At 73.2% G+C, this 51,513-nt stretch carries 42 protein-coding genes and 1 pseudogene; 30 read left to right on the forward strand and 13 right to left on the reverse strand.

Features of this window, described 5'->3' with window-relative positions; genetic code table 11:
- Positions 1-70 precede the first annotated feature (70 nt).
- Positions 71-499 carry a DoxX family protein gene (locus AB0K18_RS48235; RefSeq protein ID WP_364929259.1) on the reverse strand — a complete coding sequence of 143 codons (429 nt, stop codon included), beginning with the start codon at positions 497-499 and terminating at the stop codon, positions 71-73.
- A 165-nt stretch (positions 500-664) separates the two neighbouring features.
- On the opposite strand from AB0K18_RS48235, the gene AB0K18_RS48240 reads away from it, so the two are divergent.
- The gene (locus tag AB0K18_RS48240) at positions 665-2,797 is read left to right on the forward strand and encodes an anthranilate synthase family protein (RefSeq protein WP_364929262.1); all 2,133 of its coding nucleotides are present in this window, start codon (positions 665-667) and stop codon (positions 2,795-2,797) included.
- Positions 2,798-2,819: 22 nt separating this feature from the next.
- On the opposite strand, the gene AB0K18_RS48245 is transcribed toward AB0K18_RS48240, so the two are convergent.
- From AB0K18_RS48245 to AB0K18_RS48260, 4 genes are all read right to left on the reverse strand, one after another.
- A complete protein-coding gene (locus tag AB0K18_RS48245) occupies positions 2,820-3,452 on the reverse strand; it encodes an rRNA adenine N-6-methyltransferase family protein (RefSeq protein WP_364929265.1) in 633 nt (210 codons plus the stop codon).
- Positions 3,453-3,650: 198 nt separating this feature from the next.
- The gene (locus AB0K18_RS48250) at positions 3,651-3,851 is read right to left on the reverse strand and encodes a ferredoxin (protein WP_364929268.1); all 201 of its coding nucleotides are present in this window, start codon (positions 3,849-3,851) and stop codon (positions 3,651-3,653) included.
- On the reverse strand, positions 3,848-5,260 hold the full coding sequence (locus tag AB0K18_RS48255) for an MFS transporter (protein ID WP_364929271.1): 1,413 nt from the start codon (positions 5,258-5,260) through the stop codon (positions 3,848-3,850). Before AB0K18_RS48255 ends, AB0K18_RS48250 begins: the two co-directional genes overlap by 4 nt.
- Before the next feature lie 231 nt (positions 5,261-5,491).
- Positions 5,492-9,016: a WD40 repeat domain-containing serine/threonine protein kinase gene (locus tag AB0K18_RS48260; RefSeq protein WP_364929274.1), complete on the reverse strand. Its 3,525-nt coding sequence runs from the start codon at positions 9,014-9,016 to the stop codon at positions 5,492-5,494.
- Between the two features lie 98 nt (positions 9,017-9,114).
- On the opposite strand from AB0K18_RS48260, the gene AB0K18_RS48265 reads away from it, so the two are divergent.
- Genes AB0K18_RS48265 through AB0K18_RS48275 form a run of 3 tightly spaced genes read left to right on the forward strand, consistent with a single transcriptional unit; the run spans position 9,115 to position 12,170 of the window.
- Positions 9,115-9,444 (forward strand): YciI family protein, encoded by a 330-nt coding sequence (locus AB0K18_RS48265; RefSeq protein WP_364929277.1) that lies wholly within the window; start codon positions 9,115-9,117, stop codon positions 9,442-9,444.
- Positions 9,441-10,724 carry a sigma-70 family RNA polymerase sigma factor gene (locus tag AB0K18_RS48270; RefSeq protein ID WP_364929280.1) on the forward strand — a complete coding sequence of 428 codons (1,284 nt, stop codon included), beginning with the start codon at positions 9,441-9,443 and terminating at the stop codon, positions 10,722-10,724. The genes AB0K18_RS48265 and AB0K18_RS48270 overlap by 4 nt, the downstream gene beginning before the upstream one ends.
- Positions 10,725-10,784: 60 nt before the next feature.
- Entirely contained in the window at positions 10,785-12,170 is a 1,386-nt protein-coding gene (locus AB0K18_RS48275) for a sulfatase-like hydrolase/transferase (RefSeq protein WP_364929282.1), read from the forward strand.
- Positions 12,171-12,172: 2 nt separating this feature from the next.
- Here the strand turns inward: AB0K18_RS48275 and AB0K18_RS48280 are convergent, their stop codons facing one another.
- Genes AB0K18_RS48280 through AB0K18_RS48290 form a run of 3 tightly spaced genes read right to left on the reverse strand, consistent with a single transcriptional unit; the run spans position 12,173 to position 15,066 of the window.
- Positions 12,173-13,222 carry a protein kinase family protein gene (locus tag AB0K18_RS48280; RefSeq protein WP_364929284.1) on the reverse strand — a complete coding sequence of 350 codons (1,050 nt, stop codon included), beginning with the start codon at positions 13,220-13,222 and terminating at the stop codon, positions 12,173-12,175.
- A 13-nt stretch (positions 13,223-13,235) separates the two neighbouring features.
- Positions 13,236-13,865 carry a response regulator transcription factor gene (locus AB0K18_RS48285; protein ID WP_364929287.1) on the reverse strand — a complete coding sequence of 210 codons (630 nt, stop codon included), beginning with the start codon at positions 13,863-13,865 and terminating at the stop codon, positions 13,236-13,238.
- Entirely contained in the window at positions 13,858-15,066 is a 1,209-nt protein-coding gene (locus tag AB0K18_RS48290) for a sensor histidine kinase (RefSeq protein ID WP_364929290.1), read from the reverse strand. Before AB0K18_RS48290 ends, AB0K18_RS48285 begins: the two co-directional genes overlap by 8 nt.
- A 148-nt stretch (positions 15,067-15,214) precedes the next feature.
- On the opposite strand from AB0K18_RS48290, the gene AB0K18_RS48295 reads away from it, so the two are divergent.
- The 10 genes and pseudogenes from AB0K18_RS48295 to AB0K18_RS48340 all read left to right on the forward strand — a co-directional run bounded on the left by AB0K18_RS48295 (position 15,215) and on the right by AB0K18_RS48340 (position 25,090).
- Positions 15,215-15,736: a hypothetical protein gene (locus tag AB0K18_RS48295; RefSeq protein ID WP_364929294.1), complete on the forward strand. Its 522-nt coding sequence runs from the start codon at positions 15,215-15,217 to the stop codon at positions 15,734-15,736.
- 9 nt (positions 15,737-15,745) lie between these two features.
- A complete protein-coding gene (locus AB0K18_RS48300; protein ID WP_364929297.1) occupies positions 15,746-16,234 on the forward strand; it encodes a PH domain-containing protein in 489 nt (162 codons plus the stop codon).
- Entirely contained in the window at positions 16,231-17,697 is a 1,467-nt protein-coding gene (locus AB0K18_RS48305; RefSeq protein ID WP_364929301.1) for a PH domain-containing protein, read from the forward strand. The genes AB0K18_RS48300 and AB0K18_RS48305 overlap by 4 nt, the downstream gene beginning before the upstream one ends.
- Before the next feature lie 76 nt (positions 17,698-17,773).
- Positions 17,774-18,649 (forward strand): hypothetical protein, encoded by an 876-nt coding sequence (locus AB0K18_RS48310; RefSeq protein WP_364929303.1) that lies wholly within the window; start codon positions 17,774-17,776, stop codon positions 18,647-18,649.
- A 136-nt stretch (positions 18,650-18,785) separates the two neighbouring features.
- Positions 18,786-18,944, forward strand: a pseudogene (locus AB0K18_RS48315) (N5,N10-methylene tetrahydromethanopterin reductase); the annotation flags it as partial.
- 43 nt (positions 18,945-18,987) lie between these two features.
- Positions 18,988-19,269, forward strand: a complete 282-nt coding sequence (locus tag AB0K18_RS48320) for a hypothetical protein (protein WP_364929373.1) — start codon at positions 18,988-18,990, stop codon at positions 19,267-19,269.
- 246 nt (positions 19,270-19,515) lie between these two features.
- Entirely contained in the window at positions 19,516-20,022 is a 507-nt protein-coding gene (locus AB0K18_RS48325) for a MarR family transcriptional regulator (RefSeq protein WP_364929306.1), read from the forward strand.
- Positions 20,019-21,320, forward strand: coding sequence for an alpha-amylase family protein (locus AB0K18_RS48330; protein ID WP_364929309.1), 1,302 nt, complete (start codon positions 20,019-20,021; stop codon positions 21,318-21,320). The genes AB0K18_RS48325 and AB0K18_RS48330 overlap by 4 nt, the downstream gene beginning before the upstream one ends.
- Before the next feature lie 233 nt (positions 21,321-21,553).
- Entirely contained in the window at positions 21,554-24,208 is a 2,655-nt protein-coding gene (locus AB0K18_RS48335; RefSeq protein ID WP_364929311.1) for an AAA family ATPase, read from the forward strand.
- 3 nt (positions 24,209-24,211) lie between these two features.
- Entirely contained in the window at positions 24,212-25,090 is an 879-nt protein-coding gene (locus tag AB0K18_RS48340; protein WP_364929314.1) for an alpha/beta fold hydrolase, read from the forward strand.
- An 86-nt stretch (positions 25,091-25,176) separates the two neighbouring features.
- Here AB0K18_RS48340 and AB0K18_RS48345 read toward each other — a convergent pair whose 3' ends face one another.
- On the reverse strand, positions 25,177-25,941 hold the full coding sequence (locus tag AB0K18_RS48345) for an SDR family oxidoreductase (RefSeq protein WP_364929316.1): 765 nt from the start codon (positions 25,939-25,941) through the stop codon (positions 25,177-25,179).
- A 47-nt stretch (positions 25,942-25,988) separates the two neighbouring features.
- Between AB0K18_RS48345 and AB0K18_RS48350 the strand changes: the two genes are divergently transcribed.
- On the forward strand, positions 25,989-26,609 hold the full coding sequence (locus AB0K18_RS48350; RefSeq protein ID WP_364929318.1) for a helix-turn-helix domain-containing protein: 621 nt from the start codon (positions 25,989-25,991) through the stop codon (positions 26,607-26,609).
- Positions 26,610-26,679: 70 nt separating this feature from the next.
- On the opposite strand, the gene AB0K18_RS48355 is transcribed toward AB0K18_RS48350, so the two are convergent.
- A complete protein-coding gene (locus AB0K18_RS48355) occupies positions 26,680-28,080 on the reverse strand; it encodes a serine hydrolase (RefSeq protein ID WP_364929321.1) in 1,401 nt (466 codons plus the stop codon).
- A gap of 135 nt (positions 28,081-28,215) precedes the next feature.
- On the opposite strand from AB0K18_RS48355, the gene AB0K18_RS48360 reads away from it, so the two are divergent.
- From AB0K18_RS48360 to AB0K18_RS48395, 8 genes are read left to right on the forward strand one after another with little or no spacing between them, the layout of a single operon-like run.
- Positions 28,216-29,169 carry a Gfo/Idh/MocA family oxidoreductase gene (locus AB0K18_RS48360; RefSeq protein WP_364929324.1) on the forward strand — a complete coding sequence of 318 codons (954 nt, stop codon included), beginning with the start codon at positions 28,216-28,218 and terminating at the stop codon, positions 29,167-29,169.
- The gene (locus tag AB0K18_RS48365) at positions 29,166-29,936 is read left to right on the forward strand and encodes a hypothetical protein (RefSeq protein ID WP_364929326.1); all 771 of its coding nucleotides are present in this window, start codon (positions 29,166-29,168) and stop codon (positions 29,934-29,936) included. Before AB0K18_RS48360 ends, AB0K18_RS48365 begins: the two co-directional genes overlap by 4 nt.
- Positions 29,933-30,793 carry a sugar phosphate isomerase/epimerase gene (locus AB0K18_RS48370; protein ID WP_364929329.1) on the forward strand — a complete coding sequence of 287 codons (861 nt, stop codon included), beginning with the start codon at positions 29,933-29,935 and terminating at the stop codon, positions 30,791-30,793. Before AB0K18_RS48365 ends, AB0K18_RS48370 begins: the two co-directional genes overlap by 4 nt.
- Positions 30,783-31,562 (forward strand): sulfotransferase, encoded by a 780-nt coding sequence (locus AB0K18_RS48375; RefSeq protein WP_364929331.1) that lies wholly within the window; start codon positions 30,783-30,785, stop codon positions 31,560-31,562. The genes AB0K18_RS48370 and AB0K18_RS48375 overlap by 11 nt, the downstream gene beginning before the upstream one ends.
- A 39-nt stretch (positions 31,563-31,601) precedes the next feature.
- Positions 31,602-32,012: a VOC family protein gene (locus AB0K18_RS48380; protein ID WP_364929334.1), complete on the forward strand. Its 411-nt coding sequence runs from the start codon at positions 31,602-31,604 to the stop codon at positions 32,010-32,012.
- A 19-nt stretch (positions 32,013-32,031) separates the two neighbouring features.
- Positions 32,032-33,441 carry an Ldh family oxidoreductase gene (locus tag AB0K18_RS48385; protein ID WP_364929337.1) on the forward strand — a complete coding sequence of 470 codons (1,410 nt, stop codon included), beginning with the start codon at positions 32,032-32,034 and terminating at the stop codon, positions 33,439-33,441.
- Positions 33,423-34,154 (forward strand): polysaccharide deacetylase family protein, encoded by a 732-nt coding sequence (locus AB0K18_RS48390; protein ID WP_364929340.1) that lies wholly within the window; start codon positions 33,423-33,425, stop codon positions 34,152-34,154. The genes AB0K18_RS48385 and AB0K18_RS48390 overlap by 19 nt, the downstream gene beginning before the upstream one ends.
- On the forward strand, positions 34,136-34,999 hold the full coding sequence (locus tag AB0K18_RS48395) for a glycosyltransferase family 2 protein (protein ID WP_364929342.1): 864 nt from the start codon (positions 34,136-34,138) through the stop codon (positions 34,997-34,999). The genes AB0K18_RS48390 and AB0K18_RS48395 overlap by 19 nt, the downstream gene beginning before the upstream one ends.
- Here the strand turns inward: AB0K18_RS48395 and AB0K18_RS48400 are convergent.
- From AB0K18_RS48400 to AB0K18_RS48410, 3 genes are all read right to left on the reverse strand, one after another.
- Positions 34,884-37,709, reverse strand: a complete 2,826-nt coding sequence (locus AB0K18_RS48400; RefSeq protein ID WP_364929345.1) for a BTAD domain-containing putative transcriptional regulator — start codon at positions 37,707-37,709, stop codon at positions 34,884-34,886. The two genes, AB0K18_RS48395 and AB0K18_RS48400, sit on opposite strands and share 116 nt — an antisense overlap.
- Positions 37,710-37,874: 165 nt before the next feature.
- Entirely contained in the window at positions 37,875-38,594 is a 720-nt protein-coding gene (locus AB0K18_RS48405) for a response regulator (protein ID WP_364929348.1), read from the reverse strand.
- 124 nt (positions 38,595-38,718) lie between these two features.
- Positions 38,719-40,209 carry an MFS transporter gene (locus tag AB0K18_RS48410; RefSeq protein WP_364929351.1) on the reverse strand — a complete coding sequence of 497 codons (1,491 nt, stop codon included), beginning with the start codon at positions 40,207-40,209 and terminating at the stop codon, positions 38,719-38,721.
- Here AB0K18_RS48410 and AB0K18_RS48415 point away from each other — a divergent pair.
- The 7 genes from AB0K18_RS48415 to AB0K18_RS48445 all read left to right on the forward strand — a co-directional run.
- Positions 40,208-43,417, forward strand: coding sequence for an amino acid adenylation domain-containing protein (locus tag AB0K18_RS48415; protein WP_364929354.1), 3,210 nt, complete (start codon positions 40,208-40,210; stop codon positions 43,415-43,417). The genes AB0K18_RS48410 and AB0K18_RS48415 overlap by 2 nt on opposite strands.
- Positions 43,414-46,380, forward strand: coding sequence for an AMP-binding protein (locus AB0K18_RS48420; protein WP_364929357.1), 2,967 nt, complete (start codon positions 43,414-43,416; stop codon positions 46,378-46,380). Before AB0K18_RS48415 ends, AB0K18_RS48420 begins: the two co-directional genes overlap by 4 nt.
- Positions 46,371-47,309, forward strand: a complete 939-nt coding sequence (locus tag AB0K18_RS48425; protein WP_364929359.1) for an NlpC/P60 family protein — start codon at positions 46,371-46,373, stop codon at positions 47,307-47,309. The genes AB0K18_RS48420 and AB0K18_RS48425 overlap by 10 nt, the downstream gene beginning before the upstream one ends.
- Positions 47,310-47,380: 71 nt before the next feature.
- On the forward strand, positions 47,381-48,181 hold the full coding sequence (locus AB0K18_RS48430) for a hypothetical protein (RefSeq protein WP_364929362.1): 801 nt from the start codon (positions 47,381-47,383) through the stop codon (positions 48,179-48,181).
- Positions 48,182-48,196: 15 nt separating this feature from the next.
- On the forward strand, positions 48,197-49,645 hold the full coding sequence (locus AB0K18_RS48435) for an FAD/NAD(P)-binding protein (protein ID WP_364929365.1): 1,449 nt from the start codon (positions 48,197-48,199) through the stop codon (positions 49,643-49,645).
- A 33-nt stretch (positions 49,646-49,678) separates the two neighbouring features.
- Positions 49,679-49,936 carry a family 1 glycosylhydrolase gene (locus AB0K18_RS48440; RefSeq protein WP_364929367.1) on the forward strand — a complete coding sequence of 86 codons (258 nt, stop codon included), beginning with the start codon at positions 49,679-49,681 and terminating at the stop codon, positions 49,934-49,936.
- A gap of 65 nt (positions 49,937-50,001) precedes the next feature.
- The coding region (locus AB0K18_RS48445) for a beta-galactosidase (protein WP_364929370.1) at positions 50,002-51,513 on the forward strand (1,512 nt) is incomplete at its 3' end.

A 51,513-nucleotide genomic window follows, 5' to 3' on the forward strand; every position in this document is an offset into this window, starting at 1 on the left:
GGCCCGCGGGCCCGGGGCGTCCTGCCCGGCCCCCCCCCCCCCCCCCCCCCGGCCCGAGTGCGTCGGTCCTTCAACGGACGTCCACCTGTCCGCGTCCGAACCTTGCGAACAGCGCCTTGGTGGTGAACCAGCGATCACGGGCGACCACGGCGACGGCCACCAGCCAGAACAGCGGCACCCATGGCGGATCGTCGATGACGACCACGTTGGTGAAGGTGGCCGAGATGAGCAGCGCCGCAAGGCCGAAGGCCGCGAGCCCGGACAACGCGGGGATCAGCACCCCGATCCCACCTGCCAGCTCGAGAAACCCGACCAGGTAGCGGAACCATTGGCCGGCGCCGATGCGGTCGAACAGGTTCACCATCACCGGTATGCCGAAGAGCTTGGTCACCCCGCCGATGATGAAGTCGAGGCCCACCACGATGCGCACGACCAGCAGCACCCTGGTGGCCAGGCGCCCGCGTGAGGCGGGCCGGCTGACGGCTTCGTTGCCAGTCACATTATCCACCCCATTTCCGTCGCTGTCTTGCCGGGTTTCCGAGCCAGCGCTTTCATCTGCCTATCACCGCCCGATATCGAACTAGGCTCTGCCCGACAATAATCGCAACGTGCCATGTTTCCCACTACTCGCCCGAGTAGGACTACCCGATCGGGTGCCCACAGCATGAGCGGTGACCGATCATCGCGGCGGGAAAGTGGTCTCCGATGGCGAGTTCACGCCAGTGTTGGCCCGCATACGGCAGCGTCCGAGTTCGCGCACTCGAGTAGTTGTCCGGCCCCGTTCCAGCGCCGCAGGATCGATATAGAAATACCACCCCATGTGGAAGGGCCCGATATGTTCGCAGAGAACTCGGGCATGGTCGCCGCCACGCATGATTTGGCCGGTCTCGGCGCGGACGGACGCGCCTTCGCGCTGCTGTACCGGCCGCACTCGACCGAACGCGCACCCGTCGAGGTGCTCACCGGCGAGGTCTCCTGTGTGGACCGTCTGGCCGACCTGCCCCTGCCCGACCTGCCTGATGCCGGCACCGGACAGGCGGGGGCCGGGCACGGCCTCCTCGCGGCCGTCCCGTACCGGCAGATCGTCGAGCGCGGGTTCGCCTGCCGCGACGATGAGGCCCCGCTGCTGGCCATGCGCGTGCGGTCGCGGGCCGAGCTCAGCCTGGAGCTGGCCCTCGAGCGGCTGCCGGACGAGGACGTGCGCGTGTCCGGCGCCGCATTCGACATCGGCGATCAGGAGTACGCGCAAAGCGTGCGGCGGGTGCTCGACGACGAGATCGGCCAGGGCGCCGGCTCCAACTTCGTCATCCGGCGCTCTTTCGTGGCCCGGTTGCACGACTATTCGGTGCGGACCGAGCTCGCTATTTTCCGCCGGCTGCTCACCGGGGAGCTCGGCGCCTACTGGACTTTTCTGTTCCACACCGGTCACGGCACTTTCATCGGCGCCTCCCCGGAAAGGCACGTGAGCCTTTCCGGCGGGACGGTGGTGATGAATCCGATCAGCGGCACCTACCGGCATCCGACCGGCGGCCCGGAAACCGCAGGGCTCCTGGAGTTCTTGACCGACCAGAAAGAGGCGAACGAACTCTACATGGTCGTCGACGAAGAGCTGAAGATGATGGCCCGGATGTGTTCCTCGGGCGGTCGCGTGCACGGCCCTTATCTCAAGGAGATGGCGCGCCTGACGCACACGGAATATGTGCTGAGCGGTCGCAGCGAGCTCGACGTGCGCGACGTGCTCGCACAGACCCTGCTCGCTCCGACCGTCACCGGCAGCCCGCTGGAGAACGCCTTCCGTGTCATCGCCCGCCACGAGGCGACGGGCCGCCGGTACTACGGCGGCGTGCTCGCCTTGATCGGCCACGACGCCACCGGCAGCCGCACCCTGGACTCGGCCATCATGATCCGGACCGGCGAGTTCAGTGGTGACGGCGGTCTGCGCCTGGGCGTCGGCGCGACACTCGTCCGCGACTCCGATCCCGGCTCCGAGGTGGCCGAGACCCGAGCCAAGGCGGCGGGCATGCTCAAAGCGCTCGGTCTCGCCCAGGAGACCTCCGGCGGGCGCGGGAGGGCGGGCACGCCGGACGGGCACGCGTCGCCGTCCGCCGATCCGCGGGTGCTCCAGGCGTTGCAGGCCCGCAACAGCACCTTGTCCCGCTTCTGGCTGGAGGGTGCGTCCTCAGTGACGCCCGATCCGGGGCTGCGCGGGCGCCGCGTGCTGGTCGTCGACGGCGAGGACGCCTTCACGGCGATGCTCGGCCACCAGCTGCGGGCTCTCGGTCTGCAGACCACGATCGCGCGCTTCGACGACGCCCTGGTCCCGGAGGCCTTCGAGCTGGTCGTCATCGGCCCTGGCCCAGGGGATCCCCGCGATGCCGCCGATCCGCGGATCGGCACGCTCGGTACGCTGACGAGGAAGTTGCTCGCCGGCACCGTCCCGTTCCTGTCCATCTGCCTGGGGCATCAGGTGCTCGCCGCCGAACTCGGCTTCACGGTCGTCCGGCGTGCGGTGCCGAACCAGGGGGTGCAGCGGCTGATCGACCTGTTCGGACGGCGTGCGCGGGTGGGGTTCTACAACACCTTCAGCGCCCTGTCGGAGGGGGAGTCCGTCTCCTGTACGGGGGTGCCCGGGCTCGTACGCGTCAGCCGCGACCGCGAGACCGGCGAGGTGCACGCGCTGCGCGGGCCGCACTTCCGGTCGGTGCAGTTCCATCCGGAATCGGTGCTCACCCAGCACGGGCCGCAGATCCTGGGCGAGATGCTGACCTCGCTGCTCCCTGTCGCCGTCGCACGCTGACCGCGCGGCACCGCTCGCCGCGTCAGGACTTGGAGACGTTCGCGTCCGCGATGCCGGGGCGCGGCGGGGTCCTGACGTGGCGGGCGGTGTAGACGAAGGCGGGAGGCAGGTTGGCCCAGACGACCTTGCCCACGGCCACCTCTTTGAACACGGTCTTCAGCAGGCGGCCGAATCGTCTGGCCGGCGGCGACCAGGCGGCATGGACGTACGCGTACGCCACGAACATCCCGTCCGGCGCGAGGCTGTCCTGGACGGCGCCCATCAACCGATGCTGCAGGCTCTGGGAGAACAGCGCGTGCGGAAGACCGCTGATGACGGCGTCCGCGCAGGTCACCCCTCGGTCGTCGAGGAGCTTGCGCACGTGCACCGCGTCGCTGACGGCCACGTCCACCGAGGGGAACCGGGCACGCAGCAGGGCGGCGAACCTGTCGTTGAGCTCCACGGCCAGGTGGTGGCCACGCCCGCCGAGCCGGCGCTGGATGGCCGTGGTGAACGCCCCGGTGCCCGGCCCCAGCTCCACCACGACCGGCTCACCCTCCGCGGGCAATGCTGCGGCCATCTGCCGGGCGACTTTCGGCGAGCTCGGAATGATCGAGGCGGTACGGAGCGGATTCCGCAGGAATTCGCGGATGAAGAACCAGTGCTCGTCATTCATCTCGGACCGTCCCCTGCCTCGCGAACGAATACCTTTGATTTGAGAAGAGCTTAACCAGCGTATGACGGCCCGGCCACTACTCGAATGGAGCGGCGGACACTACCCGAATGAGCAGGCACAATCGGCGGTCTAAACCTTTTTTCACAAAAATGAACCCGTGGCCTCGGCACGAGCTGAGGCCACGGGTTTTCGATGCGGTCAGGAGGTCTCATTCACCTCGATGGCGCTTCTCGGGCAGGCGTCGGCCGCGTCACGCACCGCCTCGTGGAAATACGCATCGGGTTCCGGGTTCAGCAGGACGACGATGCGGTCCTCCTCGCGCTGCGCGAAAATCTCCGGCACCGATTGGGCGCACAGCCCGGCGCCGCAGCATTTCTCCTGGTCCACGGTGATTCTCATACCGGCTTCCTCTCAGCTGGTCGGACATCCGAGGGCTGCTTGCCCGGCAGGCGCATGCGCAGGAGCGCGACGACCGACAGCGCGCTGAGCACGGTCGCCACCGTGACGGCTGCGCGCATCCCGGAGTGCTGGTAAGAGGAGGCCGCCCACACCAGCGTGGCCAGGGCCGGCCCCAGCGCGAACCCCATGGTGCGGGCGAGACTGGTCGACGAGCCCGTGGTCGCCAGCAGCGGCGGCGGTGCGTGCGTCATCGCCATCGCCATGTTGGGCGCGTTGAACAGGCCGTTCCCGCAACCGGCCAGGAACAGCCGCCATGCCATGTCGCCGAGCGTCCACGAGCCGTCCATCGGGAGGAGCAGCGCCAGACCGAGGGTGAAGATCGCCGCGCCGAGGAGAGCGGTCCTCTTGGCACCCCACAGGTCGCCCAGGAAGCCGCCGACCGGTCCCATCAGCGCCATGCCGGCGGGGAAGAGCAGGATCGTGACGCCGGCGGCGGACAGCGACTCTCCGAGCTCCCGCTGCATGAAGTAGGGCGTGATGAAGAAGACCGTGCCGATGGCCGTCGCGGCCGAGGTGAGGGCGATGTGCGGCCCCGCTTCACCGGGTGTGCGGAAGAGGTCGCGGATGCCGTTGCTCGACGGCATCCGCCCCCAGGCGATGAGCAATGGCACGGTGATGAGCACCAGCAGCATCCAGGCCGGGCCACCACTCGCCGTGAAGGACAGGGCGAGCAGGAGCGCGGCGACGGCGGCGCTCAGCAGCAGGGCCTCGGCGAACCAGCGGCGGTCGGGCGCATGCAACGGGGCTCCGGCCGGCAGTGTCCGCAGCCCGACGGCCATGACCAGCACGCTGACCGGGACGTTGACGAAGAAGATCCACGGCCAGCCCATGGTGTCGACGATCAGGCCGCCCAGTCCTGGCCCGCTGATCAGCCCGAGCGGACCGAGAGTCGTGATGACGCCCATCGCCCGGCCCCGCGCCTGCGGCCGGACAGCCGTCGTGGCGAGCGCGGGGACCAGCGAGAAGAGCAGCGCGCCGAAGGTGCCCTGGACGAGCCGCGCGCCGACGAGCCATGCGAGGCTGGGCGCGAGTCCGGCGGCGACGCTGGCGAGCGCGAACCCGGTGAGCGAGAACACCAGGGCCGGGCGCCGCCCGACGGTGTCCAGCCAGCGTCCGCTCGGCAGCGCCAGCCCGGCCAGCGGCAGCAGGTAGGCGAGCACCACCCACTCGGTCAGGCTCGTGCTGATGCCCAGGTCATGCTCGATGGCGGGCAACGCGACGTTGACGATGCTCATGTCGATGGACGCCATGAACACCGCCAAGCCGGCGGCGACCACCAGTGACCATCGATTGCGTTCCCCGCCGGGCGGCGCTCCGGGGCCTGCGCGATGGTCAGGTCCGTCGGCCATGGCAAGACCTCCCTGGTCTCAATGTGCCTGAGTCCGGATCTTCTCTGTGACGAACGTGGTCGTGCCGCCGCGGTCACTGTGCGCCGGCACGCGTGAGACAGCCCTGCGCTCGCCACGGCAAGGGTCTGCGAGCCGGTGCAAGCACACACCAGGAGCGTATATCAATGAAATTAGATCAATCAAGCTGGTTTGTTTGGATGGGCCGCCCCGGCCCTGCCGGGCACGGCGACGTCAGATGGCGCCGCAGACGTCCCGGTACGGCACGTCCTTGAGGTAGCGCCGCCATTCCTGGCGGTTCAGGGTGCGGCCCGCACGGTCGCACACCTCCCGGGCCACGCCCTCCGGTCCGATCGGGATGCGGGTGATCGTGGACGAGTGGTTGCCCGAGACGTACAGGGTCTGGTCGTCCTTCGTGAAGGCGAGCTGGTCGAGGATGCCGATCGGGAAGGAGGCGAGGCGTACGCGGGTGGCGACGTCCCAGAGCTGGACGGTGTAGACGTCGTTGAAGGTCTCGCCGATGGATCTCCCGATCAGGGCCAGCAGGGAGCCGTCGTGGCTGAAGCGCATCGCCTCCACCTGGGCGTCGCCGGCCACGCGGAGTGCGGGGGGCAGCTCTGAGCCCTTCGTGAGGTCCCAGAGCTCGACCGTACGGGAGCCGAGGGCGAGCAGCGGGGCGGCGGGGCTGACGGCGACGACCTGGCCTGAGCGGTTGAAGCCGGGGCCCGCGGGCTTGCCGGTGGTGAGGTCGTAGATCGTGCCCGCGGCCGTCACCACCGCCGTGCCGTCGGGGGTGGGGACGATCGTGCCCGTGGCGGTGGCGAGGCGGTGGCGGGCCAGCGGGCGGCCGGTGTCGGCGGCGAGGACGACCAGCTCGTTGCGGGCGTCGCGCTGGCTCTGCTCCGTGAGCGACAGCACCAGCCGGGTGCCGTCGGGGGTGAAGGTCTTGGACAGGACGCCCTGCGTCCCGGGCAGCACGTGGCGCCAGAGGCGGCGGCCGGTGGTGAGGTCCCAGAGGGCGACCGAGGAGTCAGTGCCGTCGGCGGCCAGCCTTCTTCCCGCCGGGTCGAACAACGCACCCGACGCGCCCTCGCTGCCGGACAGCGGCGGGCCGAGGCGGCGGGTGTCCCAGACGCGGAGCGCTCCCCCGTCATCGGCCGTGGCGGCCAGGCGGCCGTCCTGGGCGAAGGCGGTGACCTGGTGGCCGCCGGGGAGCCGGACCGAGGAGAGGCGGGAGCCGAGGTCGGCGGTGATGGTCGAGCTGTCGAGCAGGTAGCGGACGGTCCGGCCGTCGCGTTCCGGCCAGGCGTCCTCGGGCTCGCCCTCGGCGTGGTGGACGGCCAGCTCGTCGCCGGTGGCGGCGTCCCAGAGGTGCAGGGTACGTCCCTCGACGCCGAGCAGGCGGCGGCCGTCGGCGCTGAGGCGCAGGCGGGCTCCCGGCAGGTCCCTGGCGGCCGACGCCTGCCAGAACGGCCGGTCCTCATCGGGCACCTTGGTCCCGGACGCGAGGTCCCACGCCTCGACGTCGCCGTTCGCGCAGAGCAGCCGCCTGCTGTCGGGCGTGAACGTCACCACCGACCCGCACCGCTTCGGCAGGCGGGTGTCCACGGTGAGGCCGGGCAGGCGGATCACCTTCAGCCCGCCCTGGTTCATCTCCACCCCGGCGATGTAGGCGCCGGACGGCGCGATCGCCGGGGCGTGGTCGGCCTGCAGCCGCGGCCTGGAGGAGGCGCCGGTCCTGGTGTCCCACAGGGACTCCAGGGTGTTCTCGCGCATGATGGCGACCAGGCTCTCGTGCCCGTCGAAGGCGACGTGCACGCCGGGGCTGCCCTCGCCGACGCGGTGCTCGCGCAGCTTCCTGCCCGTCGCGGTGTCCCAGGCGGAGGCGGTCTGCCGGCTGACGACGACCAGCGTCCGCCCGCTCGGGCTGAGCGCCGCCGCGGCCGGCAGCGCGTCCATGCCGCCGGGCCAGCGCCAGAACGCGGTCTGCCGCTCGGTGGGGACGTCGTAGACGCGTACGCCGTCCTCCCCTGCGATGGCCCGGATCCGGCCGCTCGCCGACGACGCCGTGGCCGAGACGCCCTTCGCGCCGGGGTCGCGGAAGACGGCGCTCTCCGGCATGGTCAGCGAGGACGTCAGGCCGCGCCGCGTGTCGGCGCCGGGGGCGAGCCGCCAGCCGGCCACGCTGAGCAGCATCGCCGTGGCGGGGTCGGTCGTGCGCAGCCGGTCGGCCTCCGCCGCGACCTGCCGTCCGACGGCCTGGTCGCGCTGCGTGGCCACCACGCGGCTCTGCTCGGCCACCTGCCTGCCCTGCAGCACGGCGAGGCCGCCCGCCGCGAGCGCCACCACGAGCAGCCCGGCCAGCGCCGCCGTGGTCAGCCGCCTGCGGCGCACGCGCCGCCTGGCCAGGCCGGTGCCGGCGGCCAGGAAATCGCGTTCGCGCGGGGTGAGGGTGATGTGCCGGCGTCCGGTGGCGGCCCAGGTCAGCGCCTGGTCCAGGCGGGTGCCCTGGAGCAGGTCGCCGTCCTTGCGGCCGTTGTCGTCCCAATGGCGGGCGGCGTCGCTGATGCGGGCCAGCACGGCGAGCCCGTCGCGGTCGCCGTCCACCCACAGGCGCAGGCGCGGCCAGGCGCGCAGCAGCGCGGGGCGCGACAGGCGTACGGCGTCGTCCTGCTGCGTCACCAGGTAGGAGAAGGCGTGCAGGATGTGCTCGATGGCCCTGACCTCGCGTTCCGAGCGGCCGGCGAGCAGGTCCTGCTTCAACGCCTGGCGTACGGTCTCGTGGCCGTCGTCCGTCACCGTCACCAGGCGGAGGAAGATCCCGGCGGCCAGCTCCCGCTCGTCGGGGGTGAGCGCGCCGAAGGCGTCCTCGGCGATCGTGCCGAGCGCCGGATCGGCCTGGTCCGGCACGTGCACGCCCCGCGCGGCGCGGCTGCCCGCGTTCAACAGCCCCTCGACATCCGCGTTTCCGCCGCTGACCAGAGCGAGCAGCAGGTCGCGGGCGGCGGGGCGGGCCGCCGGGTCCTTGTCCAGCGCGGCGGAGACCAGCGAGGCCAGCCGGGGCGGCAGCGCGCGCAGGTCGGGGTGGTGAGAGAGCACGCGGTGCATGACGCCGCCGAGGTTGTCGGCCCTGAACGGGTCCTCGCCCGTCGCGGCGAACACCGTGATCGCACCCCACGCGAACACGTCGGCCGCCGGGCCCGCGCGCTGCCCGGTGAAGATCTCGGGCGCCATGTACGTGGGCGTGCCCGCCACCTCGCCGGTCTTGGTGAGCGACATGTCCTGGGTACGCGCGATGCCGAAGTCGATCACGCGCGGGCCGTCGGCGCTGATCAGCACGTTGTCCGGCTTGAGGTCGCGGTGGATCACCCCGGCCTCGTGCACGGCGGTGAGCGCGGTGGCGACGGCGGTGGCGAGCCTGTGCAGGTCGTCGCCGGTGAACCTGCGGCCCCGCTCGACCACCCGGCGCAGGCTCGGGCCGGGGACGTACTCGCTGACGATGTACGGCCGCGCGCCCGACATGTCCGAGGCCAGCACCCGCGCCGTGCAGAACGACGCCACCCGCCGCGCCGCCGTCGCCTCCTTGGCGAACCTGTCGCGGCTCACCTGGCTGTCGACCGCGTGCAGGACCTTGAGCGCGACCCGCCGCCCGTCGCCGTCGTAGGCGTCGTAGACGACGCCTTGACCCCCCGAGCCGAGCCGCCCGGCGATCCAGTAGTCCCCGATGCGCTGCGGATCCCCGGCGCTGAGCGTTTCCACGGCGTGTTAGATGTCCGCCCGGCCGACATGGTTCCGACCTGTCCGGAACGGCGGATCCCGTTCGTCATTAGGGTGAACCACGATCCGAGGAGCATGTGATGAAGTACATGATGTTCGTCTGCGACGACCCCCAGCCCGACACCGACAGGGAGAACCTGCCGGACATCGAGGGCTGGGTGGCCGAGAACGACGCGCGCGGGCGGCGGCTGCAGGGGTCGGCGCTGGCGCCGGAGTCGGCGGCGACCACCGTCCGGGTGCGCAACGGTGAGCTGATCCTCACCGACGGGCCCTTCACCGAGACCAAGGAGATGATCGTGGGCTTCGACCTGCTCGAATGCGCCGATCTCGACGAGGCGATCGAGGTCGCCCGTACCCATCCGATGGCCAGGGAGGGCCGGCTGGAGCTGCGCCCGTTCATGGAACTGTGACGGCCCGACCTGTGACGACCCTGGAGAGCGTGGCGGCCGAGGCGTACCCGCGCATCGTCGCCACGCTCATCCGGGTCACCGGCGACTGGACGCTGGCCGAGGACTGCGCGCAGGAGGCGCTGGTCAGCGCTGTGCAACGGTGGCCTCGCGACGGCGTTCCCGGCAATCCGGGCGGGTGGCTGATGACGGTCGCGCGCAACCGCGCGACCGACACGCTGCGCCGCGCGTCGGTGGAGCGCCGCAAGCTGGAGGAGCTCGCCGCGCTCGCGGAGACCGCCGATCCCGTCATCGGAGAGGAGGACGTCGTGGACGATCGGCTGCGGTTGATCTTCACCTGCTGTCACCCGGCGCTGGCGCCGGAGGCGCGGGTGGCGCTGACGCTGCGAACGATCTGCGGAGTGCCGACCGCGGACCTCGCCCGGGCCTTCCTGGTCACCGAGTCGACCATGACCCGCCGCCTGACCAGGGCCAAGAGCAAGGTCTCGGCGGCGCGGATCCCGTACCGGGTACCACGCGGCCCCGCGCTCGGCGAGCGGCTGCCCGGGGTCCTGTCGGTGTTGTATCTGCTGTTCACACAGGGCTACAACGCCGACGGCGAACCCGCGTTCGCCGAGGAGGCGATCCGGCTGGCGCGGCTGCTGCGGCGGCTTATGCCGGGGCAGGACGAGGTGGCGGCGCTGCTGGCACTCTTCCTGCTGCAGCGCTCCCGGCACGCGGCCCGCCGCGACGCGGACGGTGATCTGCTGCCCCTCGACCGCCAGGACCGCTCCCTCTGGGACCGCGAGGCCATCGCGGAGGCCCTCGCCATACTGACCGCCCTGGAAGGAGCCGACCGGCCCGAGGACTCTCGGCGCCTCGATGCGCCCGACGGCCGGGACCGTGTCGCGGTCTGCGGTCCGTACGAGCTGCAGGCCCGGATCGCCGCCTGCCACGCCACCGCGCCTTCGGTGGCCGGCACGGACTGGGCGCGGATCGCGCGCTGCTACGACGAGCTGGCCCGCATCCGCTCCACCCCCGTCGTCGAGCTGAACCGCGCCGTCGCCCACGGCTACGCGCACGGCCCCCAGGCGGGCCTCGCGGTGCTGGCCGGCGCCCGTGCGGGCGGCGAGCTGGACGGCCACCCGCTGGCCCTCGCCACCGAGGCCGACCTCACCGGGAAACTCGGCGACCACGACCGCGCCGCGGACCTGTTCCGCCAGGCCGCCGCCGTCGCCCACACCGGCGCGGAACGCAGCGCCCTGCTCACCCGCGCGGCGGACAGCGCGGCGGAGGGGCGGTAACGGCGGGGAAACAGCGCCGGGGTCAGAGTCGGGACCGTCACCCGAAGAAAGGACTGTTCCATGCGTGGCCTCAGCAGGAGAGGGGTTCTGGCGGCGGGGGCGGCGGCGTTCGCGGCGCCCGTGGCGGTGCGGGAGCGGCCGTTCCGCGCCGCCCGGCTTCCCGAACGCCCCTCGCGCCCCAACATTCTGTTCATCTTCGCCGACGACCTGGGCTGGGCGGATCTCGGCTGCTACGGCGCGCCGGAGATCCGCACGCCGCACCTGGACGCGCTGGCGGGCCAAGGCGTGCGCTTCACCCACGGGTACGCCGCCTCGGCGGTCTGCTCGCCGACCCGGCTCGCGCTCTACACCGGCCGCCACCCCGGCCGTCTGGAGGCGGGCCTGCTGGAGCCGATCCCCGGCCCCGGCGCGGGCGCCGGCCTGCCCGTCGATCATCCGACGCTGGCCTCGCTGCTCAAGCAGGCCGGGTACGCCACCGCCATGTTCGGCAAGTGGCACTGCGGCTTCCTGCCGGACTACGGCCCGGTCAAGTCGGGCTGGGACACGTTCTTCGGCAACATGGGCGGCGCCGTCGACTACTTCTCCAAGATCAGCGGGAACGGCGAGACGGACCTGTACGAGGGCGAGGTGCCGGCGGAGTCGCTGGAGTACTACACCCGGACGGTGTCGGACCGGGCGGCGGCCTTCATCAGGGACCACAGCGAGGGCCCGTGGCTGCTCAACCTCAACTACACCGCCCCGCACTGGCCGTGGGAGGGCCCCGACGACCGGGCCGTCAGCGACGACCTCACCCGCCGCATCACCGAGGGCCAGGAGCAGGGGCAGATCCTGGCGCACAACGACGGCGGGTCGCTGGGCACGTACCGGACGATGGTCGAGGCGATGGACGCCGGCATCGGTCAGGTGCTGCGGGCGCTGGCCGACAGCGGCGGGCAGGACGACACCCTGGTCGTCTTCTCCAGCGACAACGGCGGCGAGCGCTGGTCGTACCTGTGGCCGCTGACCGGCTCGAAGGGGCAGCTCAACGAGGGCGGCATCCGCGTGCCGGCCATCGTCCGCTGGCCCGCCGCGATCGGCGGCGGCCAGGTGAGCGACGTCCCGGTCATCACACAGGACTGGACGGCGACGCTCCTGGACGCCGCCGGCGTCGCGCCGGACGCGCGCTACCCGCTCGACGGCCACAGCCTCATCCCCTACCTCCTGGACGGCGCACAGCCTCCGGAGCGTGACCTGTTCTGGCGTATGCGACGCGCGGGCGCGCTGCGCCGGGGGAAGTGGAAGTACCTGCGCCTCCAGGACCAGCAGACCCGGCACCTGCTGTACGACGTCACCGCCGACCCCCGCGAGCGGGCCAACCGCGCCGCCCACGAGCAGGACCTCGTCGCCCGGCTCAGCGCCGCCTGGAACGCGATCGACGCCGAGCTGGAGGACTATCCCACGGGCTGACGTCAGTCGACGGGCAGGGCGAGCCGGTCGGCGACCTGGCGGATCTGCTCCAGCGGGTACGGCGTCGTCCTGCGCCCGGTCTGCAGTTCGTAGTAGAAGTCGTTGAGGACGGTGACCAGCGGGCTGTCCCGTGCCACCAGCTCCCCGACGCCGCCGGGCACGCCGGTCACCGGCTCCCCCGACGCCCATCGCCGTATCCGTGCGCGCCCTTCCGGCCAGCCGCCGCCGTGGATGGTGCGGGTCAGCCAGTTCACCAGGTACGCCAGCGTGTAGGTGCGGTCGTACGTGCGGTGCCGCTCGTAGAAGGCCCGTTCCTCGGCCGACAGGTCGAACGCGGACGACACGGCCAGCCCGAAGTCGCTCAGGTAGAAGTCGCGACCGTCGGTGAGGAAATTCTCGAAGTGCGCGTCGAAGTGGAGGAGGCCGGCCGCGTTCATGAACGACACGGTCTCGCGCAGCCTCCGGTCCGCGAGGGCGGCGGCGCGGTCGGCGTCGCCGGCGCGTACCTGCTCCGCCATCCAGCGGTCCAGGTTCGAGGGGAAGTACTCCATGAAGAGCGTCAGCCGCGCCGGCGCCTCCGCCAGCTCCTCGAGGCGGCGGCGCACGCCCGGCGCGCCCTCCCAGAACGTGACCACGCGCTCGATGTCGGCCAGCTCCTCGTACAGCGGGAGCGGCTCGGGGTCGGGCAGCACCCGCCAGTGGTACAGCAGCGGGAAGCCGGGGAAGCGGCCGGTCAGCACCCACTCGGTGGTCATCGTGTGGGCGGCCAGCTCGCGCCAGGCGCCGAAGCCGGGCCCGCCGATGCCGTACTGGCAGAAGGGCGGCAGCCCGAACAGGTTGGCCGTGGAGTGCGGGTGGCGCAGATCCAGCTCGGTGAGGGGGACGCGTTTGACGAAGACGGAGGTGCCGCCGACCTCCAGCCGTGCGGACAGCCCGCCGATGCCGGTGCCGAGCGGCACCGCCTCGCGCTCCAGTAACGCGGCGAGCCGCCGGTCGTCGAAACGGGCCAGGACGGTCGAGACCTCGCGGTGGCGGGTCAAGCGGGATTCCATCACCATGATCACCCTAGAGCAGGCCGCGTTCCATCGCGGTCATGACCGCCGCCGTACGGTCGGAGACGCCGAGCTTCTTGAAGCACCGCAGCAGGTACGTCTTCACGGTCGCCTCGCTGATGAACAGCTCCCCGCCGATCTCGGCGTTGGTCAGCCCCTGCCCGACCAGCCGCAGCACCGCGCACTCGCGCTCCGACAGCACCGGCTGCACCGGTGTCCGCGCGCGGAAGAGCTTGCCCGCGAGCGACGGCGTGAGCACGGTCTCGCCCCGGGCGGCGCCCTGGACCGCGCCGATCAGTTCCTGCCGCGAGCTGCCCTTCAGCAGGTAGCCGGCCGCGCCCGCCTCGACCGCGCGGAGGATGTCGGTGTCGTCCTCGTACGTGGTGACGATGACGACCTTGCCGCCCGGCAGCGTGCGCAGGATCTCGCGGGTGGCGTCCACACCGTCCATGCCGCCCATGCGCAGGTCGAGCAGGATGACGTCGGGGCGCAGCACGCCCGCCTGGACGACCGCCTCCTCCCCCGACCCTGCCTCGCCGACGACGGTGATGCCGCCCGCGGACTCCAGCATCGCCATGAGGCCCTCGCGGACCACCGGATGGTCGTCGGCCAGCAGGACCTTGATCGGCTGTTCGTCAGGCACGTGCCGCCTCCAGGGGGATGGTGACCTCGACCGTGGTGCCCGCGCCCGGGCTGCTGTCGATCGTCACCGTTCCGTCGATCTCCGCGACGCGGGCGCGCATGCCGTTCAGTCCGTAGCCGCCGCCGGTGCCGCCCGGGTCGAAGCCGGCGCCGTCGTCGCGGACGAGCAGGCGTACGGCGTCCGGCTCGAACGTGACCGCCACGTCCACGCCGCGGGCCTGCCCGGCGTGCTTGCGGACGTTCGCGATGGCCTCCTGCGCCGCCCGCAGCAGGACGACGTTGACCGGCATCGGCAGCGGCCTCTCCTCGCCGTGCACGGAGGTGCGCACGTCGAGGCCGGTCTCGGTGACCAGGCCGTCGGCGTGGCGGCGGACGGCCTGCACCAGCGAACCGCCGCGCAGGGTGGGCGGCGTGCGGGCGGCGACGAAGTTCCGTGCCTCGGCGAGCGAGTCCTTGGCCACCTGCCCGGCGCGCGACAGGTGGCCGGCCGCCTGGTCCGGCTCGTCGCGCAGCTTGGTCTCGGCGGCCTGGATCAGGCTGATGATGCTGGTCAGGCCCTGGGCCAGGGTGTCGTGGATCTCCCTGGCCAGGCGTTCGCGCTCGGCCGCGATGCCGGCCTCGTGCGACAGTCCGGCCACGCGTTCCCTGCTGCGCCGCAGCTCCTCGATGAGCTGGGCGCGTTCCTTGCTCTGCCGGGTGACCCGCTTGATCCACACCCCCAGCAGGACCGACAGGGCGAGGCTCAGCGGCGGGAACGCCACCACGCCCCAGACGTCGCCGCCGCCGGACCAGACGATCACCAGCGGGACGAGGTTGACGACCACGAGCAGGCCGACGGCCCATGCCATCGGCAGGCTCATGATCAGCATGGGCGCCACGGCGAACAGCGCGAACGCGCCGATGAGGCCGAACGCCGTGGTGAGGCAGAACAGCAGCACCAGCCCGGCCGCGAACACCAGGTTCCGCGGCCCGTACGTCTTGTCGATCATCGGGCGGCGGCCGAGCCAGGCGTACCAGGGGACCATGAGCGTCAGTGCGCCGATCGCGAGCGTCTGGTCGGAGCCCGGATTGTCCGAGATGACCAGCAGCATCGACGTGACCAGGTAGGAGACGGCGAAGAAGGCGTCCCACAGACCGAACCAGCCGACCTTTGACTCGGTCTGCACGCTCCGCTGTTCGTTCGTCTCGTTTTGTGCGCGCATCACACCAGTCGTACCACGGGTCACCTCCGTGTCCGTCGATCGGTTGACAACCGGACCAGCCGTTCGGTCGTCTCGGCGCCGGCACCGGATTTCTAGCGTTGAAAGCGCGAAAAACGCAGAAATTCAGCGATTCGGAGAATCCACCCCCATGAGTCAGTTTCTCGCCGCCCTCATCGCGAGCGGAACCATCCTGATCATCATTCTGGCCACCGACCTGGGCCGACGCCGCGTCACCGTCATGCGGATGGCGCGCTCGGTGATCGCCGTGGCGGTCGTCATCGGCATATTCGTCCATTCCTTTCCGACACAGGGAAACGACCTGTCGCTGCAACTCGTGGGGATCGGCACGGGGCTGATCTGCGGCCTGGTCGCCGCCGCGCTGCTGCCCGCTTACCAGAGCGCGTCCGGCGAGCTCTACACCGTCGGCGGCCTCGGGTACGCGCTGGTGTGGGTCGTGCTGTCCGCCGGGCGGGTGGTGTTCGCGTACGGGGCCGAGCACTGGTTCGCCGAGGAGCTCGTCCGCTTCTCCATCGACTACCGGATCAGCGGGCCCGACACCTACGCCAACACGTTCGTGTTCATGTCGCTGGCCATGGTGCTGGCGCGCACCGGCGTCCTGCTGGCCAGGGCGCGCAGGCTCAACGCGGCCCCGCTGACCGTCGTCCGCTGAAGGAGAGTCATGAGCGACCTCAGGCTCCGGCCGCCGCGCAACCGCGTCGCCCGCCGGTCGATCGGCTGGTGGAGCGCGCAGGCCGCGGTGTTCGCCCTTCCGCTGCCGCTCACGTTCGGGATCCTGTGGGCGAGCATCCCGCCGACCCGCGAGCTGTTCCTGTGGTTCACGCTCGTCTCCCTCGTGCCTGGCCTCCTGTACGTGGCCGTGATGCCGTACTGGCGTTATCGGGTGCACCGGTGGGAGGTCACCGGCGAGGCCGTCTACTCCGCTTCCGGGTGGCTGTGGCAGCAGTGGCGGGTCGTGCCCCTGTCGCGGGTGCAGACCGTGGACACGCTGCGCGGGCCGTTGCAGCAGCTGTTCGGGCTGTCGGGGGTGAGCGTGACCACCGCCTCGTCGTCGGCCGTGCGGATCAAGGGGCTCGACCGCGAGGTGGGCGACGAACTGGTGGCGTACCTGACGAGCCGCACCCACGCCGTCCCCGGGGACGCCGCATGACCGCCACCACGCTCCGGCGCGGGCGGCTGAGCGGCCGGCTCATCGTCGTCAGCCTGGGCGCGCCGGCCGCGCCGCTCGCCGTGTTGCTGCTCGTGCGCGAGCCGAACCTCCAGGTGCTCATCACCCTCGGCTCGGTGTTGCTGACCTGCCTGGTCGTCGGCGGGTTCGCGCTGTCACGGCTGCTGACCACCCGCTACCACCTCACCGCCGAACGGCTCGAGCTCAGCTCCGGCCTGCTCTTCCGCAGCCGCCACTCGGTGCCGCCGCACCGGGTGCGCAGCGTCGACGTGACCGCGAGCCCGCCGCAGCGCCTGCTCGGCCTGGCCACGCTCAGGATCGACACCGGCGACCAGGGCCGCGGGCTCCGGCTGGACGGCCTGGCCGCGGCGGACGCCGCCGACCTGCGCCGCCTGATCCTGGGGTGGCGCGCGACGGGTCCCGTCACCGCGGACGACGGGCTGCTCTGCGAGCTGGACCGCTCCTGGCTCCGGTACGCGCCGCTCACCGTCTGGGGCGTCGGCGCCGTCCTCGCCGCGGCCGGCAGCGTCTACCGCACCCTGCACGAGATGAAGATCGACCCGCTCTCGCTGGGCGTCGTGCAAGACCTCGTGCGCCGCTTCGGCTCCGTCCCGCTCTGGTACGGCCTCCTGCTGGCCGCGCTCGCCCTCATCGCCCTCGGCGCGGCCTGCTCCACGCTCACCTTCATCGAGAACTGGAGCGGGTACGAGCTGCGGCGCGCGGAGGGCGGCGTCCTGCGGGTGCGCCGCGGGCTGCTGGCGACCCGGTCGGTGAGCATGGAGGAGGGCCGGCTGCGCGGGGTGGAGCTGGTGGAGCCGATCCCGCTGCGCTGGGCCGGCGGCGCGAAGCTGGACGCCGTCACCAGCGGCCTGGGCGACAGGGATGAGAACCGCCGGCGCCGCCCCCTCACCCCACCACTCCCCCGCACGGCGGCCCTCAGGGTCGCAGGCCAGGTGCTGGCGGGTGAAGGGCTGCTGGATCGGGTGGGGCTGGCGTCGCATCCTCGTGCGGCGTTGCGCAGGCGGGTCAACCGGGCGCTGATCGCGGCGGCTCTCGCCGCCGGGGTGCTCGCCGGGCTCGGGCCGTGGCTGGGCCAGGCGTTCGTCACCGCCGGCTGGGTCACCGGGCTGGTCCTGGCGGCGGTCCTGACGGCCTTCGCCTGGGACGCCTACCGCGCGCTCGGCCACGGGATGCGCGGCCGCCACCTGGTCATGGCGTACGGGACGTTCGCCCGGCGGACCGTCGTGCTCCGGCGGGACGGGATCATCGGCTGGACGATCACCCGCTCGCCGTTCCAGCGCCGCACCGGCCTGCTCACCCTGGGCGCCACCACCGCGGCGGGCGACGGCGTCTACAAGGTCAGGGACGTGTCCGTCGACCAGGGCCTGAAGCTGGCGGACGCCGCCGTGCCCGCCCTGCTGGCCCCGTTCGTCGAAGAACAGTGAGCCTCCCCCTTGGAGGGGAGCCACCCGGCTCCCCCGGGGGATGACCGGCAGGGACGGGGCCGGGAGCATCGCGGTCATGCGTGGACAAATCACAGTGCGCCGGGCCGCCGGCTTCGCCGCCGCGGCGGCGATGTGCCCGTATCTGCTGGTCAAGGTGAGCTGGATCGTGCAGGAGCTGGCGCGAGGCACAGGCGAGTGGGTGCTGCTCAACGCGGTCACGGTGGTGATGGCCCTGGCCGGCATCGGGCTGGGGCTGGCGGTGGCGCAGCCCTGGGGCATGCGGCTGCCCGGCCGGCTGGTGCTGCCGGTCTTGTGGGTCGCCGGTGGCCTGCTCGTGTCCATGCTCCCGTACGTGGCCGCCGCCGCCCTGCTGGTGCCGAGCGTGCCGGAACCGGCGGACGAGCCGTCGTCCGAGACGACGCTCATCGGCGTGGCGTTCACCGGGATGGCGGTGGCGCTGGTCGTGGGCCTGCCGCTCTACGTGCGCGAACGGTGGCAGCGGGCGTTCACGGGCCGGGTGGGCCGCGACGCGGCGGGCCGCCGTACCTGGTGGATCTTGCCGCCGGTGGCGGCGCTCGCCGCACTGTGGGCCTACTGGGCCGCGGGCGGAACCGCCGGCCTCGCCCGGACGCCGGACCTCGACGCGCGGCTCCTCCTCGCCAACAGCGCACTCGGCGCGGCGTGCGCCGGCTGGAGCCTGTGGGCGCTGAGCCGCCGGAGCAGCCCGCTCTGGCCGCCCATGACGCTGGGGTTCATCACGTCGGGGTCGCTGTTCTCGTGGGCGGCGTGGAAGCTGGCGTGGCTGCTGGTGCCCGGCCTCTACCAGCCGGTGGAGCACCTCGGGGTGGCGCTGATCGAGCACGTCACCGCCATGGCGACGGGCCTGGCCCTGCTGGGCGTGCTGGTGGGGACGTACCGGCGCCGCTCGGCGGTTGACCTCAAGTCTGGTTGAGCTCCTAGCGTGGTCCGCGACGACGTACAGGAGGATCATGATGCGGATCAGCACCGGCTTGCCCAGGACGCCTACCGGCGTGCCCGATGTCTCGATGGCGCGGCGGCTTGAAGAGCTCGGCTATGACGCGATCAGCATGGAGGACGTCGTCGTCGGCGACGGGACACCGGGGTTCGACGCCCCGCTCGTCCTGGCGGCGGCGGCGAGTGTCACCGAGCGGATCGGGCTGGAGTTCGGGGTGCTCAGCCTGCCGTTGCGCCCGGCCGTCTGGGTCGCCGCGCAGATCCAGACATTGCAGCACTTGTCCGGCGATCGGATCGTGCTCGGCGTCGGACACGGTGGGCGGGCACGCGTTCCTCGGCGGCGACCAGGCCGCCGTCGCGGAGTTCACCCGCCAGCTCGTGGAGGTGTACGAGGTGGCGCCGGAGGAGGCGGCGGACATCCCGGTCACCGGCGGGGGCGAGCAGGTGGCCGAGCGCCTGCACGCCTTCGCCGAGGCCGGAGCCGGCGCCGTCACGCTCAACCTCGACGGCGGGCACTGGGTCCGGCAGGCGGAGACGCTCGCCGAGGCCAGGCACAGACTTCAGGCGGGCTCGGACGCGTGGTGGGCGCGCCGGTAGGCCAGGAGCGACAGAGCGCGAGCAGCACGGCCCCGAGCACGGCGTACGGCCCGGCCAGCAGCGCCCGCAGCGCGACACTCGCCGCCGCGACGACCGGCAGCACGACGAGCGCGATGGCGCGGTCCGTCCAGTCGCCGCAGCCTCCCTTCACACGAACGTTCATGCGGAGATAGTAAGAGTTCGCTTAATAGCAAAGCCCATAAATCGGGCGAAATGCCCATAAAAGTTAAGTGCTAGCGTAATGACATGGATCGACTGGAGGTGGCGGCGGAGACGCGCCGCGCGGTGATGAGCCTGGCGCGGCGGCTGCGTGCCGAGCGCCCGGCCCACGCACTCAGCAGCAACAAGCTGAGCGTCCTCGGCCACCTGTACCGTCACGGCGCCAGCACGCCGACGCAGATCGCCCTCGCCGAGCACCAGCAGCCGCAGTCGCTCACCCGCGTGTTCGCCGAGCTGGAGACCGAGGGCCTGATCGCGCGCCGGCCGAGCGAGCACGACCGGCGCGCGTCGGTGCTGGATCTCACCGACGGGGGCCGGGAGCTGCTGGTCCGCGACATGGCTGCCCGCGACCGCCGGCTCGCCGCCGCCATGGAGCCGCTCAACGAGACCGAGATCCAGGTCATCGGCCTGGCCGCGACGCTGCTGGCAGACCTGGCCGAAGACCGCAGGCCGCCCGCCGGCCCACGACACGACGCGCCGGCGGCCGATGCGGCCGCCCACGCCCGGCTCACGGAGATGGAGCAGCTCAGGTGACCTCATGGCTGGACCACGCGATCTGGTGGCACGTCTACCCGCTCGGCTTCACCGGCGCGCAGGCGTCGGCACCGGCTCCCGGCACGCCGCCGCGCCACCGCCTGGCGCGGCTGGAGAAGTGGCTCGACTACGCCGTCGAGCTGGGCGTCTCCGGCCTGCAGCTGGGCCCGATCTTCGCCTCGGAGACGCACGGGTACGACACCGTCGACCACTTCACCATCGACCCGCGGCTCGGCGACGACCACGACTTCGACCAGCTCGTCCGGGCCGCGACCGACCGCGGCCTGCGCGTCGTGCTCGACGGCGTCTTCAACCACGTTGGCCGGAGCTTCCCGCAGTTCGCCGACCCCGGCTGCGCGCACTGGTTCCGGCCCGCGGCCGGCGGCGGTCACGAGGTCTTCGAGGGCCACCACTCCCTGGTGCGCCTCGACCACGACTCCCCCGACGTGCTCGACCACGTCGTCCGGGTGATGAACCATTGGCTCGGCCGCGGCGCCGCCGGGTGGCGGCTTGACGCCGCCTACGCGGTGCCGCCCGCCTTCTGGCGTCAGGCGCTCGACCGCGTGCGCCCGGCCCATCCCGACGCCTGCTTCGTCGGCGAGGTGATCCACGGCGACTACGCCGCGTACGTGGCGGCGAGCGGCCTGGACTCGGTCACCCAGTACGAGTTGTGGAAGGCCGTCTGGAGCTCGCTCAACGACCGCAACCTGTCCGAGCTGGCGTGGGCGCTCGACCGGCACAACGGCTTCCTGGAGTCGTTCCTGCCGCTCACCTTCGTCGGCAACCACGACGTGACCAGGCTGGCGAGCAGGCTCGACGACGAGCGCCACGTGGGCCACGCGCTGGCCGTGCTGCTCACCGTGGGCGGCCTGCCGAGTCTCTACTACGGCGACGAGCAGGGGTTCAGGGGCGTGAAGGAGGAACGCGCGGGCGGCGACGACGCGGTCCGCCCGGCCTTCCCCGAGCACCCGGGCGACCTGGCCGCCACGGGCCGGGCGACGTACCGGCTGCATCAGCGACTGGTCGGCCTGCGCCGCCGGCATCCGTGGCTGGTGCGGGCCCGCACCACCGTGCGCGATCTGACGAACACGACGGCGGCGATCGAGGCGTCCGACGGGACGGGCCACCGGCTGGTGACGCTGCTCAACCTCGGTGACCGGCCCCACCGCTTCCCTCTCGGCGAGGCCGGCCTCGTGGTGGCCGACGCCTCGGCGCGGACGGCGGACCCGTTCCTGGTCCCGGCGCACGGGTGGGCCGTCCTGCGACGACAGCCCGAGTTGGACCGTTCTGTGAAGTAAAGCCGACATCCTGGACGAGGAGCGCGACGACGTGAAGGAGCGTCGCAGGCCGGCCTCCGCCGCCCCTGATCGCCGGGAGTGGACGTCCGGGGGCGAGCGCCGCCGACGTGCTGCGGAGGTTCGCCAGGTCGCTGCAGCGCTTCGCCGCCGAGGTGCGCGAGGACGGCGACGGCTTCGCCATCGAGTGGGGCGCGTTCTCCCCCGAGTGACGGACGCCTCTACAGTGTCCTTCCGTGCTCTACGGAAGAACGGCGGAGGTCAGCGCGCTCGACGAGGTGATCGCGCGGGCGCGCGACGGCTCGGGCGGCGCGGTGGTCGTCCGGGGCGCGGCGGGGACGGGCAAGACCGCCCTGCTCGGCGCGGCGGCCGCGCGCGGCGGCGCGATGCGGGTGCTGCGCACCACGGGCGTCGAGTCGGAGTCCGACCTCGCGTTCGCGGCGCTGCACCAGGTGCTGTGGCCGGTGATCGGGTCGCTCGGCGCGCTGCCCGAGCCGCAGCGCCTCGCCGTCGGCGCGGCCCTGGGGCTTGAGCCGGGCGGCGGCGACCGTTTCCTGGTGGGCGCCGGGGTGCTGTCGCTGCTGGCGGAGGCGGCCGCGCCCGACGGGCTGATCTGCGTGATCGACGACTTCCAGTGGATCGACCGGGCCTCGGCCGACGCGCTGCTGTTCGCCGCCAGGCGGCTGGCGACGGAACGCGTCGCGATGCTGCTCGCCGTACGCGGCGACGCCCCGGTGAAGGGGGTACCGCGGACGGTGGACGTACGGGGGCTGCCCGAGTCCGCCGCGGACGAGCTGCTGCGGGACCGCCACGCCGAGCTGTCCGCCCGCGTGCGGCGCGAGCTCGTGACGCTGACGGGCGCGAACCCGCTCGCCCTGCACGAGATCGTCGCCCGGCTGACGCCCGCGCAGCTCGCCGGGGACGAGCCGCTGCCCGACCCGCTGCCCGGCGGCGCCCGCCTCTTCGGTGACCAGGTCGCGTCCCTGTCGCCTGCCGCCAGACTGATCGGTCTGGTCGCCGCCGTGGAGGCCGATCTTCCTCTGGTGCTGAGCGCCGCCGAGCGGCTGGCGGTCGGGCCGGCGCTGGCCGAGCTGGAGGAGTCCGGGCTGGCGGAGGTGGCGGGCGCGAGCGTGCGGTTCCGCCATCCGCTCGTCCGCTCCGCGATCCACGAGGCGGCCTCTCCCGCCGACGTCCGCCGGGTGCACGCCGTGCTGGCGGAGCTGGCCTCCGACGACCGCCGCGCCTGGCACCTGGCGGGCGCCGCGCTGGGGCAGGACGAGCAGGTCGCCGCCGCGCTGGTGGCCGCCGCCGACCGGGCGCGGGAGCGCGGCGGGTACGGCGCCGCCGCGATGGCGCTGGCCAGGGCCGCCGAGCTGACCCCCGAGCCGCGGGCGCGTGCCGTACGGCTGAAGGACGCCGCCGTCGCGGCCTGGCTCGGCGGGCGCCCTGGCCAGGCGGAGTCGCTGCTGGCCGAGGCGCGCGACCGCGCCGGCGATGACGTGGGCCTGGCGATGGAGGTCGCCCGGCTGCGCGGCCGGTTCGAGCTGAACTCCGGCGACGCCGCCGAGGCCGTACGCATCCTGGCGGCGGGCGACACCCTGGACATGCTGGCCGACGCCGCCGAGGCGGCCTCGTACGTCGGCGACACGGCGGCCATCATCGCGCTGGGCCGGCGGGCGGCGGCGCACCCCGAAGGATTCCTGCGCGACACGGTGACCGGGGTCGGCCTCACACTGGACGGCGACGCCGAGGGCCCTGGCCTGCTGCGGCGGGCGCTGTCCCACGCCGGCGAGCTGGAGGACGCGGCCGAGCACCTGTGGGCCGCGGCCGCGGCCAGCTACCTGGGCGAGAACGACCTGGCCGCCGAGATGGCCGAGCGGGCCGGGCGGGTGGCCAGGGTGTCGGGGATGAGCGGGCAGCTGCCGGTCGTGCTGGAGTTCGTCGCGACGGCGGAGCGGATCGCCGGCCGGCTGGCACGCAGCCAGGCGCTCTCCGAGGAGGGTCTTGAGCTGGCGCGCGAGGCCGGGTACACGAACACCGTCGCCGCCCACCTCGCCAACCTGGCGGCGGTGGCGGCGCTGCGCGGCGAGGAGGAAGGCTGCGAGCGGCAGGCCCGCGCGGCGCTGGCCATCGCGATCCCGCACCGGGTGGGGATGCGCGCGGGGGTGGCGTCGTACGCGCTGGCGCTGCTCGACCTGTGCCTCGGCCGGTACGCGGCGGCGCACGACCGCTTCCACGCCGTCGTCGCGGCGGGGCCGGGGGCCGGGCATCCCACCGTGGTGTCGCGGTCCACCCCTGACCGGATCGAGGCCGCCGTGGGCGCGGGTGACGAGGAGGGCGCGCGGGCGACGCTGGCCGCGTACGAGCGGTGGTCGGTGAACGCCGCCACGCCCGAGTCGCACGCCCTGCTGGCCCGCTGCCGCGGCCTGGTCGAGGGGTCGTCCGACGCCTTCGCCGAGGCGCTGCGGCTGCACACCAACCCGTTCGAGTCGGCCAGGACGGCGCTGCTGCTGGGCGAGCGGCTGCGCAGGGCGCAGCGGCCCGGCGAGGCGCGGGCTCATCTGCGGGCGGCGTGGGAGACCTTCGAGCAGGCGGGCGCGCGGCCGTGGGCGCGGCGGGCGCAGGAGGAGCTGCGGGCGGCCGGCGAGAGCGGGCAGGCCCCGCGCGCCGACGTGCTCGACGCGCTGACGCCGCAGGAGCTGCGCATCGCGGGCCTGGTCGCCGACGGGTTGTCCAGCAAGGAGATCGCCGCCCGGCTCTTCCTGAGCCCGCGTACGGTCGAGTACCACCTGTACAAGATGTATCCGAAGCTGGGCATCAGCTCGCGTACTGACCTCGCGCGGCTAGTAGTCCTACGGAAGGCACCCGTAACCGGCGACGGCAAGCTGTGAGTCATGCAAAACGTGAACATCTGGAGTGAAGAGTTCGGCGCCGCCACCGACGAGCCGATCCTGCTGATCATGGGCTCGATGTCGCAGGGCGTGCTCTGGCCCGACGAGTTCGTCGGCCTGCTCACCGCCGGAGGCCGCCGGGTCATCCGCTACGACCACCGCGACACCGGCAGGTCCGACACCGTCGACTTCGAACAGACGCCCTACACCTGGGACGCCATCAAGAACGACGTCTACCGCGTGATGGACGCCCACGGGCTGGAGAGCGCCCATCTGGTCTGCCACTCCGCAGGCGGCCTGCTCGGCCAGTACATCGCCGTCGAAGCCCCCGAGCGGGTGCGCTCGCTGACCGTCATCGGCTCCTCCCCGCTCGGCGGCGGCGAAGGCGCGGTCATCATGCGGGCGCTCATGGACGAGCCCCAGCCCGAAGGCAGCCTGCCGGAACCCGCACCCGAGTTCGTGGCGTTCTTCCGCACGCTGATCACCACCCCACCCCCTGCCGACCGGCGCACGCAGATCGACCTCATGATCGCCGAACAACGCGTCCTGCACGGCACCGCCCTGCCCTTCGACGAGGACGCCGCCCGCCGCCTCCAGGAACGCATCTACGACCGGGCCCGCGACCTGTCCGCCGTGGCCAACCACCGGCTGGCCGCCGCCGCCAAGCCCGACTTCGAGCCGGTGGGCGTGCTCCACCAGGTCAAGGCCCCCACCCTGGTCATCGAAGGCAGCCACGAGCCGGCCAAGCCGGGCCACGGCTCGATCATCGCCGACCAGATCCCCGACGCGCGCCTGATGATCGTGCAGGGCATGGGCCACACGCTGCCGCCCGAGGTGCACGAGGAGCTGGCCGACGCCATCCTCACGCACACGGCCGGGTGACGCGCATGCGGGGCTCGGGTCCGGCCGCCGCCAGCGGAGGCGGCCGGACCCGACCGCGTCAGGCGCGGGCCGAGGAACAGGCCGTGTCAGGCGCGCGGGCCGAGGAACAGGCCGCCGCTGGCGTCGATGACCTGGCCGGTGATCCAGCGGGCGGCGTCGGAGGCCAGGAACGCGACCACGTCCGCCACGTCGCCGGCGTCGCCGAGCCGGCCGAGCGCCGTCGATCCCGCGATGACGCCGGCCAGGCCGGGCGCCTCGAAGACGGCGCCGTTGGCGGGCGTCCTGGTGGCGCCGGGGGCGACCGCGTTCACCGTGATGCCCCTGGCGCCGAGCTCGTTGGCCAGGGTCAGGCTCATCGTCTCGATCGCGCCCTTGGTCATGGCGAAGGACGTCTGCGCCGGGTTGGCCATACGGGTCGCGACGGACGAGATGGTGACGATGCGTCCGCCGTCGCGCATCAGCGGCAGCGCGCGCTGGACGATGAAGTACGGCGCCCGCACGTTCACCGCGAAGAGGTGGTCGAACTCGGCCCTGGTCGTGACGCCGAGGGGCCCGGCGGGCTGGGCCGCCGCGTTGTTGACCACGATGTCGAGCGGCCGCCCCGCCAGACCCTTCTCCACGCCTTCGAAGAGCGTCTCGACATCGCCGTCCACCCCCAGCTCCGCCTGGACCGCCAGCGCGGTCCCGCCCGCGCGCTCGATCGCGCCGACCGTCGCCGCCGCGCCGTCCGCGTGCCTGCCGTAGTGCACGAGCACCGTCGCTCCCCCGGCCGCCAGCCGGCTCGCGATCGCCTGGCCGATGCCGCGCGACGCGCCGGTCACTAAAGCCGTCCTGCCGGTCAGATCACTCATGTCCGCTCCAAAGTGGTAGTAACTATCAGGATGGTAGTGTCTATCACATGGCAGCACAGCACTCAAGCCTGCGGGCCCGCCGCCGGGCCCAGACACAGCGCACGATCCAGGCCCACGCGATCCGGCTGTTCAGCGAGCGCGGCTACGACGCGACGACCATGAACGACGTCGCCGAGGCGGCAGGAGTGTCGCCCATGACCCTCTACCGGCACTTCCCCACCAAGGAGGACCTCGTCCTGATCGACCAGCACGGCGAGCTCATCGCCGAGCGGATCGCCGCGTCACCCCCCGGACAGCCGGTGGCCCGCCGCATCGGCGGCGCGCTCATCGCCGCGGCCGCCGCCCTGGCCGGCGACGACGTGCCGGCGGAGCGGCGGACCCTGCTCGTCCGCCTCCAGCTCATGATCTCCACGCCCGCGCTGCGCGCCAGGCACCTGGACAACCAGTACGCGCTCCAGCGCGCCATCATCGACGCCCTGGGCGACGAGGCCGCCGACCCCGACCAGGCGTTCCAAGCCCAGGCGGCGGCCGGCGCCTGCCTGGCCGCCCTGCACACCGCGCTGGTGCGCTGGGCCGAGGACGAAGGCCGCGCCGACCTGCCCGCCCTCATCGCCAAGGCGCTCGCGGCCGTCTTCGGCGACGACACCATCGGCCGCCCCGCCCCATAGTCCCGGCGGCATACCGGCGGTCCCTAGGGCGCATGAGAGGTGAGACCGGGCTACGCCGGTCACTTCTGGATCAGGGACGCCGGTGCTTCTCGTAGGCGTCGATGGCCTGGCCGAGCCGGGCCAGGCGCTCGGTGAACCAGACGTCCCCGCCCGGCGGGCGGCCGGGGTCGACGTACTGAGAACCGAGGTTGGAGAAGAGGGCGACGACGTAGCTGCGCCCGCCCTTCCCCGGCAGTGCCCTGACGATGCCGGCGTCGGCCGCGGCGTTGCTCCACCAGCCGTTCTTGTGGGCGAACGTCACCTCGGCCGCCCTGTCGCACGGCCGCACGTCGTGGCCGTAGGCGACGTCCTGGCCCGGCACCGTCACGCTGCCGTCGGCGCCGGTCCAGCGCGGCGGCGTGCGCTGCGGGATGCCCTGCGCGGGGTAGGCGGCGCCGCACCAGTTGGTGGTCGACAGGGTGACGTTCATGGCCTGGTCGCGCAGCCTGCTGAGGAAGAACTCCCTGGAGGCGCGGCTGAGGACGCCGGCGCTCACCCTGGCGCCGCCCGGCGTCCTCCACAGGGTGCCCTTGCCGCCGTTGATCAGCATGAGCAGCTTGGCCGTGTCGAGTGAGGTCATGGTGATCGGATTGTCCCAGCGCCCGCCGTGGGCCGGGTTCGTCCCTTTGAGCTGGAGCGTCTCCAGCCCCAGGTCCTGGAAGGTCCGGTTGAGGCCGTCGATCGCGTCCCGGTCGTGCAGCATCTTGATCAGGGCGCAGGAGGCGGGGTTGGACGACCAGGTGAGCGAGGCGTCGAGGTAGGCGCGGATCGTGTCCGCGCCGGACGGGCCGCACATCGAACTGCCGGCCGCCGGCTCGTAGACGTAGGTGTCGTCCAGCGAGATCGCTCCCCGGTCCACGAGGCGCAGCACGCCGAAGGCCACCATCAGTTTCAGCACGGACGCCGGGTAGGGGGACATGAAGTCGATGGGGGCGTGCTCGCGCCCCGGCACCACGTCGATGGTGCCTTGGGCGTGGTCGGCGTACCAGCCGGCGTCGTCCCACTGCCGCCAGCGTACGGCGGTGGTGTGCAGGTCACGGTCCACCGGCACGATCACGCCGTCGGGGTGGTGCGGGCTCATCAGCACGGTCCCGGAGGAGACCGGGCGACCGGCCGCGTTGAGCTCGATGACGGTGAGGTCGATCTGCGGCTGCTGGGTGATCGGGGCGGCGCCGCGTGAGTCCCGTGGCGGCGGGGCGGCCGCCGGCTTGCCGGCACCGCGCCGCCGCAGCGCGTCCAGCCGGGACGGGGACGTCGGCGGATCGGTGTCCAGGACCTGCTCGAACCGTAACCGGTCGAGCGTCCGCCGCAGGTGGTGGGCGAGTGCGCCGCCGGTGTCCGCGGCGACCGCCTCAGGGGTGAGGAAGCCGCTCAGCAGGACGGCGGCCGTGGTGAGACCGGCGATGCTCCTACGAGATCTTGTGGTGGTCACTCTCGCACTGTAGGTGAGCGATTCTCGCTTGTGGCCGCCGCGGGCGTTGGCGTATTGACGACAACCTGTTCGTTCCGTCAGGCCGCTTCTAGCCTCGTCTCGAGACGTCCTCCCGCCTGACGAGAAGGGCCTGCCGTGACGGAACTGGCGATCATCGGGTACGGCAACGCCGGACGCCAGCACCTCGCCGCCGCCGGCGCGATGGCGGGGGTCACGGTGGCCCGCGTGGTCGACACGGACCCGGCCGCCACCCGCGGGATCGGGCCGCCGGTGGGGAGCCTGGAGAGCGTGCTGGCTGACGAGCGGATCGAGGTCGTCGCGGTGTGCCTGCCGCCCGGCCCCCGAGCCGCCGTGGTCAGTGCGTGCCAGTCCGCCGGCAAGCACGTGATCGTGGAGAAGCCGCCTGCGCGGACCGGCGCCGAGCTGGAGTCCCTGCTGGTCAACGGGGCCGCGGCCGGGGTGCTGAGCGCGGTGATGTTCCAGCACCGGTTCGCCCTTCCCCCGGTGCTGCGTTCCGGCGCGCCGGAGCGCTTCGCGGGCGCCGGCGCCACGCTCATGGTCTCCCGTCACCGGCCGCCCGCCCACTACGCGTCGCCGGGCTGGCGTTCCCTGCCGGACGAGGCGGCCGGCGGCGTGGTGGCGCACCTCGGCGTCCACTACCTCGATCTCGCCTGCCAGCTCCTCGGCACCCCGGTCGAGGTCAGGCTCGCGCATCGGGAGGACGCCGCCCCCTCGATCGACGTACGGCTGTCCTGCTCCATCGGGTTCGCCAACGGCGCCGAGCTGACCGCGATGATCACGAGCAGGTCCGCGCTCAGGCTGGAGCACCTGACCGTGGCCGGCGCCGGCGACTGGTTCGAGCTGAGGGACGGGGCGGCCCACGGCGAGGTGGACGGTGTGCGCATCGCCGAGCCCCGGCGGGCGGCGGGCGAACTGCGCGGACAGGTGTACCGGGAGGTGCTGGCGGCGGTACGCGGCGAAGGACCGCTCGACCTCGCCGCGCTCGGCCGCAGCCGGGGTGTGACCACGCTCCTGGACGGTGTCCGCGCCCGGCCGTCCCTGCCCGCCGCGCGGATCGGTGACCGATGAACGGCCGCCGCCTGGGGTTGAGCTCAGGCTCCCTGCCGGACGCCGGCGCGGCGGAACTCGCCGCCGCGACGGCGCGCGCCGGCGGCGGCACCGTCGATCTGCGCACGGGCAAGGGCCACGCCTGGGAGCGGGACGGCGTCGCCCGCGGCATCCGCCAGGTGACCGCCGCGGGCGTCGAGGTCGCCTTCGTCGGGTGCGGCGCGCGAGCCGGGCGAACCGAGATCGGGCGCGGCGCGCGGGCCGGGGAAACCGAGGTCGGGCGCGGCGCGCGGGCCGGGGAAACCGGGGTCGGGCGGGGCGGGGGCGCCGGCCTCGAGCTGCCGGTCACCGGCCATCCGGTCAAGGTGTTCTGCGTGCCGGAGCCGGACCCCGCGACCCTGGCCGGGCAGGTGCGCGCGGCCGCCGACCAGGGAGTGGCGCTGTGGGTGGAGACGCATCAGGGCGGGCCCTCGTGCCGCCGGCTCGCCCAGCTCGCCGAGGTGACCGGCATCGGCGTCGTGGTGGACCTGCTGGGGGTGGCCGCGACCGGCGGCGCGGACGCGGCCACGCTGGCCCGGCTCGCGCCGCACGTCCGCGCCGTCCAGGTCAAGGGCTTCCGCAGGGACGCCGGAGGCGCGTACCGCCACAGGGCGTTGCGGGCCGCCGACCTCGAACCGGTGGAGGCCCTGCTGTCGTCCGGGGCTCCGATCCGCGCGATCACCGTCGAGAGCCGGGCCGGCACGGCCGTGGACGACCTCAGGATGCTCGCGAAGTGGGAGGCAAGGTGAAGCTAGCCGTCATCGGGGACGAGATCTCGCAGGACCACGCGGTGGTCACGCGGACGGCGGCGCGGCTCGGCTTCGACGGGGTCGAGATCCGCTCCGTCGCGCAGTGCCCGCCGCACCTCCTGGACGACGACGCGCTGGCCGGCATCAGGCGGACGCTGCTGAACGCCGGGCTCGCCGTCGCCGGGTTCGCCCCTCCGGTCTTCAAGCAGGACCTGCCCGGCACGGACAGGGAGCTGGCGGCGGCCGAGCGCGTCCTGCTCAGGGCCGTCGAGCAGGCCGGTCTGCTCGGCGCGCCGCACGTACGGATCTTCAGCTTCTACCGGGACGGCGATCCCGATCCGGCCGCCGCCGCGGCGGTGGCGGGCGAGCTGCTCGCGGCCGTGCCGCCGGAAGTCAGGTTGCTGGTCGAGACGGGCACCAGGACCAACACGCCGACGATCGCGCACACCATGGACTTCCTCGACCGGCTCGGCCGCGCGGGCACGGGGGTCCTGTGGGATCCGGGGAACATCGTGTTCAGCGGCTGGGGCGGCGACCCGGCTCGGGACTACGAGCGGGCCCGCGCGCTGATCGGGCACGTGCACGTGAAGGACCCGGACGGTACGCGCCGCTACGTCCGCCTCGGCGACGGCGACGTCGACTGGCCCGCGATCCTGAGCCGGCTCGCCGAGGACGGGTACGCCGGCTACCTGAGCCTGGAGACCCACTGGCGGCGCTCGAAGGAGCTGACCCCGCACGAGCGGGACCACCCGTGGGGCGAGGCGTTCTCCGCCGGCGGCTTCCCCGCCAGCGTGGAGTGCATGGAGGTGCTGCGGTCCTGGCGCGACGGGCTCGGCTCGGTGCGCGATGCCGGCTGAGCCGCCCGTCCTCCTCTTCGGCGCGCAGCGCTCGGGCACCACCGCGCTCGCGACCGTGCTGCACGGCGCTTTCCGCGCGGCGGGCGGGATCTTCACGATCAACGGCAAGCTGCCGTACCTGCTGCACCGCTGGTGCACCCAGGCCGACGTGGACGGCCGGCACCTGCGGGCCGACGAGATCCTGCACGCGCTGGACCGCAAGCCGCCCTACCTGCCGCCCGACGGCTGGCGGGAGCGGGTGGAGACGGTCGTGCGGGCGGCGGCGGCCAGGGTCGCGGAAGGAGCGGTCACCGACGCGGCGGAGCTGCGCAGGCAGATCATCGCGGCCGGCTACGCGGGCGCCACCCGGTGGGGCGAGAAGTACAACGAGTACCTGCTGGAGCTCGACGCGCTCGCCGCCAGCGCCCCGGGCGCGCGATGGGTGCTGCTGATCCGCCACCCGGCGGCGGTGGCGGAGTCGACGCTGCGCTGGGGCGGCGACCGCCCGTGGCGGCCGGGCAGGCGGGAGGGCGTCCTCCGTAAGTGGGTGGCCTGGCACGAGGACTGGCTGCGCCGCCCTCGCTCCGGTGACTGCCTGGTGCTGGAGTACGACCGGCTCTGCCGGGGACCCGACCTGCGGCGGCTGGCCCAGGTCATCGGCCTCGACCTCGCGCCGTACGCCCGCGACCTGGTGGCCAGACCCGGCCCGCCGGATGGGGTGCCGGACGACGTCGAACGGGTGTGGCAGGCCCTGTTGGATCGCCGAGCCGCAGGAAATGGAAGAAGATGATCGCGCGAACTCCGTCCGTTCCCCTGACAGGAGCCCTTCATGACGACACCGGGTCTTCCCTACGACACCACGGAGGCCACCTCCGACCACGGCCTCGGCCTGCACCACGTGCAGCTGGCCATCCCTCCGGGCAGCGAGGACGAGTGCCGCCGCTTCTACGTGGACGTGCTCGGCATGACCGAGCTGCGCAAGCCGCCGGTCCTCGCGGCGCGCGGCGGCCTGTGGGTGCGCGCCGACCGGCTGGAGATCCACCTGGGGGTCGAGCAGGACTTCCGCCCGGCCCGCAAGGCTCATCCCGGCATCCTGGTCAAGGACCTCGACGGCCTGGCCAAGCGGCTGGAGGATCACGGCGTCGAGATCACCTGGGACGACAACTTCCCTGGTCACCGCCGGTTCTACGCCTTCGACAACCTGGGCAACAGGCTGGAGTTCCTGAGCCCGCAAGACTGATCCGCCTGGGAGGCGAGTCGTGCTGACGCTGAGCGACGTCGTGCTGACCTTGGGCACGGCGGGCAACGAACGGGTCCTGTTACGGGGTGCGGATCTCAGCGTCGCGGGCGGTGACACCGTCCTGCTGATCGGGCTCGACGCTCCCGCCCGGCAGGCGATGGCCGACCTGCTGGCCGGACGGATCCGGCCGGCATACGGCAGCGTGACGCTGGAGCGCGGCGACGCGGGCCGGATGGTGCTCGACGCGGGCGACGAGCCTTCCGACGGGATCTGGCAGGACCTCGGCGGCGCGAGCCCGCCGCGCGCCGTCGTCGTGCTCGCGGGACGGCGTCCTGCGGGCTGGCCCGACCGGTACCGCTGCCTGGAGCTGCGCGGCGGCCGGTTCGTGCCGGGCCGGGCGGGGGCGACCGTCCGCGTTCCGCTCGCCCGGCTGGAGCAGCGCATCCGGCAGGCGCTCACCGAGGCGGGCGCTCCTCCAGCGGCCTCGGCGTCGGTCGCACGGGTCCTGGTGGACGCCGAATGCCGGGGCCACCGCTCACACGGCGTCGCCCTGCTGCCCACCTATCTCCGGCGGATCGGCGCGGGCGGGATCGTGGCGGGGGCCAGGCCCGCGCTCACCGAGGTGACCGGGTCTCTGGCCGTCGTGGACGCCGGCGGCGGCTTCGGCCAGCCGGCCATGGACGTGGCGGCCGAGTGGTGCGCCGCCGCCGCCGCGGCCACCGGCGTCGCCGCCGTGGCGGTGCACAACAACAACCACGTGGGCATGCTGGCCGCCTACCGGTGGCCGTTCCAGCGGGACGACGTGGTCGGGCTGCTGATGAACACGTCGGGGCCGTCGGTGTCCGCGCCGGGGGCGGCGTACCCCACGCTGGGCAGCAACGCGCTCTGCCTGGTCACCCCGGCCGCGGCCGGCGAGCCGTTCTGCATCGACCTGGCCACCGGTGTCGTGGCGGCGGGCAAGATCAGGGACGCCGCCAACCTCGGCGTCCCCGTGCCCGAGGCATGGCTGCGCGACGCCGCGGGCCGGCCCACCACGGACCCGGACGAACTGGACAGGGGCGGCTCGATCCCGCTCTTCGGCGGTTACAAGGGGCTGTGCGTCACGCTGATCGTGGAGATCCTCGCGGGGGCGCTCGCGGGCGGGCGGGTCAGTCCCGATGTGGCCAAGCAGCGCAAGCATCCTGACACGGTCATGGGCTGCGGCCAGCTGCTCATCGGCGTCTCCGCCGGCCACGTCTCGGGACGGGAGCCGCCGCACGCGTTCCTCGGCACCCTCCGGGAGGCGGTACTCGCCGGCTACGACGAACCGCCGCCCCGGCCGTGGTTCCCCGACCAGGTGGAGGAGGACACGGCGGCCGACGTCAGGCGGCACGGCGCCCCCGTCCCCGTCACCGTGCTCAGGGAGCTGGGATGGCCGGCCGGCGACTGAACCCCGCACTGGGCAGCGCGCCCGGCTGGCCTCTGGTGCTGTACTTCCACCACGTCAACGCCGCAGTCGACCACTACACCGCGATCTCGCCCGACGGCTTCCGCAGGGCGCTCGATCTCGTCCTGACCGGCTTCGGGCCCGCCGTCGAACCCGCGCTCGTCACGCCGCGCTTCGCGCCGCCGCCCGAGCCGGCCGTGCTCATCACGTTCGACGACGGCTACCGCGACGTGCTCACGCAGGCGGTGCCGTTGCTGGCCGAGTTCGACGTACGGATCCTGCTGTTCTGCGTCACCGACCGCATGGCGGACACGGACCGCCCGGCCCCCGCCACGCCCCGCGAGGACTTCCTGACCTGGTCCGACGTCGCCGCGCTGACCCGCATGGGACACGTGGCTGGGGCGCACACCCGGTCGCACGTCAGGCTGTCCGAGCTGACGGCCGCCCGCGCGCGGGACGAGGTCGGCGGCTCACTGGCCGACACGCGGCGCATGACGGGCGCCGCGCCGGCCGCCTTCGCCTACCCGTACGGCGACGTCCCCGCCGTCGATCCGGTGCCCGGCGACGTGCTGGGCTTCGGCACGGTGCGCTCGGCCCCGCTCCCCTGGCTCCAGGCACCGCACCACATCCGGCGCACCTACCTCCCGTCGGGTGAGGAGGACAGGTGGCCGGAGCTCGTGACCCGATGGAGGCGGCAATGGTTCGCATCTCAGTGATCATCCCGACCCGTGACAGGGCGGGTGATCTCGCACGCTGCCTCGAGGCCCTCGCGGAGTGCGCGCAGGACGGCCTGCTGCCCGCCTGGGGAGGAAAGCTGCACGAGGTCATCGTCGTGGACGACGCGTCCGCCGTCGCGGGCGTGCACGACGCGCGGTTGCCGATCCTGGCGTTGCGGAACGAGCGCAGGGCCGGCGCCGCGCTGAGCAGGACGGTCGCGGCGGCCCGGGCGAGCGGGGACGTGCTCGCCTTCCTCGACGACGACGCGGCGCCGCGCGGCGACTGGCTCGCCGTGGTCGCCCGTCACCTGCGGGGCGCGCGGGTCGCGATCACCGGCCGGGTCCTCCCCTTCGACGGCGGGCTGCTGTCACGCGCCAGGCAGGCCCGCCACGACGCCCGGTACGCCGGGCTCGAAGCGGGGACGCCCGTCGACTTCTTCGCCGGAGGCAACAGCGCGGTGCTGGCCGAGGTGTTCCGCGAGGTGAACGGGTTCACCAGGCTCACGACCGGCGGCGACAACAGTCTCGCCGAGGCGCTGGCCGCCCGGGGCACGCCCGTGTGCTTCGAGCCTGATCTGGTGATCGCGCACCGCAACGGCAAAGGACTGTGGCGGGCGTGCGCGGACGCGTGGTCGGCCGGCGCGCACCACCCCGTACGGCTCACTCCCCTGGACGCGGCGCGGATGGTGGCGAGCGCGGGCGTCGGCGCCGGCGGCGCGGTCAGGACGGTCAACAGGATGCTGGGGGCGCTGCACGCGACGGGCCGTGCCGTGCCGCGGGGCGCGGCGGGCGCCACGGGGGCTGCGCGCCGTCGAACCTGGCCTGGACCTGCTCGGCCTCGCTGACGCGATGCTGCCGGCGGTAGAGGGCGAGCGCGCGCCGCCAGGCGACCCTGGCGTGACAGAACTCGCCCAGCGCCGCGTAGGAGTCGCCGATCCTGACCAGCGAGTCGGGCTCCTGGCGGACGTTGCCGATCATGCGCCGCTTCCTGATGGCGGAGGTGTAGTAGCCGATGGCCTCCCGGTAGCGCCCCATCTGATGGACGATGTAGCCCATGCTGTCCAGGGCGGCGGCCTCGCCGTCGGGGTCGTCGCCGCCGCGGAACAACCACAGGGCCCGCTCCGCGTGCGGCAGCGCCAGATCGTACCTGCGCAGCTGCGACAGGCACCAGGCCATGCTGTTGAGCGCGTTGGCCTCCCAGTTGACGTTGCCGAGCGTCCTCGACATCGCCAGGGCCCGCCTGGCGTGGTGCAGCGCCGGCTCGTGCTCCTTCCAGCGGGACATCACCAGGCCGATCGACTGGTGCACCTGGGCCTGGCACCCGGCCGCGCCCGCCCGGGCGAACAGGGCGACGGCCGTGCGGAGCAGGCCGAGGACGCCGTCCCGCTCCCCGAAGATCGCCCGGGACAGGCCGAGCCGCCAGCGCGCCACGGCGCGGGGCAGCGGCTCGCCCAGCCGCTCCACCGCCCGCGTGGCGACCGTCCAGATCTCGACGAGGTCCGCGAGGTGGGCCCGGCGCAGGCAATAGGCGTCCAGCGCCCACGCCAGCCGCCAGGCCGCGTCGTCCCAGGTGTGCGCCGCGGCCAGCCGGAAGGCGGCCAGCACGCCGGCGTACTCGGTGTCGCACCAGGCCAGCGCCTGCCCGGCGGTCTCCATCGGCGGCGGCGCGACGCCGTCACCGCAGGAGGCCGGCTCGATGTCGACCCGGTGGGGGTAGAGCAGGCGGCCGGCCGCGTAGGCGCCGCGCAGGTAGAAGCCGACCAGGCGGCGCAGGGCCGCCTCGCGCGCGTCCGCGGGGACGTCGCGGCCGGCGACCTCCATCGCGTACAGGCGGACGAGGTCGTGCATGCGGTAGCGCGCGGGGGCGTGCTGCTGGACCAGGTGGGCCGCCTCCAGCATGCGCACGACGGTGCGGGCGCGCGGGATCGGCAGGCCGAGGAGCGCGGCGATCGCCGGCAGGCCGATGCTCGGTCCTGGGGCGCAGCCCAGCAGGCCGAAGGCGCGCGCCCCGATCGGGGACAGCGCGCGGTAGGAGGAGGCGAACACCGCGCGCACGCCGGCGTCTCCTGCGTCCAGGGCGTCGAGCCTGCCGGACTCCTCTTCGAGCTCCTCGGCCAGCATCGAGAGCGGGAACTCGGGGTGCGCCGTCGCCCGTGAGGCCAGGACGCCGAGGGCGAGCGGCAGGCCGCCGCAGTACTCCAGCAGGGACGTGACGGTCCTCGCCTCGGTCTCGACGCGCGCGGCGCCGATCCTGCGGCTCAGCAGGGTGCGGGCCTCTCCCGGTGAGAGCACGTCCAGGGAGACGACGCTGGTGCCGTACGCGACCGCCAGCCCGGCCAGCCGGTGGCGGCTGGTGAGGACGACCGTGCAGGTGAGGCTGCCGGGAAGGAGCGGGGTGACCTCGGCGGCGTCGCGGACGTCGTCCAGGACGACGAGCATGCGCCGCCCCGCGATGAGCGAGCGGTACAGAGCCGCGCGGGCGTCGCCGCCCGGGGGGATGGCCGACGGCTCGACGCCCAGCGCTTCGAGGAAGTCGCGTAACACCGTGGAGGCCGGCAGGTGCTCGCCCGCCGGGCTGAAGCCGCGCAGGTTGGCGTAGAGCTGGCCGTCGGGGAAGCGGTCCAGGCTGCGGTGGGCCCAATGCAGGGCCAGGCTGGTCTTGCCGACGCCGCCGGGGCCGACGAGGGCGACGATCAGGCCGTCGGTGCCGGCCGCCCTGTTCAGCTCGGCGAGTTCACGGGCCCTGCCCTGGAAACCCGTGGGGGCCATCGGCAACTGGCGCGGCAACTGGCGCGGCACGAGGGCCATGGGGGCGGGGACGGGAGCCGATGACAGCAGTTCCAGGTGCCGTCTGCGCAGTTCGGGGCCTGGATCGACGCCGAGCTGCTCGGCGAGCTGGGTGCGGACGCGCTCGTACAGGTGCAGGGCCTCGGCCTGGCGTCCGCACCGCTCCAGGACGGTCATCAGCCGGGCCGTCAGCCGCTCGTCGAAGGGGTGGGAGGCGGCCAGGGCACGCAGGCCGGGCAGCAGTTCCTCGTATCGTCCGCCGTCGACGCGGTTGTCGGCGTACGCCAGGTACGCCATGACGCGCTCGTCCTCGAGCTGGGCGCGCGTCCGCTCCGCCCACATGCCCGGCACCCCGGTGAGCGCGTCGGCCTTCCAGAGGGCGAGCGCGCGGCGTAACAGGCTGCCCGCGCGCTCGCCGCCGGCCGCGCGCCCGTCCTTGACCAGCCGCCGGAAACGGTGCAGGTCGACCTGTTCCGGCGGGACGTCGAGCAGGTAGCCGCCTGCCCGGCGGACCAGCGCGACGCCCTCGGCCGCGGCGCCCGACGACTGCAGGACGGCACGGATGCGGGTCACGTAGCTGTAGAGGGTGCTGCGCGCCTCGCGCGGCGGATGCTGCTCCCACAGGCGGTCGATCAGCTGCTCGGTGGGGACGGCCGACCCCGCCTCGACCAGCAGCACCGCCAGGACGCAGCGCTGACGCGGCGGGCCGAGGTCCACCCGGCGCCGACCGGCGGTCGCGCCGACCGGGCCCAGGAGCTGGAAATCCATGCATCACCTCCGCGGTTGTGCATGGACCGCCTGCCGCGCGAAACCTCCCCCGGCCACGGCTGGCTTCGCCTGGCGCGGCGGACGGCCGTTGACTCAGATCGTGAGACAAGAAAGATCTTTATGTCAAGGCGGCCGATGAAATAATTCTTCACGCGCGCGGGGGGCTCAGCGCTCCGTGGAGGTGTAGCGGTGCTCGGGACGGCCGGCGCGCCCGTACCGCTGACGTTCCGTCGCCAGGCCCACGGCGTGCAGGTGCTGCAGATAGCGGCGCGCCGACGCGCGGGACAGCCCGCAGGCGACGGCCACCTCGCCCGCCGACATGTCCGTGGGCGCCGCCGCCAGCGCCTGCCGGACCATCGTCAGCGTGCTCTGCGCGATCCCCTTGGGCGCCCGGTAGTCGCGCCCGCCGAGGCCGACCAGCCGGAGCGTGGACATCACGTGGTCGATGTCGCCCTGCACCAGGGACGGGTGGTCGTCCAGGGCGGCGATGGTCGAGTGCGCCTGCCAGACCGCGCGGACCGCCGCGCTCAGCACCGCCATGGTGAACGGCTTGAGCAGGTACGACAGAGCGCCCGCGCGCAGCGCGCGCAGCACCTTGCGCCCGTCGTTGTCGGCGGTCATGACGATGACGTCCGGCTGGTAGCGGTGCGGGTGCCTGCTGCGGAGCAGAACGTCGAATCCATCCATGTCGGGCAGGCCGAGATCGAGCAAGACCAGGTCGGGCCGCTGTTCCCCGATCAGGCCGAGCGCGGTCCTGCCGTCGTAGGCCGAGGTCGCCGCGGCGCCGTCCACGCGGCACAGGCGGTCGACACATGCGTGGTTGAGCGTTCTGTCGTCGTCCACCACGAGGATGTGGCGGACCTGCGGATCCCCTGTCTTGCTCATCGAGTACCTTTCGCGTTCCGGCGCCCGCGGGCCACGAGCCGCGGCGGCGATCAGCACCAATGTGCCGACCCTGGTTCGACCGGAACCTTGAAAGATCCTTGATCCGCCCCTGAGAGGGGGTCTGTCACTGCGTGCCCGCGGCGGAGGCCACCGTCCCCGTCCGGCGCGAGTGCAGCACCCACCGCACGCCGGCCTTGGCGCCGCCGCCGGCGGCCAGGAAGATGCCGGCCAGGCCCAGCCAGCCGACCGGCCCCGCGGTGATGAGCAGGCCCGTGACCAGCGAAGGCCCGATCACGTCCTGGGTGGTCTCGCCGAGGTGGAAGACCGCGAGCGCCTTGCTGCGCCCCTTCTCGGGCGACAGATCGTAGGACACCTGCCAGGAGCCCGCGGAGTGCAGGTTCTCCCCTGCGGTGAACACGATCACGCCCAGCACCAGGAGCAGGGACGCGGCCACCGCGCCGAAGAAGTGGGCGCCGGCGAAGACGAGGGTGGCCGCCGCGAGGAGCACCCCGCTGGCCAGCAGCCCGCGCGCGGCCGACGTCACGTCCTTGGTCCACCGCGTCCACCACACCTGCCCGAGCGCGGTCATCACCGTGTTGACGAACGTGATGACCGCGACCATCACCGCGGGCGCCTCGGTGTGCTGGGTGATCCAGAGAGGCAGGGCCACGAACAGCAGGCTGTCGTTCAGCAGCAGCAGGCCGCTCGTCATGGCGAGCGTCAGGTACGGCACGTCGCGCAGCGGATGGACCTTGGGGCCGCCCTCCTTCTCCTGCGCGGGCAGCGGCTTCTCGTACTTCTTCAGCCGGCTGATGAGATACATCATGGGGATGAACGAGCACGCGTTTCCGAGGATCAGCAGCTGATAGGCGATCGGCGTGTCCGCCACCATCGCCACGCTGGACAGCGCCGCGCCGACCGCCAGGCCGACATTGCGCACCGAGTGGATCAGCGCCATCGTCTGCGTGCGTTTGTGCCCTTCGAAAATGCGGCCGATAAGGGCCTGGTTGACCGGGAAGGCGACCCGGTGGCTCACCGTGACGGCTATCACGGCGAAAACGAACTGCCAGAAATTCGTGACGAATGCCAGCAGCGCGAAGAAAAGCACCCGCGTCGCATGGAGGCCGACCATGAACTGCCGCGGCCCGACCCGGTCGGCCAGCGCTCCGGCCGGGACGGCGGCCAAGGTCGCGGCCAGTCCGGCGAGCGAGAGCCCGATGCCGATCTCCGCCGCGGAAAGGTGCACGACCCGCGTGTAGAAGAGCACGCCGCCGGCGAGGAAGAGGCCCGTGCCGATCGAGCCGATCGCCACCGTGCTCACCAGAATCCACGCCGCCCCGGAATCCGGAATCAGATCACGAAGAAAGGTGTTTCGCACGCCACGACCTCTCACGCCGACGGGACTTGACCTGCCGCCGACATTACGAGGGAATGCACCGGCCCGGAATGTTCTGCTCAATAGGAGACCCGGCCCCGCCGCCCGCCCGAGCACGTTATGAGCACAAACTTCAAACGCGCCCGGCCGCCTGCCTAACGTTCGGGACGTGCGGCGCCCTCCATCGATGGCGCGGGCCTCCTGCTGCCTTTCGGTGCAGGCTTCCGGGAAGGATGGCATGGCTGTTTCTGTGACGACGCTCGACGCGGTGCTCCGCGCGACGGTCTCCCGCCTGCCGGACCAGGTGGCCGTCATCGGGGACGAGCACTGGTCGTACGCGCGCCTGGACGCGGAGGCGACACGGCGGGCGCTGGCGCTGCGGGCGAGCGGCGTGCGGCCCGGCGACCGGGTCGCGGTCGCGCTCAAGGGCGACACCGAGGCGCTCGCGGTGGTCGCGGCGGTCGCGCGCTGCGGGGCCTCGCTGGTGCCCGTGGACCTCGCGAACCCGCCCGCCCGCGTGGCCTTCATCCTCGCCGACTCGGGCTGCCGGCTGATCGTCACGGACAGCGCCGGGGCGCTGCGGGGGCCGCCGCCCGGCGGCTGCCCGGTGATCACGACGAGCGAGCTCGCCGGCGTCGCGCCGGTGACCTCCCTGGCCCCGCCCGAGCCGGATGCGCCGGTGGCCTCCCTGGCCCCGCCCAGGCCGGACATGGAGGCCTATGTCCTCTACACGTCGGGGTCCACGGGGAGGCCCAAGGGGGTCCGGGTCAGGCACTCCGCGATCGCCGACCACGCGACCGTCTTCGCGGCGTTCCTGGGGCTCACGCCGGCGGACCGGGTCCTGCAGTTCAGCTCCCTGGGGTTCGACACGGCGCTGGAGGAGATCTGGTGCACCTGGGCGGCGGGCGCGGCGCTGGTGGTCAAGCGGACGCGGGTGCTCGGTCCGTACGAGATGGGCGAGCTGGTCCGCCGTTCCGGGGTGAGCGTGCTGTCGTTGCCCACCGCGTACTGGCGGACCCTGGCCGGCGAGCTCGACGGCGTCTCCCGTGCGGGATGGGAGGGGCTGCGCTGCGTCAGCATCGGCGGTGAGGCGGCCTCCGTGGCGGACCTGCGTGCTCATCGGCGCGGCGCGCTGGCGGGCGCCGACCTGGTCAACGGTTACGGCCCCACCGAATGCGTGGTGACCGCGACGGCGCGACGCTTCGGGCCGTCGGATCCGGTGGACCAGGCGGCCGGGTCGCTCCCCATCGGAGCCGCGCTGCCCGGGCGGGTGGCGGTCGCCCTGCTGCCCGACGGGCGGGCGGCGGGTCCTGGGCAGGAGGGCGAGTTGCTCGTCGGCGGGGTGATCGCGGACGGCTACGTCGGCCGCGACGAGCTGACCGCCCGCCGCTTCGTGCGCCGCCGGATGGCGGGCGAGGAGCGGACGATGTACCGGACGGGCGACCTCGTCCGGGTGCCGGCGGACGGCGACGGGTTCGTGTTCCTGCGCCGGGTGGACGACCAGGTGAAGCTGCGGGGGTACCGGATCGAGCTGGGCGAGGTCGACGCCGCCCTGCGGGAGCTCGGCCCGGTCCGCGACGCGGCCGCCGCGCTGGTGCCACGGGAGCACGCGGAGCCGCTGCTGGGAGCCCTGGTGGTGCCGCGCCGCCCGGAGGCGTGGCAGGCGGCCGAGGCCGCCGGCACGCTCGCCGCCTCCGTCCCGCCCGCGATGATCCCCGCGCTGTGGGTCACGGCCGACAAGGTGCCGCTGAACGTCAACGGCAAGATCGACCGGGCCAGGGTGGCGGAGGCGATCGCCGCAGGAGCGGGCGGCGCCCGGGACGCCCGCCCGCCGTCCTCGGATGACGCCCGGCCGCTCGCCCTCCTGGCCCGGGTCTGGGCGGACGTGCTGGACATGCCGGACCCGTCCCCATCGGACGACTTCCTCGACTCCGGCGGCGACTCCCTGCTGGCTGTGCGGCTGGCCGCCCGGGCGCGCGCCCTCGGCCTGGCGGTGAGTCCGAGCATGGTCCTCCAGCACGGTTCACTCGAACGCATCGCCCTGGCCGCGACCGCCCTGGCCGCGACCGCCACGACCTCGACCGGCACGACGCCGCAGCCCCGGTCCGGCGCCGGCCCCCTGCGGACGGGATCCACTCCGGCCGCCACGCCGGCGGGGCGGCTGATGCCGTCGCAGCTGCGGTGGATCCTGGACGAACCGGTGCCTGACATTCATCACTTCGTGCTGCCGAACCTGTTCCGCATCCCGGCCGCGCTGCCCGACGCGGCGGTCGAGGCGGCGGGGCGGGCGATCGTGGCCGCGCACGGTGCTCTGCGCAGCGCGATCGACTTCGGCGCTCCCGCGATCCGCGAACTGCCCGTGGACGCCGTGGACCCGGTGGAGATCGTCGAGCTGCCCGCAGGCCCGATGGACGCCGTCCTGCCCCCTGCCGCCGAGCGGATCCTGTCGAGCATGGATCCGGCGCGCGGCGGGTTGTTCCGGCTGGTCAGGCTGCGGTCGGGAGAGCGGCATCGGCTGCTGGTCGCCGCGCATCACGCCGTGGTGGACGGCTGGTCGATGGCGCTGCTCACCGACGAGGTCGAGACCGCGTTGAGCACCTGGGCACGTACCGGGCAGGCGCGGCTCGACCCTCCCGCGGCGAGCGTCGCGGACTACGCCGCGCACCTCGCCCGGTACGTCGCGAGCGACCAGGCCCGCCACGACCACGCCGCGTGGCTGGCGGCGCCCTGGTCCGAGCTGGACACGCTGGACGGCGTACGGCGGGACGGCGCGGGACTGCTGCCCACGATCGTCACGAGCCACGCGCTGCTGCCCGCCGGCGACACGGACGCCTTCCTGCGGGCCTCCTCCCGCATCGGCCGGCCCGACGCCCTGCTCCGGGCCTGCCTGCTCGTCGCGGTGGCGGAGTGGACGGGCGTGCCGGTGCAGGCCGTGGACGTGTACGGCAACAACCGGGTGAACCCTCCAGGAGGGCTGGACCTCACCGGAACGATCGGCTACATCCAGACCACGCATCCGGAGTTCGCCGTGGTCGAGGGAACGGGCGTGAAGGCGGTGCGCTCCGTGCTAGACGGCCCCCGGTACGCCCCGCCCCGCCCGTACGGTTTCGACGCCCTGCGGTTCCTGTCGCCCTCGGCGGAGGAGCGATCGGCGCTCGCGGCGCTGCCCCGGCCGGTCCTGCGGCTCAACTACCGGAGCCAGATGGACCGGCTGAGCCGGCGCGCTTCCGACGCGATCCTCGCCGACGCCGACGAGGACACCGGCAGGCACCGCTCGCCCCGGCAGCGTGAGCGTTACCTGCTCATGTTCGAGGCCGACGTCATCGGCGACCGCCTGGACATCGGGGTGAAGTTCAGCACCGACCACTTCGACCGTGACGCGATCGACGCGCTGGCGGCGCGCGCGGCCCGCCTGCTCGGCGAGACCGTACGACAGGGGGCCAGGTGAGCGTCATCGACGACGAGGAGCGGCTGGCTCGGGTGATCGCCGGCCACGTGGCCGAGCTGCTGGGCGTCGCGGCCGTCGAGACGGACGCCGACCTGTGGTCGATGGGCCTCGACTCGCTGGCCGCCATGCGTCTCGTCCGGCGCCTGTACACCGACCACGACCTGACGCTCCGCGCGGACGCCGCCCTGCACGCGGGCACGGTGGCCGCGCTCGCCAAGCTGGCCGCCCAGTCCGCCCGTCCGTCGCGCGCCGAGACCGGGGCGGCCGAGGCGAGCGTTCCGACCACGGGGCAGCTGGCCCTGTGGCTGGACGGCCAGGTACGCCCCGAGCTGGCGCTCGGCAACCTCGTCCTGTTCGGCTTCCGCATGACCGGCCCGCTGGACACGACCCGGCTGACCGAGGCGATCCGGCAGGTGGTCCGGCGGCACGACGCCCTGCGCACCGGCATCACCGCCGACGAGGACGGCATGCCGGTCGCGGTGACCGTACCGGAGGAGCGCGCCCTGCGGCTGAACGTCACCGAGGCAGGCGGCGGCGGGCTCGCCGAACGGACATCGGCGCTGGCGCGGGCGGTGGACGTCGCCGACGGGCCGCTCATCGCGGTCGAGCTCCAGTGTGGGGACGGCTGGACGGATCTGGTCGCCGCCGTGGCGCACATCGCGTTCGACGGGCACAGCGAGGCGCTGTTCGCCGCGGAGCTGAACGCGTTCCTGCGGGGCGAGCGGCTGCCGCCGGTACGGTCGTTCGCGCACGCGTACGGCGCCCAGGCCAGTGACCGCGCGGCGCCGGCGGGGTGGATCGCCGAGCTGGCCGCCACCGAGCCCCTGACCTGGCCGGGTGAACCGCCCGGCGGCGCCGGCGACCGCTACGGCCGGCTGGCCTGCGATCCGGACGAAGCGGCCGGCCGGGCGCTGGAGGCGGCGGCGCGCTCGGCGGGGGTGACGCCGTTCGTCCTGGCCCTGCACCGGTTCGGGCGCGCCCTGCGCGCGGTCACCGGGGCGCGGTCGTTCCGCGTCGGCGTTCCCACGGCGGGACGCGACGACCCCGCCGCCCACGCCACCATCGGCTATTTCGTCCGCGAGGCGGTCGTGCCGCTGCGGGACGGGGAGCTGGACGGCTCGCCGGCCGGCCTGCTGGAGACCTGGCGGCAGGCGATGCGCTGGTCAGGCACGTCACCGCACGACCTGGCCAGAGGCATCCGCCGGGCGGGGAACCGGGACCCGATCTTCGGGGCGCAGTTCATCTGGCAGAACACGATCTCCGCCGACTGGGACGTGCCGGGGGTGCGGGTGGAGCCGCTCGACGTCCACCCGGTCGCACCGCAGACCGACCTGTCGCTGGAGTTGTGGCCGTCGCGGGACGGGCGGATCAGGGGAGCGCTGGAGTACGACCGCGCGGTCGTTCCCGCGCAGGCCGCGGCCGAGGTCCGCGCGCGGTTCCTGGCCGAGCTGGCCGCACCCGCCGCGCAGGCACGGGCCGATGATCACCGTCCTCGATCCGTGTGGCGGCGGATCCGCGAGCACGCCGAGCGGAACGGTGACCACGTCGCCCTGCGCGGCGGTGGCGAGCAGGTCACCTATCGGGAGCTGACGGAACGGGTGCTCCGCCATGCCGAGTACCTGAGCAGGCGCATGGAGGAACCGGGCGAACTGGTCGGCATCGCCCTGCCCAACGGCCGGGACGCCGTCGTGACGATGCTTGCCGCGATGGCCGCCGGCGGCGCGTTCCTCCCGCTCGACACCGCCTGTCCCCCGGAGCGGCTGGCCGAGATCACCCGCGACGCGGGCCTGCGCATCCTGATCGACGAGTCGACGCCGCCGCCGGACGGCCCGGCGACGCGATGGTCAGCTCCGCCCACGGCCGACGACCTCGACGCACTGGCCTGCGTCTTCTACACCTCGGGCAGCACCGGCCGCCCGCGCGGCGTCATGATGCCGCACGGCCCGCTCGCCGCCTACGTCCGCAACCTGGTGGCCGACTGGCACATCACGCCGGCCGACCGGTTCGTCCAGCTCTCGGCGCTGGCCTGGGCGAACAGCGGCGAGGAGATCTTCACCTGCCTCACGGCGGGAGCGACCCTGTACGTCGAGCCCGGCCTGCGTTTCCTGCCGATGGGCGCGTTCGTCTCCTTCGTGGCCGAGAACGACATCACCGTCCTCGACCTGCCCACGGTGTTCTGGCGTGAGCTGACGGACTTCCTGCACCGCGGGGAGGCCGCGCTGCCCTCCGGCGTCCGGCTGGTCGTGATCGGCGGCGACGGCCTCGACCGGCACTCGGTGCGCAAGTGGCAGGCGGTCGCCCCTGCCGGGGTGCGGCTGGTCAACACCTACGGTTCCACCGAGTTCGGTCTCGCGCTGCAGGCCGACATAGACCGGCGACCGCCGCCGGATGCGCCGCCGCCCATCGGCCGGCCGCTGCCGGGCATCGTCGCGTACGTGGACGGCCGCCCGCTCGACACGCTCCCGGCCGGCACCACGGGAGAGCTCGCCATCGGCGGCGCGACGGTCGCGCGCGGCTACCTCAACGACCCCGAATTGACCGCGGAACGGTTCCGGCGGGACGGGAGCGGCCGGCGGCGGTTCCACACGAGGGACCTCGTACGCGTACGCGAGGACGCGTCCTTGGAGTTCGTCGGCCGGATCGACCGCCAGGCCAAGATCCGCGGCAACCGCGTCGACCTGACCGAGATCGAGGCGTTGCTGGAGAACGAACCCGGCGTCACCAGGGCCGTCGCCGTGCCACTGGCCGGGCCGGACGGCCAGACCAGGCTGGTCGCCGTGGTCACCGGCGAGGATCCCGATCCCGGCGGCCTGCGCGCGGCGCTCCTGCGCCGGTTGCCCGCCTTCGCGGTGCCGGACCGCGTCCTCCCGGTCGCCGACCTGCCCCTGCTGACCAGTGGGAAGAAGGACGTGCTCACAGCCCGTCAGATCGCGGCGGAGAGGGCGGGTTTCCCATGGACGTAGCGCGCGGGACGGCGTACGTCGCGGTGAGCGTCGCGACGGTGTGGACCGACGGCTCCAGCCCCCGCCCGCAGGACGCGGCGGGCCTCGGCAACCCGGTGGACGTGCCGGGCTGGCTGGCCGCCACGTCGGCCGACCGCGAGGGCCTCATGTCCGGCGGCCTCACCCAGACCCAGGCCCTCTACGGGGACGAGGTCGAGATCGTGGGCGGGAAGGGCGGATGGTGCGAGGTCGCCGTGCCGGGGCAGGCCAGCAGGAAGGACGACAGGGGCTATCCGGGCTGGATCCCCGCCGCCCAGCTCGTGACCGGCCCCGCCTTCGGCGAGCTGCGCGCGACCGTACCGTTCGCCCAGGTGGACCGGGCCCGCACCACGGTGCTGTACCAGGACCGGCGGCTCTCCTCCGCCCTGCTGCGCATCAGCGCGGGCACCCGCCTGCCCGTGCTCGCCGAGGACGGCCCCGCCGTCCAGGTGGCGACGCCGTGCGGCGGGTCCGGCTGGCTGCCCGCCGGAGCCGTCACCGTGCGCCGGTCGGTGGACGACATCCCCCGGCCCTCCGGCGTCGATCTGGTCGCGACGGCGGCGCTCTTCCTCGGCCTGCCGTACCTGTGGGCGGGGCGCTCGGGGCTGGCCGTCGACTGCTCGGGGCTGACCTCCCTGGTCCACCACATCCACGGCATCCCCCTTCCGCGCGACGCCGACGACCAGCACCTGCACCCCGCCGGCCGGGACGTGGACGCGACCGCCGGGCTGGAGCCGGGCGACCTGCTCTTCTACACCGACGATCGCGACGGCGCCTCGCGCGCGATCGATCACGTCAGCATGTACGCCGGCGACCGCCGGATGATCGAGGCGCGAAACGGCCGCCACGCCCGCGTCACCGAGGTGCGCACGGAGTTCCTCGCGGGCGGCAGACGTTTCGCGGTGTCCTAGTCCGAGATGCGAGTCAGGAGACGTCTCGTGCGTGAACCAGCAGCACCCGGCCGTCCGGCGGGTGAGGACTTATGAAGGTCGTCTTCTCCGAGTGCGCCCCCGACTACGGGTCCTACGTCTTCCCCTACCAGGTGTGGGCGTTCCTCGAGGACGGCGAGGACATCGCGGTGCCGTACGAGAACGGGTTCCTGCCGGGCGTCCTCGACCTGTCGCGCTTCTACCTCACCCGCAGCGTCAGGGTGGACCTGCGGCGGTACACGAGCACCGGCCGGGTGCGCTACGTCCGGCGGCGCTGCCAGGACATCGGGTGGGAGCTGCTCGACCGCCGGGACTTCCGCTGGAGCCCGGAGTACAAGGCCCTGTACGCGGACTACTTCGACCAGCAGGAGATCAACGCCGGCTACCGCAGGAGCCGCTTCGAGGAGATGCTGGAGGCGCCCTTCACCACGCACGTGGCGCTGTTCCACGACGTACGGGACGGACGCGCGGCCGGCCTCGTGCCCCTCTTCGCCGGCGCGGGGCTCGCCCAGTACGGCATCCCCGTCTACGACACCCGCTACCGTCCGATCAGCATCGGCAACCACATGATGAGCAGCGTGCTCGCCGAGCTCCAGGCGCGGGGACTGCGTCACTGCTACCTCGGCTCGTGCTACACGCGGGGAGACCTTTACAAGACCCGGTTCGCCGGGATGGAGGTCTTCAACGGCCACGCCTGGACGAGCAGCAGGGAGGAGCTCCACTTCCTGCTCGACCAGCAGGACGACGCCGCGGGCGGCCACCTCCTCGAACACCGGCCCTACGTGGACGCCTACTGCGGCGCGGACGTCGCGTCCCTGCGCTCCACGGCGCCCGGCCGCCTCACCCTCGCCTAGCGGCTGGAGACCCTCATGCGCATCGCGATGGTCGGCGGAGGCGCGGCCGCGGTCAGCCTCCTGGACAGCCTGCTGACCGTGAACCCCGGCGGCGTGGCTCTCGACCTGTGCGTGTACGAGCCGGGGGAGCTCGGGCAGGGCCTGGCGTTCGCGGACGACCTCGACTGCGCCCTGATCAACCTGCCGAACGGGCGCATGTCGATCCGCGACGCCGAGCGTGACCATTTCCTGCGCTGGCTGGAGCGGCCGGCCGTTCCGTTCCCGCCCGGCATCGACGTGCGGCCCGACGGGTTCGCGCCGCGCCGGATCTTCGGCCGTTACCTGCGTGAGCACTTCGCGGCCTGCCGGGCGGCCGCGCGGGAGCAGGGCTGGCGGGTCGGCGTGCGTCCAGAGACCGTGCTGGAGGTGGCGCGCGGCGGGGACGGCGGCTTCCTCGTGCGCTCGGACCGGGGGACGCGGGCGTACACCCACGTCGTGCTGGGGGTGGGGCCCGGCGGGCCGGCGGACCCGTACCGGCTGGCGGGCGCGCCGAACCACATCGCCGGCCCCTACCCGCTGAAGAAGCGGCTGCTCGAGGTGGATCAAGGGGCGCACGTGCTGATCGTCGGCACGGGGCTCACGGCGGTGGACACCGTGCTCGGCCTGCTCGCATCGGGGCACCAGGGGCGCGTCACCATGGTGTCGCGCAACGGCGTCCTGCCCGAGGTGCTGGCTCCGGCCAGGGAATGGCGGCGCCTGCATCTCACCGGCGAGGGCCTCGACCAGCGCAGGGGCGCGGACGGCAGGCTGGGGCGGCGGGCGGTCATCGACCTGTTGCGCGAGGAGCTGAGCGCCGCGGGGTTCGACGCGCGGGCCGAGCTGGACTGGTACCGGCGCGGGCGATCGGCCGCCGGCTACCTGCGCCACCAGCTCACGCACCCCGAGGCGAATCTCGTGCAGTCCCTGTTCCTGTCCCTGCCGACGCCGCTCGCCCGCGCGATCCGCGCCGCCCTGCCGGACGAGGACGTGGCGCTGATGCTGGGCGGCTACAAGCCGACGCTGCGCAGCCTGCAGTGCCCCATGCCGCCGGGGACGGCCCGCACGCTGCTCGAGGCGATGGACTCCGGCCGGCTCACCGTGCTCGCCGGCGTGCGGGAGGTCCGCGCCGCGCACGGCGCGTTCACCGCGCTGGCGGGCGACGCGGTCGTGACGGCCGAGGTGGCGGTGGACGCGACCAGGGCGAGCCCCGCCAGGACGCGAGGGCCGCAGGGCCGGCTCGTCGCCGCCCTCGACCGCAACGGCCTGGCCGCCTGGGACGCCTACGGCGGGCTCAGGACGGACCCCGTCACCGCACGTCTCGACCCACGGCTGAACCTCTTCGCCATCGGCGAGCTCACGGCCGGCGACATCTACTACGCCAGCAGCCTGCCGGCGGTCAACAGAGGCGCGGACACCGTCGCGAAGGCACTGCTCACCCCCAGCTGACCCCCAGCCGACCCACACGCACTCGGCAACTCGATGAGCGTGGCGCTGCTGGCCAGGCCGCTGGTCGCGGTGGTCGCCGTCTTCTCCTTCACCGGCACCTGGGACGGCGGCGTGGACGTGCGCGGCTACCTGTACTGGTCGCTGCTGGACAACTACGAGTGGGGCGGCTACGAGCCGACGTTCGGGCTGGTGGCGTGGGACCGGGACACCTTCGCCCGCCGCCCGAAGCCGTCCCTGGCCTGGCTGGGCGAGGTCGCGCGCACCGGCGTCGTGCCCGTCCGACTCCACTAGTAGTATTTTTTCACTCAGTCGTAGTACTGTACGGCGGTTGTACGACCCTGAGGAAAGGTGCAGCTGTGCGACGAATCGGCGTCCCGGGCGAGACTCCCCCGCCGCTCGAAGGCCATCTTCGGCTGGGTGACCCGCCCGGAGCGCCCGATGCGATCACCGTGAACTCCCGCCACCTGAGCAGGGGCGGCGTGCCGTGGTTCCCGATCACGGGCGAGTTCCACTACGGGCGCTACCCGGCGGCCGAGTGGCGGGAGGAGCTGCTGAAGGTGCGGGCGGGCGGGGTGACGGTGGTCTCCACGTACGTCTTCTGGAACCTGCACGAGGAGCGGCGCGGCGTCTTCGAGTGGAGCGGCGACCGGGATCTGCGGCGGTTCGTGCGCACGTGCGCCGACCTGGAGCTGGACGTGTTGGTGCGCATCGGGCCCTGGGGGCACGGCGAGTCGCGCAACGGCGGGTTCCCCGACTGGGTGCTGGAGGCCGGCTGCGTGCCGCGTACCGATGATCCCCGCTACCTCGACCTCGTGCGGCCGCTGTTCGGGCAGATCGGCGGCCAGTTGTCCGGGCTGACCCGCGAGCACGGCGGCCCGGTGGTGGCGGTGCAGGTGGAGAACGAGCTGTACGACCAGCCCGGCCATCTCGTCACGCTCAAGCGCATGGCGCGGGAGGCCGGCATCGACGCGCCGCTGTGGACCGCCACCGGATGGGGGCACGCGCGGCTTCCGGCGGACGAGCTGATCCCGCTGTTCGGCGGCTACTCCGAGGCCGCATGGGACACCGCGCACGACGGCTGGCCGCAGCAGAGCAGGGCCCACTACTTCTTCGGGCCGGGCCGCGACGACGACTCCATCGGCGCCGACCTGCGGACGACCGAGGTGACCGGCTCCGACGAGAGCCACCTGGCGCGCTACCCGTTCGCCACCTGCGAGCTGGGCGGCGGCATGTACACCTCCTACCACCGCAGGCCGATCGTCGAGGCGGCCGACATCGCCGCGCTCGGCCTGGTCAAGCTGGGCAGCGGCTCGGTGTGGCAGGGCTACTACATGTACCACGGGGCGTCCCAGAAGATCGGCGCGCTGTCCACCCTGCAGGAGTCGCACGCCACCGGCTACCCCAACGACTGCCCGGTCGTCGGCTACGACTTCCAGGCGCCGCTCGGCGAGTACGGCCAGTTCCGCGAGTCGTTCCTCCACCTGCGGCGGCAGCACCTGTGGCTGGCGAGTGACGGGCCCGCCCTCGCCACCATGACGCTGGTGATGCCGCAGGACGCGCCCGACGACCCGGCCGACCGGGACACCCTGCGCTGGTGCGTACGCTCCGACGGCCGCTCCGGCTTCCTGTTCGTCAACGATCACCAGCCCGTCGAGACGCTGCCCGCCCACGAGGACGTGCGGTTCGCGGTCGAGCTGGACGGGCGTGAGCTCGTCGTCCCGCGCGGGCCGGTGACGGTGCCGTCCGGCGCGCACTTCGTGTGGCCGCTCGCCCGGCCGGTCGGCGACGCCACGCTGCTCACCGCCACCGCGCAGCCCATGGGCGGTCTGGAAGAACACGTGGACGCCGGCGTCCACGTGTTCTTCCAG

Source organism: Nonomuraea sp. NPDC049421 (assembly GCF_040677005.1).
Lineage (GTDB): Bacteria > Actinomycetota > Actinomycetes > Streptosporangiales > Streptosporangiaceae > Nonomuraea > Nonomuraea salmonea.

What these genes read in the sequence shown, in the direction of transcription:
- AB0K18_RS48405 (WP_364929348.1), bottom strand. Translation starts at nt 38,594, where the DNA reads ATGAGCAAGACAGGGGATCCGCAGGTCCGCCACATCCTCGTGGTGGAC.
- AB0K18_RS48275 (WP_364929282.1), top strand. Translation starts at nt 10,785, where the DNA reads ATGCGTGGCCTCAGCAGGAGAGGGGTTCTGGCGGCGGGGGCGGCGGCG.
- AB0K18_RS48410 (WP_364929351.1), bottom strand. Translation starts at nt 40,209, where the DNA reads ATGCCATCCTTCCCGGAAGCCTGCACCGAAAGGCAGCAGGAGGCCCGC.
- AB0K18_RS48415 (WP_364929354.1), top strand. Translation starts at nt 40,208, where the DNA reads ATGGCTGTTTCTGTGACGACGCTCGACGCGGTGCTCCGCGCGACGGTC.
- AB0K18_RS48340 (WP_364929314.1), top strand. Translation starts at nt 24,212, where the DNA reads ATGCAAAACGTGAACATCTGGAGTGAAGAGTTCGGCGCCGCCACCGAC.
- AB0K18_RS48250 (WP_364929268.1), bottom strand. Translation starts at nt 3,851, where the DNA reads ATGAGAATCACCGTGGACCAGGAGAAATGCTGCGGCGCCGGGCTGTGC.
- AB0K18_RS48390 (WP_364929340.1), top strand. Translation starts at nt 33,423, where the DNA reads ATGGCCGGCCGGCGACTGAACCCCGCACTGGGCAGCGCGCCCGGCTGG.
- AB0K18_RS48300 (WP_364929297.1), top strand. Translation starts at nt 15,746, where the DNA reads ATGAGCGACCTCAGGCTCCGGCCGCCGCGCAACCGCGTCGCCCGCCGG.
- AB0K18_RS48245 (WP_364929265.1), bottom strand. Translation starts at nt 3,452, where the DNA reads ATGAATGACGAGCACTGGTTCTTCATCCGCGAATTCCTGCGGAATCCG.
- AB0K18_RS48430 (WP_364929362.1), top strand. Translation starts at nt 47,381, where the DNA reads ATGAAGGTCGTCTTCTCCGAGTGCGCCCCCGACTACGGGTCCTACGTC.
- AB0K18_RS48255 (WP_364929271.1), bottom strand. Translation starts at nt 5,260, where the DNA reads ATGGCCGACGGACCTGACCATCGCGCAGGCCCCGGAGCGCCGCCCGGC.
- AB0K18_RS48380 (WP_364929334.1), top strand. Translation starts at nt 31,602, where the DNA reads ATGACGACACCGGGTCTTCCCTACGACACCACGGAGGCCACCTCCGAC.
- AB0K18_RS48295 (WP_364929294.1), top strand. Translation starts at nt 15,215, where the DNA reads ATGAGTCAGTTTCTCGCCGCCCTCATCGCGAGCGGAACCATCCTGATC.
- AB0K18_RS48305 (WP_364929301.1), top strand. Translation starts at nt 16,231, where the DNA reads ATGACCGCCACCACGCTCCGGCGCGGGCGGCTGAGCGGCCGGCTCATC.
- AB0K18_RS48395 (WP_364929342.1), top strand. Translation starts at nt 34,136, where the DNA reads ATGGTTCGCATCTCAGTGATCATCCCGACCCGTGACAGGGCGGGTGAT.
- AB0K18_RS48310 (WP_364929303.1), top strand. Translation starts at nt 17,774, where the DNA reads ATGCGTGGACAAATCACAGTGCGCCGGGCCGCCGGCTTCGCCGCCGCG.
- AB0K18_RS48280 (WP_364929284.1), bottom strand. Translation starts at nt 13,222, where the DNA reads ATGGAATCCCGCTTGACCCGCCACCGCGAGGTCTCGACCGTCCTGGCC.
- AB0K18_RS48265 (WP_364929277.1), top strand. Translation starts at nt 9,115, where the DNA reads ATGAAGTACATGATGTTCGTCTGCGACGACCCCCAGCCCGACACCGAC.
- AB0K18_RS48365 (WP_364929326.1), top strand. Translation starts at nt 29,166, where the DNA reads ATGAACGGCCGCCGCCTGGGGTTGAGCTCAGGCTCCCTGCCGGACGCC.
- AB0K18_RS48425 (WP_364929359.1), top strand. Translation starts at nt 46,371, where the DNA reads ATGGACGTAGCGCGCGGGACGGCGTACGTCGCGGTGAGCGTCGCGACG.
- AB0K18_RS48375 (WP_364929331.1), top strand. Translation starts at nt 30,783, where the DNA reads ATGCCGGCTGAGCCGCCCGTCCTCCTCTTCGGCGCGCAGCGCTCGGGC.
- AB0K18_RS48400 (WP_364929345.1), bottom strand. Translation starts at nt 37,709, where the DNA reads ATGGATTTCCAGCTCCTGGGCCCGGTCGGCGCGACCGCCGGTCGGCGC.
- AB0K18_RS48290 (WP_364929290.1), bottom strand. Translation starts at nt 15,066, where the DNA reads ATGCGCGCACAAAACGAGACGAACGAACAGCGGAGCGTGCAGACCGAG.
- AB0K18_RS48350 (WP_364929318.1), top strand. Translation starts at nt 25,989, where the DNA reads ATGGCAGCACAGCACTCAAGCCTGCGGGCCCGCCGCCGGGCCCAGACA.
- AB0K18_RS48440 (WP_364929367.1), top strand. Translation starts at nt 49,679, where the DNA reads ATGAGCGTGGCGCTGCTGGCCAGGCCGCTGGTCGCGGTGGTCGCCGTC.
- AB0K18_RS48325 (WP_364929306.1), top strand. Translation starts at nt 19,516, where the DNA reads ATGGATCGACTGGAGGTGGCGGCGGAGACGCGCCGCGCGGTGATGAGC.
- AB0K18_RS48435 (WP_364929365.1), top strand. Translation starts at nt 48,197, where the DNA reads ATGCGCATCGCGATGGTCGGCGGAGGCGCGGCCGCGGTCAGCCTCCTG.
- AB0K18_RS48240 (WP_364929262.1), top strand. Translation starts at nt 665, where the DNA reads ATGAGCGGTGACCGATCATCGCGGCGGGAAAGTGGTCTCCGATGGCGA.
- AB0K18_RS48345 (WP_364929316.1), bottom strand. Translation starts at nt 25,941, where the DNA reads ATGAGTGATCTGACCGGCAGGACGGCTTTAGTGACCGGCGCGTCGCGC.